Origin of the sequence: Aeromonas sp. SER (assembly GCF_038739615.1) — a bacterium.
GTDB classification, from domain to species: domain Bacteria; phylum Pseudomonadota; class Gammaproteobacteria; order Enterobacterales; family Aeromonadaceae; genus Aeromonas; species Aeromonas jandaei.
The window spans coordinates 55144-111266 of record NZ_JBCGFC010000014.1; the positions used below are offsets into that span (position 1 = coordinate 55144).

At 60.0% G+C, this 56123-nt stretch carries 57 protein-coding genes and 1 pseudogene (2 of these 58 only partly in view); 27 read left to right on the forward strand and 31 right to left on the reverse strand.

The genetic code is table 11. The annotated features are described in order from the left end of the window. The 5 genes from AAHA41_RS18295 to lpxL all read right to left on the reverse strand — a co-directional run. Positions 1-174, reverse strand: the 5' portion of a protein-coding gene (locus tag AAHA41_RS18295; protein ID WP_323071387.1) for a DNA-J related domain-containing protein. Its footprint begins 399 nt before the window's first position; only the first 174 of its 573 coding nucleotides appear in the window; its start codon is at positions 172-174; its stop codon lies beyond the left edge, outside the window. 169 nt (positions 175-343) lie between these two features. Continuing rightward, positions 344-865 (reverse strand): MltR family transcriptional regulator, encoded by a 522-nt coding sequence (locus tag AAHA41_RS18300; RefSeq protein WP_005354914.1) that lies wholly within the window; start codon positions 863-865, stop codon positions 344-346. Positions 866-987: 122 nt separating this feature from the next. After that, complete coding sequence (locus AAHA41_RS18305; protein WP_323071385.1) at positions 988-2133, reverse strand: mannitol-1-phosphate 5-dehydrogenase; 1146 nt, start codon at positions 2131-2133, stop codon at positions 988-990. A 37-nt stretch (positions 2134-2170) separates the two neighbouring features. Continuing rightward, positions 2171-4093, reverse strand: a complete 1923-nt coding sequence (locus AAHA41_RS18310; RefSeq protein WP_323071383.1) for a PTS mannitol transporter subunit IICBA — start codon at positions 4091-4093, stop codon at positions 2171-2173. A gap of 642 nt (positions 4094-4735) precedes the next feature. Beyond that, a complete protein-coding gene (gene lpxL, locus AAHA41_RS18315) occupies positions 4736-5659 on the reverse strand; it encodes an LpxL/LpxP family Kdo(2)-lipid IV(A) lauroyl/palmitoleoyl acyltransferase (RefSeq protein ID WP_323071381.1) in 924 nt (307 codons plus the stop codon). Positions 5660-5897: 238 nt separating this feature from the next. On the opposite strand from lpxL, the gene hldE reads away from it, so the two are divergent. Beyond that, positions 5898-7325, forward strand: coding sequence for a bifunctional D-glycero-beta-D-manno-heptose-7-phosphate kinase/D-glycero-beta-D-manno-heptose 1-phosphate adenylyltransferase HldE (gene hldE, locus AAHA41_RS18320; RefSeq protein WP_323071286.1), 1428 nt, complete (start codon positions 5898-5900; stop codon positions 7323-7325). A 116-nt stretch (positions 7326-7441) separates the two neighbouring features. On the opposite strand, the gene tolC is transcribed toward hldE, so the two are convergent. Then, on the reverse strand, positions 7442-8767 hold the full coding sequence (tolC, locus tag AAHA41_RS18325; RefSeq protein WP_162516874.1) for an outer membrane channel protein TolC: 1326 nt from the start codon (positions 8765-8767) through the stop codon (positions 7442-7444). Positions 8768-9072: 305 nt separating this feature from the next. Here tolC and nudF point away from each other — a divergent pair, with 305 nt between their 5' ends. The 10 genes from nudF (at position 9073) to parC (ending at position 19942) form a co-directional block, all read left to right on the forward strand. Further along, entirely contained in the window at positions 9073-9714 is a 642-nt protein-coding gene (gene nudF / locus AAHA41_RS18330) for an ADP-ribose diphosphatase (RefSeq protein WP_042032663.1), read from the forward strand. A gap of 1 nt (position 9715) precedes the next feature. Then, a complete protein-coding gene (locus AAHA41_RS18335; protein WP_041209316.1) occupies positions 9716-10165 on the forward strand; it encodes a DUF1249 domain-containing protein in 450 nt (149 codons plus the stop codon). Positions 10166-10187: 22 nt separating this feature from the next. Continuing rightward, positions 10188-11006 carry a 3',5'-cyclic-AMP phosphodiesterase gene (cpdA, locus tag AAHA41_RS18340; protein WP_033113016.1) on the forward strand — a complete coding sequence of 273 codons (819 nt, stop codon included), beginning with the start codon at positions 10188-10190 and terminating at the stop codon, positions 11004-11006. A 9-nt stretch (positions 11007-11015) separates the two neighbouring features. After that, complete coding sequence (locus tag AAHA41_RS18345) at positions 11016-11603, forward strand: YqiA/YcfP family alpha/beta fold hydrolase (RefSeq protein ID WP_182926283.1); 588 nt, start codon at positions 11016-11018, stop codon at positions 11601-11603. A gap of 2 nt (positions 11604-11605) precedes the next feature. Then, the gene (locus AAHA41_RS18350; RefSeq protein ID WP_323071293.1) at positions 11606-12229 is read left to right on the forward strand and encodes an NUDIX hydrolase; all 624 of its coding nucleotides are present in this window, start codon (positions 11606-11608) and stop codon (positions 12227-12229) included. Between the two features lie 196 nt (positions 12230-12425). Further along, positions 12426-12668: a DUF1656 domain-containing protein gene (locus AAHA41_RS18355; RefSeq protein ID WP_033113020.1), complete on the forward strand. Its 243-nt coding sequence runs from the start codon at positions 12426-12428 to the stop codon at positions 12666-12668. Beyond that, the gene (locus tag AAHA41_RS18360; RefSeq protein WP_005343109.1) at positions 12661-13527 is read left to right on the forward strand and encodes an HlyD family secretion protein; all 867 of its coding nucleotides are present in this window, start codon (positions 12661-12663) and stop codon (positions 13525-13527) included. The genes AAHA41_RS18355 and AAHA41_RS18360 overlap by 8 nt, the downstream gene beginning before the upstream one ends. 1 nt (position 13528) lies before the next feature. After that, complete coding sequence (locus AAHA41_RS18365; protein ID WP_323071295.1) at positions 13529-15538, forward strand: FUSC family protein; 2010 nt, start codon at positions 13529-13531, stop codon at positions 15536-15538. Between the two features lie 115 nt (positions 15539-15653). Then, on the forward strand, positions 15654-17564 hold the full coding sequence (parE, locus tag AAHA41_RS18370; protein ID WP_042032652.1) for a DNA topoisomerase IV subunit B: 1911 nt from the start codon (positions 15654-15656) through the stop codon (positions 17562-17564). Between the two features lie 83 nt (positions 17565-17647). Continuing rightward, positions 17648-19942 carry a DNA topoisomerase IV subunit A gene (gene parC, locus AAHA41_RS18375; RefSeq protein ID WP_323071297.1) on the forward strand — a complete coding sequence of 765 codons (2295 nt, stop codon included), beginning with the start codon at positions 17648-17650 and terminating at the stop codon, positions 19940-19942. 176 nt (positions 19943-20118) lie between these two features. On the opposite strand, the gene AAHA41_RS18380 is transcribed toward parC, so the two are convergent. The 4 genes from AAHA41_RS18380 to AAHA41_RS18395 all read right to left on the reverse strand — a co-directional run bounded on the left by AAHA41_RS18380 (position 20119) and on the right by AAHA41_RS18395 (position 23324). Then, positions 20119-20706 carry a hypothetical protein gene (locus AAHA41_RS18380; protein ID WP_042032648.1) on the reverse strand — a complete coding sequence of 196 codons (588 nt, stop codon included), beginning with the start codon at positions 20704-20706 and terminating at the stop codon, positions 20119-20121. Between the two features lie 614 nt (positions 20707-21320). Then, entirely contained in the window at positions 21321-21896 is a 576-nt protein-coding gene (locus AAHA41_RS18385) for a disulfide bond formation protein B (RefSeq protein ID WP_039214033.1), read from the reverse strand. A gap of 9 nt (positions 21897-21905) precedes the next feature. Continuing rightward, positions 21906-22064: a DUF5993 family protein gene (locus AAHA41_RS18390; RefSeq protein WP_005343116.1), complete on the reverse strand. Its 159-nt coding sequence runs from the start codon at positions 22062-22064 to the stop codon at positions 21906-21908. 336 nt (positions 22065-22400) lie between these two features. Then, the gene (locus AAHA41_RS18395) at positions 22401-23324 is read right to left on the reverse strand and encodes a LysR family transcriptional regulator (protein ID WP_041209253.1); all 924 of its coding nucleotides are present in this window, start codon (positions 23322-23324) and stop codon (positions 22401-22403) included. Between the two features lie 154 nt (positions 23325-23478). Between AAHA41_RS18395 and AAHA41_RS18400 the strand changes: the two genes are divergently transcribed. Next, complete coding sequence (locus AAHA41_RS18400; protein WP_323071203.1) at positions 23479-23901, forward strand: ester cyclase; 423 nt, start codon at positions 23479-23481, stop codon at positions 23899-23901. 172 nt (positions 23902-24073) lie between these two features. Here AAHA41_RS18400 and AAHA41_RS18405 read toward each other — a convergent pair whose 3' ends face one another. From AAHA41_RS18405 to AAHA41_RS18435, 7 genes are all read right to left on the reverse strand, one after another. After that, positions 24074-25561, reverse strand: a complete 1488-nt coding sequence (locus AAHA41_RS18405) for an oligopeptide:H+ symporter (RefSeq protein ID WP_233267776.1) — start codon at positions 25559-25561, stop codon at positions 24074-24076. Positions 25562-26232: 671 nt separating this feature from the next. Beyond that, the gene (locus AAHA41_RS18410; RefSeq protein ID WP_323071205.1) at positions 26233-27135 is read right to left on the reverse strand and encodes a hypothetical protein; all 903 of its coding nucleotides are present in this window, start codon (positions 27133-27135) and stop codon (positions 26233-26235) included. An 11-nt stretch (positions 27136-27146) separates the two neighbouring features. Next, positions 27147-27914 (reverse strand): hypothetical protein, encoded by a 768-nt coding sequence (locus AAHA41_RS18415; protein ID WP_005343119.1) that lies wholly within the window; start codon positions 27912-27914, stop codon positions 27147-27149. A gap of 12 nt (positions 27915-27926) precedes the next feature. Then, on the reverse strand, positions 27927-28469 hold the full coding sequence (locus AAHA41_RS18420; RefSeq protein ID WP_005363079.1) for a hypothetical protein: 543 nt from the start codon (positions 28467-28469) through the stop codon (positions 27927-27929). A gap of 23 nt (positions 28470-28492) precedes the next feature. Then, positions 28493-28777 (reverse strand): DnaJ domain-containing protein, encoded by a 285-nt coding sequence (locus AAHA41_RS18425; protein ID WP_005343121.1) that lies wholly within the window; start codon positions 28775-28777, stop codon positions 28493-28495. A gap of 280 nt (positions 28778-29057) precedes the next feature. Then, positions 29058-29810, reverse strand: coding sequence for an SDR family oxidoreductase (locus AAHA41_RS18430; RefSeq protein ID WP_323071206.1), 753 nt, complete (start codon positions 29808-29810; stop codon positions 29058-29060). After that, positions 29807-30685, reverse strand: coding sequence for an NAD(P)-binding domain-containing protein (locus AAHA41_RS18435; RefSeq protein ID WP_323071207.1), 879 nt, complete (start codon positions 30683-30685; stop codon positions 29807-29809). Before AAHA41_RS18435 ends, AAHA41_RS18430 begins: the two co-directional genes overlap by 4 nt. Positions 30686-30815: 130 nt before the next feature. Here AAHA41_RS18435 and AAHA41_RS18440 point away from each other — a divergent pair, with 130 nt between their 5' ends. Continuing rightward, complete coding sequence (locus tag AAHA41_RS18440; protein WP_323071208.1) at positions 30816-31640, forward strand: LysR family transcriptional regulator; 825 nt, start codon at positions 30816-30818, stop codon at positions 31638-31640. Positions 31641-31715: 75 nt separating this feature from the next. On the opposite strand, the gene AAHA41_RS18445 is transcribed toward AAHA41_RS18440, so the two are convergent. The 4 genes from AAHA41_RS18445 to AAHA41_RS18460 are packed head-to-tail and all read right to left on the reverse strand — an operon-like array spanning position 31716 to position 35459. Then, on the reverse strand, positions 31716-32234 hold the full coding sequence (locus tag AAHA41_RS18445; RefSeq protein ID WP_323071209.1) for a protein disulfide oxidoreductase: 519 nt from the start codon (positions 32232-32234) through the stop codon (positions 31716-31718). Positions 32235-32237: 3 nt separating this feature from the next. Next, entirely contained in the window at positions 32238-32978 is a 741-nt protein-coding gene (locus AAHA41_RS18450) for a DsbA family protein (RefSeq protein WP_041209245.1), read from the reverse strand. Positions 32979-32988: 10 nt separating this feature from the next. Further along, positions 32989-35031: a protein-disulfide reductase DsbD domain-containing protein gene (locus tag AAHA41_RS18455; protein ID WP_323071210.1), complete on the reverse strand. Its 2043-nt coding sequence runs from the start codon at positions 35029-35031 to the stop codon at positions 32989-32991. Between the two features lie 50 nt (positions 35032-35081). Beyond that, positions 35082-35459: a hypothetical protein gene (locus AAHA41_RS18460; RefSeq protein WP_033115100.1), complete on the reverse strand. Its 378-nt coding sequence runs from the start codon at positions 35457-35459 to the stop codon at positions 35082-35084. 175 nt (positions 35460-35634) lie between these two features. Between AAHA41_RS18460 and AAHA41_RS18465 the strand changes: the two genes are divergently transcribed. From AAHA41_RS18465 to AAHA41_RS18485, 5 genes and pseudogenes are all read left to right on the forward strand, one after another. Then, positions 35635-36363 (forward strand): 1-acylglycerol-3-phosphate O-acyltransferase, encoded by a 729-nt coding sequence (locus AAHA41_RS18465; protein ID WP_033115089.1) that lies wholly within the window; start codon positions 35635-35637, stop codon positions 36361-36363. 210 nt (positions 36364-36573) lie between these two features. Continuing rightward, positions 36574-37236: a phage shock protein PspA gene (gene pspA, locus AAHA41_RS18470; protein ID WP_139394224.1), complete on the forward strand. Its 663-nt coding sequence runs from the start codon at positions 36574-36576 to the stop codon at positions 37234-37236. Positions 37237-37238: 2 nt separating this feature from the next. Further along, positions 37239-37445, forward strand: coding sequence for a PspC domain-containing protein (locus tag AAHA41_RS18475; RefSeq protein WP_043849669.1), 207 nt, complete (start codon positions 37239-37241; stop codon positions 37443-37445). Between the two features lie 45 nt (positions 37446-37490). Next, on the forward strand, positions 37491-37709 hold the full coding sequence (pspG, locus tag AAHA41_RS18480) for an envelope stress response protein PspG (protein WP_041209239.1): 219 nt from the start codon (positions 37491-37493) through the stop codon (positions 37707-37709). A 135-nt stretch (positions 37710-37844) separates the two neighbouring features. Next, positions 37845-38806: pseudogene (locus tag AAHA41_RS18485) on the forward strand (IS1595 family transposase). A gap of 26 nt (positions 38807-38832) precedes the next feature. Here AAHA41_RS18485 and AAHA41_RS18490 read toward each other — a convergent pair. Continuing rightward, complete coding sequence (locus tag AAHA41_RS18490; protein WP_323070880.1) at positions 38833-39180, reverse strand: GIY-YIG nuclease family protein; 348 nt, start codon at positions 39178-39180, stop codon at positions 38833-38835. 44 nt (positions 39181-39224) lie between these two features. Here AAHA41_RS18490 and AAHA41_RS18495 point away from each other — a divergent pair, with 44 nt between their 5' ends. Then, the gene (locus AAHA41_RS18495; protein WP_323070881.1) at positions 39225-39959 is read left to right on the forward strand and encodes a transporter substrate-binding domain-containing protein; all 735 of its coding nucleotides are present in this window, start codon (positions 39225-39227) and stop codon (positions 39957-39959) included. Here AAHA41_RS18495 and rarD read toward each other — a convergent pair. Beyond that, the gene (gene rarD, locus AAHA41_RS18500) at positions 39941-40831 is read right to left on the reverse strand and encodes an EamA family transporter RarD (RefSeq protein ID WP_323070882.1); all 891 of its coding nucleotides are present in this window, start codon (positions 40829-40831) and stop codon (positions 39941-39943) included. The genes AAHA41_RS18495 and rarD overlap by 19 nt on opposite strands. Before the next feature lie 102 nt (positions 40832-40933). Between rarD and AAHA41_RS18505 the strand changes: the two genes are divergently transcribed. Then, on the forward strand, positions 40934-41521 hold the full coding sequence (locus tag AAHA41_RS18505; protein WP_323070897.1) for a uracil-DNA glycosylase family protein: 588 nt from the start codon (positions 40934-40936) through the stop codon (positions 41519-41521). Positions 41522-41524: 3 nt separating this feature from the next. Here AAHA41_RS18505 and AAHA41_RS18510 read toward each other — a convergent pair whose 3' ends face one another. Next, positions 41525-42382, reverse strand: coding sequence for a DMT family transporter (locus AAHA41_RS18510; RefSeq protein ID WP_041209234.1), 858 nt, complete (start codon positions 42380-42382; stop codon positions 41525-41527). Positions 42383-42473: 91 nt separating this feature from the next. On the opposite strand from AAHA41_RS18510, the gene AAHA41_RS18515 reads away from it, so the two are divergent. After that, positions 42474-43364: a LysR substrate-binding domain-containing protein gene (locus tag AAHA41_RS18515; protein ID WP_042032621.1), complete on the forward strand. Its 891-nt coding sequence runs from the start codon at positions 42474-42476 to the stop codon at positions 43362-43364. Positions 43365-43376: 12 nt separating this feature from the next. Here the strand turns inward: AAHA41_RS18515 and znuB are convergent, their stop codons facing one another. Beyond that, positions 43377-44156, reverse strand: a complete 780-nt coding sequence (znuB, locus tag AAHA41_RS18520) for a zinc ABC transporter permease subunit ZnuB (RefSeq protein ID WP_033115078.1) — start codon at positions 44154-44156, stop codon at positions 43377-43379. A 20-nt stretch (positions 44157-44176) separates the two neighbouring features. Further along, positions 44177-44953 (reverse strand): zinc ABC transporter ATP-binding protein ZnuC, encoded by a 777-nt coding sequence (gene znuC, locus AAHA41_RS18525; RefSeq protein WP_323070883.1) that lies wholly within the window; start codon positions 44951-44953, stop codon positions 44177-44179. 96 nt (positions 44954-45049) lie between these two features. Between znuC and znuA the strand changes: the two genes are divergently transcribed. After that, on the forward strand, positions 45050-45970 hold the full coding sequence (gene znuA / locus AAHA41_RS18530; RefSeq protein ID WP_323070884.1) for a zinc ABC transporter substrate-binding protein ZnuA: 921 nt from the start codon (positions 45050-45052) through the stop codon (positions 45968-45970). Positions 45971-46045: 75 nt separating this feature from the next. Next, complete coding sequence (locus AAHA41_RS18535; protein ID WP_323070885.1) at positions 46046-46720, forward strand: transglutaminase-like cysteine peptidase; 675 nt, start codon at positions 46046-46048, stop codon at positions 46718-46720. Here AAHA41_RS18535 and AAHA41_RS18540 read toward each other — a convergent pair. Both AAHA41_RS18540 and AAHA41_RS18545 read right to left on the reverse strand, forming a co-directional pair. Next, positions 46715-47656: a TAXI family TRAP transporter solute-binding subunit gene (locus AAHA41_RS18540; protein ID WP_323070886.1), complete on the reverse strand. Its 942-nt coding sequence runs from the start codon at positions 47654-47656 to the stop codon at positions 46715-46717. The two genes, AAHA41_RS18535 and AAHA41_RS18540, sit on opposite strands and share 6 nt — an antisense overlap. Then, entirely contained in the window at positions 47653-48948 is a 1296-nt protein-coding gene (locus tag AAHA41_RS18545; protein WP_323070887.1) for a LapD/MoxY N-terminal periplasmic domain-containing protein, read from the reverse strand. The genes AAHA41_RS18540 and AAHA41_RS18545 overlap by 4 nt, the downstream gene beginning before the upstream one ends. 259 nt (positions 48949-49207) lie before the next feature. Here AAHA41_RS18545 and mepM point away from each other — a divergent pair, with 259 nt between their 5' ends. Further along, positions 49208-50545: a murein DD-endopeptidase MepM gene (mepM, locus tag AAHA41_RS18550; protein WP_043849679.1), complete on the forward strand. Its 1338-nt coding sequence runs from the start codon at positions 49208-49210 to the stop codon at positions 50543-50545. 70 nt (positions 50546-50615) lie between these two features. On the opposite strand, the gene AAHA41_RS18555 is transcribed toward mepM, so the two are convergent. Then, positions 50616-51560: a D-2-hydroxyacid dehydrogenase gene (locus tag AAHA41_RS18555; RefSeq protein ID WP_323070888.1), complete on the reverse strand. Its 945-nt coding sequence runs from the start codon at positions 51558-51560 to the stop codon at positions 50616-50618. 162 nt (positions 51561-51722) lie between these two features. Between AAHA41_RS18555 and AAHA41_RS18560 the strand changes: the two genes are divergently transcribed. Continuing rightward, a complete protein-coding gene (locus AAHA41_RS18560) occupies positions 51723-52304 on the forward strand; it encodes a YjaG family protein (RefSeq protein ID WP_323070889.1) in 582 nt (193 codons plus the stop codon). 46 nt (positions 52305-52350) lie between these two features. On the opposite strand, the gene AAHA41_RS18565 is transcribed toward AAHA41_RS18560, so the two are convergent. Then, the gene (locus AAHA41_RS18565; RefSeq protein WP_041209315.1) at positions 52351-52830 is read right to left on the reverse strand and encodes a MarR family transcriptional regulator; all 480 of its coding nucleotides are present in this window, start codon (positions 52828-52830) and stop codon (positions 52351-52353) included. A gap of 158 nt (positions 52831-52988) precedes the next feature. On the opposite strand from AAHA41_RS18565, the gene AAHA41_RS18570 reads away from it, so the two are divergent. After that, on the forward strand, positions 52989-53516 hold the full coding sequence (locus tag AAHA41_RS18570; RefSeq protein ID WP_323070890.1) for a hypothetical protein: 528 nt from the start codon (positions 52989-52991) through the stop codon (positions 53514-53516). A gap of 9 nt (positions 53517-53525) precedes the next feature. Next, positions 53526-55124 carry a BCCT family transporter gene (locus AAHA41_RS18575; RefSeq protein WP_042032611.1) on the forward strand — a complete coding sequence of 533 codons (1599 nt, stop codon included), beginning with the start codon at positions 53526-53528 and terminating at the stop codon, positions 55122-55124. Positions 55125-55227: 103 nt separating this feature from the next. Here AAHA41_RS18575 and AAHA41_RS18580 read toward each other — a convergent pair whose 3' ends face one another. Beyond that, on the reverse strand, positions 55228-56123 hold the 3' portion of the coding sequence (locus tag AAHA41_RS18580; protein ID WP_323070891.1) for a multifunctional CCA addition/repair protein. 343 nt of this gene lie beyond the right edge of the window; only the last 896 of its 1239 coding nucleotides appear in the window; the start codon falls outside the window, past its right edge; the stop codon is at positions 55228-55230.

Consider the following 56123-nt stretch of genomic DNA (forward strand, 5'->3'; position numbering starts at 1 on the left):
CATGATGAGGAAGTTGAGCCGAAACAGCTGTAGTTGCTCATCGTCAGCCAGTAGCGGAATTGTCCCCTGCAGGCGCAGTGCCGCCATCAGCTCGTGCACCTTGTAGCTGCCATCGGCCCGTTGCAGCAGGGCCAGCAGCGGGGCGATCAGCGGGTTGGCGCTCTGGTCGCTCATGGTGTGCGATTCCTCCGGATGAGAGCTGTGGTGACTGCTGGGGCCACCGTACAGGCGAGGGGGTGATGAGTCAGAGTGACATCTGCCAGAGGGTGGGGCAAGACGCGGTGGCAAGGGAGGCGCAGAAAAAGACCGCCAGCAGGCGGTCATGTCATTTCATGTGGCCGGATTAGATGGGGCTCTCCTTGTGGAGCTCGCCGACACAGTCGGCCAGCGCCAGTACCAGGGCGGAGCGCACCATCTGATCGAGCCGGTTGAGCTGCATCTGGTAGAAGGCCCAATCCTCTTCGCTGGCGGGGGGCTCCAGCTTCATCATGCCGCCCTGATTGACCCCGTGCAGGCGGTCGAGCAGATCGCGGATCGGCTTGTCGCTGAAGCGGTAATCCTTGGGGTCGCGCACCAGAAAGTCGCGGATCTTGAGATAGGCTTCCAGATCCTGATAGCGCTCGAGGGAGATGAGGCCGAGGGCGAAGATGAGCTTGAGGCGCACCTCCAGCTGGCCGAGGGGGCCGCTCTGGTTGAGCAGGGGTTCGATGGCGTATTTGACGGCATACTCCTCCTGACGAAAGGCGCGTCGCATCAGGGAGTCGACCGCTTCTTCCAGGATGGTCACGGCTTCGAGAAAGAAGCCGCGAGGGCCATCCTGCTCGTTCAGTCGTTCCAGTACTTCATCTTCCTGGTGTGTGGTCATAGGTGCATTTGGTCCAGCTGACAGGGAGAGAGTCAGCCTCTCTCCCGGTTTTTATCATATGGGGCGCATTTCCTTGCGATTCAATCAATTGGAGCATCCGGTCATGCGCCGCCAGCAGGGTATTACAAGGTCTCGTAACGAGCCACTATGGTGCGGACGATTTCGCTCTCTGCAGCCAGTCCAGTGATGCGGGCCAACGCTTTGGCCGGGCCAAGCTCCGCCAGCAGCTGTTGCAGCTCGACCGCCTGCGGATCATCGGCATTGCGATAGTGGAGAGCCGCGGCGATCCCCTCCTGCAACTGCTCGTTGGGCAGGCCGTACTCCAGGGTGCCGAGCAGCGGTTTCACCAGCCGATCCCCCGCCGCCAGCTTGCGCAGCGGCTGACGGCCGACCCGGTCAATCTCGTCCACCAGATAGGGGTTGGCGAAGCGGGCCAGGATCTTCTCGATGTAGGCGGCGTGCAGGCGCGGGTCGAAGCCGTAGCGTTTTACCAGCACTGCACCGCTCTCCTCCATGGCGCGGCGCACCTTGCTGCGGATCACCGGATCCTCGATTGCCTCGCGCACTGTGCGATAGCCCCGCAGCTTGCCGAGGTAGGCGGTGACGATGTGGCCGGTGTTGAGGGTGAACAGCTTGCGCTCGACGAAGGCCATCAGGTTGTCGGTGGGCTCCATGCCCGCCACCTGTGGCAGCTCCCCCTTGAACTGAGTCTGGTCGACGATCCACTCGCTGAAGCTCTCGACCGTCACTTCCAGCGGGTCATCGTTGGCAGCCGCGGCGGGCGGCACGATGCGATCCACCGCCGAGTCGACGAAGCCGATGCAGGATTCGAGCGTGGCATGATACGCGACCGGCAGGTACTTGAGTACCTCCCGCTTGAGGTGGCTGGTACCGCGCACCATGTTTTCGCAGGCGATGACATTGAGCGGTGTCAGGTTGCCGGCATCGAAGCGGGCCTGCAGCCCCTTGGCCAGGATGCTGGCAATCTTGTCCAGAATGTTGGGGCCGACCGCAGTAGTGACCAGATCGGCGGTGATGATACGGGCGATCACCTCGTGACCGGCGGAGCTCACCGCTGCCACGTTGCGCACCACGTCCAGCTTCTGATCCGCCCCCACCACATGGACCTTGTACTCCTGACGGTGGTTGAGCTGATCGATCAGGGTGTCGTTGACGTCGGCGAAGGTGACCTGATGGCTGGCATCCGCCAGCACTTTACCGATAAAGCCGCGACCTATGTTACCAGCACCAAAATGCAATGTTTTCATGATATTAACCTCTTGAACCAAAGACGATGAAAGATGATTACGCAGCCTGTTCGGCACCCAGCAGATCCAGGAAGGCCTGGGGATCCGTGGTGCTGGCCAGCCGGTCGATGAGACCGGGTTCATCCAGTGCATTGGTCAGGCGGGTTATTACCTGCATGTGTTCGTCGTTGCGAGCGGCGATACCGATCACCAGCCGCGCCACCTCATCGGCAGCCTCACCAAAGGCGACCCCGGTCGGGTACTGGCAGATGACGATGCCGGTACGTTTCACAAACTCCTTGGCGGCGATGGTGCCGTGGGGCACGGCGATGGATTCGCCGAGGTAGGTAGAGACCAGCTGTTCGCGCTCCAGCATGGCGTTGACGTAGTCGGGCGCTACGTAACCGCGCTCCGCCAGCAGTCGGCCTGCGGTCAGGATGGCGGCCTCCTTGTTGTCGGCTTTCAGTCCCAGATGCACGTCATGACGGCTCAGGGTAAAGACTTCGGCCGCTTGCGGCTCATAGCTGTCGTCGTTGGCCGCCACCAGCAGCTGCGGGTTGGCGACATCGTCGTTGGCGGCCTGAGTCAGGCTCTGTACCAGCTCCTGATAGAGGCCGTTGTCGAGGAAATTGGTCAGTGAAATATGGTGGGCATGCGGCGCATGGCGACGGGCCCGCTCGGTCAGATCCTTGTGGGTGATGACCCAGTCCACCTGATCGTCGAGCTGATCGATGGCGCGGTTGGTGACGCTGATATCGAGCCCGGCGGCCTGTACCCGCTTGCGCAGCATGCCGGCGCCCATGGCGCTGGAACCCATGCCCGCATCGCAGGCGACCACAATATTGCGCACCGCCATCAGTTCGCCGCCCGGCTTCTTGGCCACTGCGGTTTCGGGCTTGCCGCCCTTCATGGCTTTCATCTTGCGGGTGGCTTCACCGAGGGCATCGGCCTCATCGGCTTCCGGCTGCTGGGCGCGGACGAACACGGCGGCGACCAGGAAGGAGACCAGAGTGGCGCTGATGATGGAGAGGGCGACCCCGATCAGGGAGGCTTTCGGCGTCATCAACAACACGGCGAAGATGGAACCCGGTGAGGCGGGGGAGACCAGACCGGCATTGAACAGGGTCAGGGTAAAGACCCCGGTCATGCCGCCGGCGATCACAGCCAGAATGAGGCGCGGGTTCATCAGCACGTACGGGAAGTAGATCTCGTGGATGCCGCCGAAGAAGTGAATGATGGAGGCACCGGCAGCGGACTGCTTGGCGGCGCCGCGGCCGAACACCATGTAGGCCAGCAGCACGCCCATGCCCGGGCCCGGGTTCGCTTCGATCAGGAAGAAGATAGAGCTGCCGTGCTCGGTCGCCTGCTGGATCCCCAGCGGCGAGAAGATGCCGTGGTTGATGGCGTTGTTGAGGAACAGGATCTTGGCCGGTTCGACAAAGATGGAGGTGAGCGGCAGCATGTGGTTATCCACCAGGAAGCCGACGCCACCGGCCAGTACGCCGGAGAGCACCTTGACGAAGGGGCCGATCACGAAGAAGGCGAGGATTGCCAGCAGCATGCCGATAAGACCGGCAGAGAAGTTGTTGACCAGCATCTCGAAGCCGCTCTTGACGCGACCGTCCATCGCCTTGTCGAAACGCTTGATGGCCCAGCCACCGAGCGGGCCGACCATCATGGCACCCATGAACATCGGGATGTCGGTGCCCACGATGACGCCCATGGTGGTGATGGCACCAACCACGCCGCCACGCTCACCGCCCATCAGCTTGCCGCCGGTGTAGCCAATCAGCAGCGGCAGCAGGTAGGTGATCATGGGACCGACCAGCTTGGCCAAGGTTTCGCTCGGCAGCCAGCCGGTGGGGATGAAGAGGGCGGTAATAAAGCCCCAGGCGATGAAGGCGCCTATGTTGGGCATAACCATATTGGACAGGAAGCGTCCAAAATTCTGTATCTTGACTTTGGTATCCGGTGATAACATGTCGGGACCCCGTTTTAAGCCTGTTTGATTAAAAGTGGTAGTTCGGGATGGCCGGTTTTGCCGAACCTCCATCCCTGTCGTCTAAGCAACTTCAATCTACCAGCTTGCGATCAAATTAGGCTGAAAACGGGGTGTCTTGTGATCCATCTCTCAGATACCCCGTCATACCCCCTCTCCAACCAGTGATGAAGATCACATTCGTTCGCTGTAATTCGGCTACATTTCGATCTTTTCTGTTTTTAATGACTATTTTTTGTGATTCAGATCACCAAGTGGGCTTTGCCGTGCCTTTGCGTAAAGGTGATTCACTTCACAAATTCAGTTTTTGTATTCGAATGGGGCAAATCACTCAATAACTCATCAGCGGGTAGTGACGATGGATCTATCGAAATCTCTCTTTACTCACCAATGAATCAATAGATTTGTAACCCGCTTTCAGTTTTTGCAGGCAGTGATGAGGGCTCTTTTGTGGCCGGTTGATGGAGATGATCGGCAGATTGCAGGAGGTCGTGCAGGAGGTTATGGTGCGGTTGATGCTGGGGGATCTTGCTTGCCGCACAGGGCTGACAGCGGGAAAAAACAAACCGCCAGCAGGCGGTTTGTCGGTTTTGGCGATCTGGCCCCAGTCGGGGGTGTTACCGCTTAGTAGAAGCTTGCATCCTCGGGGGAGGGGCGGGTCTTGAAGCGGCGATGGAGCCACATATACTGCTCAGGTGCCTTGCGCACCGCGGCTTCAATCTCGCGGTTGGCGCGAGCCGCATCGACCATGTCATCCCCGCTCGGGTAGTCGGCGAGGGGCGCCCCGATATGCAGGGTGTAACCCTCGCGGGTGCGGATGTTGTAGCAGGGCAGGGTAACGGTGTTCTTCACCCGCGCCAGAGTGGCGGTGCCGGTGATGGTGGCCGCCTGCTCCACCGCGAAGTAGGGCACGAACACGCTGGCGTGGGAGCCATAGTCGTGATCCGGCGCGTACCAGAGGGCGTCACCGTTGCGCAGCGCCTTGATCATCCCCTTCACGTCCATCCGGTCTACCAGATATTTGTTGGAGGCGCAGCGACCGTGATACTGGGCATACTCCAGCACCGGGTTGGTGTTGGGGCGATAAACCCCGACCCCTGGCCGTACCAGACCGAAACAGCGGGCGTTGAGTTCAAGCGTCAGGAAGTGGCAGGAGAGCAACAGCATGCCCTGACCTTTTTCCATGGCGGCAATGACATGCTCTTCCCCTTCCACCTTCATCAGGTTGCGCATCCGCCAGTCCGGCCAGAACCAGGCGATACCCACCTCGAATACGGCGCAGCCCACGCTCTCGAAGTTTTGCTTGAGCAACTTCTCGCGCTCGGCCAGAGTCAGCTCCGGCATCGCCAGCTCCAGATTGCGACGGGCAATCTTCACCCGTGATTTGAGCACTTTGGCGGCAAGATGACCGAGCTGGCGACCCAGCCACATCTGGCTGCGCCACGGCAGCAGAGTCAGCAGCCAGAGCAGGCCGAGGCCAAACCAGCTGGCCCAGTAACGGGGATGAAACAGGCGGGGCTCGAGGTGGGGAGCGTTGTCATGGGCCATGGAGAATCTCTTTGCTTGCGAAAACAATCGGGGGATTCTAGCCGAAAAGGGGGGGCGGGGGCGAATGGCTATCTGCTGGTCAGAGGGGCTGCTTGCATCTTGTCCGTGTGGCGCGAAGAGTAACTATGGGTTTCCTGCCGCGTTCTTAATGGCAACCACAGGTTTGCTTTTTCTCCCTCAAATAAAAGAGTGTGATAAAATCGGCGACTGATTTTTCAGGTTTTGAGAGTCGATACAGATGAAGATCACCCTGCCCGAGTTTGAAAAAGCCCGCGTCCTGGTCGTTGGCGATGTCATGTTGGACCGTTATTGGCATGGCCCCACCGGCCGGATCTCGCCCGAGGCACCGGTGCCCGTGGTCAAGGTTGAACACATTGAGGAGCGTCCGGGCGGTGCCGCCAACGTGGCCCTCAACTCCGCCGCCCTTGGCGCTCATGCCGTGCTGCTTGGCCTGACCGGTCAGGATGAGGCTGCCGATGCTCTGGCTGGTCAGATGGCTGGTGTCAAGGTTGCCTGTGACTTCGTTCGTCTGGCCGATTTCCCGACTATTACCAAGCTGCGGGTGCTGTCACGCAACCAGCAGCTGCTGCGTCTGGACTTTGAAGAGCCCTTCCACGCCGTCGATGCCACCCTGCTGATGAGCAAGGTCGAGCAGGCGCTGCCGAATAGCGACGTGATGATCCTCTCCGACTACGGCAAGGGTGCTCTCAACGATGTGCCCGGCATGATCCAGCGTGCCCGTGCCACCGGTATTCCGGTGCTGGTCGACCCCAAGGGGACCGACTTCGAGAAGTACCGCGGCGCCACCCTGCTGACCCCCAACATGTCCGAGTTCGAGGCTGTAGTGGGCAAGGTGAAGAGCGAGGAGGAGCTGGTCGCCAAGGGGCTGGATCTGGTCAAGCGCTTCGAGCTGGATGCCCTGCTGGTCACCCGTTCCGAGAACGGCATGACCCTGATCCGCGAAGGCCAGCCGGAGCTGCATCTGCCGGCTCAGGCCCACGAGGTTTACGATGTGACCGGTGCCGGTGATACCGTGATCTCCACTCTGGCTACCTCGCTGGCCGCTGGCAAGAGCCTGGACGAAGCCTGCGCGCTGGCCAATACCGCCGCCGGGATCGTGGTCGGCAAGCTGGGTACCTCTACCGTCAGTCCGGTCGAGCTGGCCAACGCTCTCTACACCGAGCAGGAGACCGGCTTTGGCGTGATGTCCGAAGCCCAGCTGAAAGTGGCAGTTCGTGCAGCCCGTCTGCGCGGCGAGAAAGTGGTGATGACCAACGGCTGCTTCGACATCCTGCATGCCGGCCATGTCTCCTATCTGGCCAACGCCGGCAAGCTGGGGGATCGCCTGATCGTGGCGGTCAACACCGACGAGTCGGTTCGCCGTCTGAAAGGGCCGGGTCGTCCGGTCAACCCGACCGAGCGTCGCATGGCCGTACTGGCAGCACTGGGTGCGGTGGATTGGGTTGTGCCGTTCGGTGAAGATACCCCGCAGCGACTGATCGCCGAGATCCTGCCTGACCTGCTGGTCAAGGGCGGTGACTACAAGCCGGAAGATATTGCCGGTTACGCCGAAGTGACTGCCAATGGCGGCGAAGTGCGCGTCCTCAACTTTGAAGATGGCTGCTCCACTACCGACATCATCAAGACGATTCGCGAGCGCGGCTAACGCGCTGCTGGCCCCGTAATCTGGCGGGGCTCACTATCGGCGGGAGCACGCCGACAGCAACACGGATAACAAAAAGGCGACCTTGCGGTCGCCTTTTTCATTCCCGATAACGGTTATCAGGCTTTGGTTTTGGCTTTTGCGGTAGCCGGCATCAGACCCTGGTTCACTTCCACCAGATCCTGCGCTTCCAGCACACCGGCAGCCTGCTTCAGGCTCAGGATATTGAGGATGTAGTTGTAACGGGCCTCGGAGAGCTTCTGCTTCGCTTCGTAGAGCTTGCGGGTAGAGTCCAGCACGTCGACGATGGTGCGGGTACCCACCTCGTAACCGGCCTCGGTTGCCTTCAGGGCGCTGTCGGCGGAGACCACGGACTGGCTGTAGGCGCGTACCGAGCCGATGCTGGCGTTCACGTTGTTGTAGGAGGAACGCACTGTGCTCTGCACCGAGCGGAAGTTCTTCTCCAGCAGCTCGCTGGCTGCCACGTAGTTGAACTGGGCCTGCTTCACCTGGGAAGTGGTGGCGCCACCGCTGTAGAGCGGCAGTTTGAAGGTCAGACCGATATTGGCCTGGTTGTCGTTGCCACCCGGAATGTTGTCCAGCTTGTAGTCGGTATTGCTGGTTTGCAGGCCGGCACCCAGATCCAGAGTCGGTTCGTGGCCGGTCTTGGCCAGATCGATCTGCTGCTTGGCGATGTCCTTGGCGATGCGGGCATTGTGCAGTTGCAGGTTCTTGTCCAGCGCCAGCTCCAGCCACTTGTCAGAACCGAAGGCGGTCTTCTGCGGGCTGAAACGCTCGGTGTTGAGGATATCCAGATTGCGGTGATCGACGCCGGTCAGCTCGCGCAGGGCTTCGTAGCTGTTGTCCAGGGTGTTCTCGGCATTGATCTCGTCAGCCAGCGCCTGGTCGCGGGAGGCTTCGGCTTCATGGACGTCGGTGATGGCGGTCAGACCCACCTCAAAACGCTGCTGGGTTTGTTCCAGCTGACGCTCCACGGCAACCTTGTTGGCGCGAACAAATTCCAGGGTATCCATCGCCTTGAGCACGTTGAAATAGGCGGTGGCGCTGCGCACCATCAGGTTCTGGACTTCGAGGTTGTAGGCGACATCGGACTGGGTCGCGCCCTTCTCGGTCAGATCCAGATTGACCCAGTTGCTGCGACGATAGATGGATTGATCCAGAGAAATAGAACCGGAGGCTTTGTTGTTGGTCTGGGTATCATTCTTGTTCTGCAGGTAGTTCAGACCGGCACCCAGGTTGATTTGGGGCAAGAGCGCAGCGCGAGATTCGTTGATCTTCTCGAAGGCCTGGTCGCGAACCGCTTTGGATTGCAGCAACTGCGGATCTTTGATCTGTGCTTGCTGGTAGATATCGAGCAGGTTTTCGGCGTGGGCACCGGCACTGACGCCCAGCAACACCATGACGGACAAAAGTGTTCTTTTCATAGATCGTTTTAACCTTATGTAGTAACCCAAAACGGTTGCTGGAGAGGGCAAATATTGTCATCAACCAAGCTTGATTGCAGCTTAATCACTCTACTATAAGCAAAATTTAATGCTAAGAGTCTTCGGTCCGGTAACGGGAACGTCAAGAACCAGCGGCAGTTTTCTCCCCGCGCGCCTAGCCAAATGGTCTGTGGCTGCTAAAATCCACCCCTCATTGCCATGGTACGCCGAGTGAATGAACGTTCATTCATGTTCCTCGGATTTTATGGTCAAACTGATACAAGTCAAGCTGACGGGAGCCCCGGATGTCGCAGCAACCCTTGCCACAAGATCGGCACTATGCCGCTGATGATGTGAAAATCATTGAAAAATCAGCTGGATATAACGGCTTCTTCAAGGTGAACGTCTATCGCCTGCAGCACAGGTTATTTGCAGGTGGCTGGAATCAGCCCATCGTCCGCGAGCTGTTCGAGCGGGGTCATGCGGCCGCGTTGCTGCCCTACGATCCGGTGCGCGACGAGATCGTGCTGGTGGAGCAGTTCCGTATCGGTGCCATGGAGACCTGTTCCACCCCCTGGCTGCTGGAGCTGGTAGCCGGCATCATCGATGAAGGGGAAACCGCCGAGGCGGTGGTGCGCCGCGAAGCGGTGGAAGAGGCCGGGATCGAGGTTGCCCGCTGCGAACATGCCATCAGCTATCTGGTGAGCCCGGGCGGCAGCACCGAGCGGATCGAGGTCTATGTGGGCGAGGTGGATGCCAGCAAGGCGAGTGGTCTGCACGGCCTGGCTGATGAGGGTGAGGATATCCGGGTGCACGTGGTGAGCCGCGAGCAGGCCTACGCCTGGCTTAAAGAGGGGCGCATCGACAACGCCGCCTCGGTCATTGCCCTGCAGTGGCTGGCCCTCAACCATGGCGAGCTGCGTGCCCGCTGGCTGGCGGATCGCTGAGGTGGCACTGACCCTGCAACAGAGCAGGCGCTATGTGCCTGATCTGATGTCCTTGCAGCGTACCTGCGAGGTCAACTATATGGCGCTGATGAAGCTGTTGCCTCCGGAAGGGGAGGTGGGAGCCGAGCGCCGCTATCGGGTCGGCAACGATCTGCAGTTCCAGCTCACCATTTGTGGTGAGAGCCGCTTCACAACTCAGGTTCTTTTGAGTCAGCACAACCCCGAATTGCCCGAATATTTACAGGCTCAAATAGAGATTCGTTTGTATCATGATGTGCGGATGGCGGAAGTGTGTGCAGCGCAACAGATTTCCCGTTTGCAACCACGTTATGATTATCCCAATAAAAAGATGCACCAGCGGGATGAAAAGGAGCAGGTAAATCTGTTTCTGGCCGAGTGGCTAAAATTTTGTCTCAGACATGGTACCAGCCCGATCAATATCTCCAGTTGAACAAATATAAAGAAGCGTGATTTTGGAAACAGAGCTCCCCCAGGCGCAGGACGGCAGTGTGCGCCTGTTGCAAATTACTGATACCCATCTTTTTGCCAGTGCCGAGGGTCGGCTGCTGGCTGTGCGCACCGCCGAGAGTCTGGCTGCGGTGCTGGAGCGGGTGCAGGCCAACGACCATCCCTACGAGGTGATTCTGGCGACCGGCGACCTGTCGCAGGATCACAGCCCGGAGTCCTATCAGCGCTTCGCCTCCATGATGGCGCCTCTTGGCCGCCCCATCTACTGGCTGCCCGGCAACCACGATGACAGTCCCCTGATGACCGAGCAGCTCCATGCCGCCGGGATCAGCGAATCCAAGCAACTGGTGGGCGACCACTGGCAGGTGATCCTGCTGGACACCCAGGTTCGTGGCAAACCCCACGGCATGATCGGTGATCACCAGCTGGAGGCACTCGACCGCGCCCTGCGTCAGTATCCGGATCGCCACGCTCTCATCGCCCTGCACCATCAGGCGGTGCCGGTGGGCTGTGCCTGGCTGGATCAGCACAATCTCAAGAATGCCGACGATCTGTTTGCCGTGCTGGCGCGTCACCCGCAGCAGAAGACCATCCTGTTTGGCCACGTCCATCAGGAGTTTGACGAGGTGCACCGCGGCGTGCGGCTGATTGCCAGCCCATCGACCTGCATCCAGTTCAAACCCCTCTCTGATGGTTTCGCGCTGGACGAGTCCGGCCCGGGCTGGCGTTACCTCACCCTCTACCCGGATGGTCGTATCGCCAGCCAGGTGTGGCGTCTGCCGGTGGGGCAGTTTGTGCCCGACCCCAATGCCACCGGTTATTGAGGAGTCGTCATGAAGCCCGTTCTCCTCTACCTGCACGGTTTCAACTCCTCGCCCGGTTCAGCCAAGGCGCAGCAGATGGCTGCCTGGGTGGCAGAGCACAGACCCGATATCGAGGTGGTGATCCCAGCCCAGCCCAACACCCCGGCGGCGGCCTGGGCGGCCATCGAGCAGACCATCGCTGATCTGCAGAGCCGTTATGGCAACGAATTCAAGCTTGGCGCCGTGGGCAGCTCCCTCGGCGGCTTTATGGCGACCCGGGTCAGCGAGCAGTACGGCTGCCACGCGGCACTGATCAATCCGGCGGTGCGCCCCCACGAGCTCCTTTGTGACTACCTCGGCCCCCAGACCAATCCCTATACGGGGGAGCAGTACCAGCTGCTGCCTGAACATATGGACGAACTGCGAGCGCTGGCGGTACCTGTGGCTGCCCCCGAGCGGCTCTGGGTGCTGCAACAGCAGGAGGACGAGGTGCTCGACTACCGCAAGGCGCTGGACGAATACCGCTTTGCCCGCCTCTCGCTGGAGTGCGGCGGCGACCACGCCTTCGTGGCGTTCGAGCGCTACCCCGCCCAGATTATCCGTTTCCTCGGGCTTTAATCATGCAACCGCCGTTGGCCGCCTTTCTGGAACAGGTACTGGCCACGGCGCAAGCGGGCCTCACCTACTCCAAAGATCCCTTCGATATCGGCCGTTTCGAGGCGCTGCGAGCGGCCACCGTGGCCCTTATCGCCAACCAGAGCGAGCTGGCGCCGGAAGCCATTAGCGACTGGATTGCCCTCGACAGCGGTTATCCCACCCCCAAGCTCGATGTGCGGGCCTTCATTCAGAACGATGCGGGCCATATCCTGCTGGTACAGGAGCACAGCGACGACTGCTGGACTCTGCCCGGTGGCTGGTGCGATATCGGCGACTCGCTGGCGGATGCTGTGGTGCGTGAAGTGGTGGAGGAGACCGGCCTTGAGTGCCGTGCGGTGCAACTGCTGGCCCTGTTCGACAAGCTAAAACATCCTCATCCACCCCAGCTGCCTCACGCCCACAAGGCTTTCTTTCTGTGCGAGGTGACCGGCGGCCAGCTGCTGGGCGAAACCGATGAAACCAAAGGGGCGGGTTACTTCCCCATCGACGACTTGCCCCCGCTCTCCCACCATCGGGTGGTGGCCTCCCAGTTGCGCACCCTCCATGAGCACTTGCTGCAGGGGCGGCGCGATACCCTGTTTGATTGACATCTGAGAACGTGAACCCGTTCGAGCTGGGGGAGGTGCCGACGCGCGATGGCGTGCACCATCCAGCGGATCGACAGGTCTGAACAAAAGGGGCTCATATGTTCCTGTTGCACCCAGCGGGGCAGTGTTAATCTTTAGCGGCCTGTTTACTTTGCCTCGCCCGGGGCAGGGGATGGCCGAACTCTTCTGAACTTCACTGCCAACAGGGAGCACGTTTGTGACAACTCCTTCTGCGCTGCCGGATCTGGTACTGGGCGCCTCTCTCTACTTTCCGCCGCTGTTCAAGGCGGTGCTGCTCGGCCTGCTCTGCTGGCTGCCGGTGCACCATCTGCTGCGCGACTGGCTCTATGGCGGGGATGTCTGGCACCCCTTGCTGATGGATCTCTCCCTCTTTATCCTCGCCGTCAGCGGCGCTCTATGGATGCTGTTACATGGCTAAATCACCTCTCGCGACCCTCAAATACTTCTCCACCCTGCTGGTCTGTGCGCTGGCGCTGGCGGCGGGCTGGTGGCTGTGGAACTACTACATGCAGGGGCCCTGGACCCGGGATGGCAAGGTGCGCGCCGAGCTGGTCAGCATTACCCCCGAGGTGTCGGGCAAGATCATCAAGATCGCGGTGAAGGACAACCAGCTGGTGAAGGCGGGGGAGGAGATCTTTACGCTCGACCCCGAGCCCTACCGGATCGCCCTCGATAATGCCCGGGCGGCGCTGGCTAAGGCGAAATCGGATCTCGACAAGGCCGAGCACGAGGCGAACCGCCGTAGCGGCCTGTCGCGCAGCGTCATCTCAGCCGAGACGATGGACGAAGCGCGCCTCAATGCCCAGGCGATGCAGGCGGCCTATCAGGTGGCACAGGCCAATCTGGAGAAGGCGGAGTGGTCGCTGGCCAAGACCCGGGTGCATGCCGCGAGCGATGGCTACATCACCAACCTGCAGACCCGGGTCGGCAACTATGCCAGCGCCGGCGTGCCGCTGGTGGCGCTGGTGGATACTCACTCCTTCTATGTACAGGGTTACTTTGAAGAGACCAAGCTTGGCCACATAGCGCCGGGCAAACCGGCCGAAGTGGTGCTCTACAGCGGTGAACAGCGGTTGCGCGGCGAGGTGGAGAGCATAGGACGCGCCATCCACGATCAGAGCGTCGATGGCGGCAACGGTCTGCTGATCGACGTCAAACCCAACGTGCCCTGGGTACGGCTGGCCCAGCGGGTACCGGTGCGGATCAAGCTGCTGGATGTGCCGGCGGACGTGACGCTGATCGCCGGTACCACCTGCACCATTACCATTGGCGAGTAGGGTGAGCGAGTCGTTCTGGCTGCGTACCCCCTGGGGGAGGGCGACAGGGGGGCAGTGGCGTTATGCCCTGCGCAATGCCCTGGCCATGTGCCTGTCGCTCTGGCTGGCCTTCGTGCTGCAGCTCGACTCTCCCTACTGGGCGATGAGCTCGGCCGCGGTGGTGAGTTTTCCCACCGTGGGCGGGGTGATCAGCAAGAGTCTGGGGCGGGTGGTTGGCAGCCTGATGGGGGCGATGGCGGCGGTGGTGATCACCGGTCTTGGCATCAGCGATCCCTGGCTGTTCAGCTTCCTTATCGCCCTCTGGCTGGGCTTGTGCACCTACATCTCCAACCACTATCAGAACAACGTCTCCTACGCCTTCGCCCTCGGCGGTTACACAGCCGCCATCATCGCCTTCTCCTGCGTCAATGTGGCGGATCCCCACCATATCTTCGATATTGCCCAGGCGCGGGTGAGCGAGGTGATCATCGGCATCCTCTGCGGTGGCCTGATGATGATGATCCTGCCCAGCACCTCGGATAGCGAAACTCTGCTGGAATCCCTGCGCAAGAGCCAGACCCGCCTGCTGGAACATGCCCAGCTACTCTGGCTGGGGGAGATGACGCCCGAGGTTCGCAGCTCCCACGAAGGGCTGATCGGCCAGATCCTCACCATGAACGTGCTGCGCATACAGGCGGTCTGGAGCCATCACCGGCTGCGGCGCCAGAACCGGCTGCTCAACTTCCTGCTCCATCGCCAGCTGCGGCTCATCAGTCTTATCTCCAGCCAGCGGCGCATGCTGCACAACTGGCCGGAACAACCGGAGGGCATTCAGGCGCTGCTCGCCACCCTGCTGACCGAGCTTGGCAAGCCGGAGTGCGACAAGTATCGGGTCGCGAGGTTGTTGGCTCCCCTGATGCCGACCAGCGAGCATGATTATCGACTGCGCACCTTTTTGCTGCGGCTGCGCCATTTCTGCTGGAGCTATCTGGAGTGTCAGCGCTGGCTTGACCGGTTGACCCGTTACGACGATCAGGAGTGGCCGGCGCCGCCGCACCACTCTTCGCTCACCAGCCACACCGACACGCTGGAGGCTGCCTATAACGGCGGGCGTACCTTCCTCTGCGTGCTGCTCGGCTGCACCTTCTGGATCAACAGTCAGTGGGATGCGGGCAGCTCGGCGCTCACCATGCTCTCCATCTGCTGCGTGCTCTACTCGGCGACCCCGGCCCCGGCCCAGGGGGCCAACACCATGCTCAGGGCGATCCTGCTGCTCAGCCTCATCTGCTTTGCGGTCAAGTTTAGCCTGATGATCCGCATCGACGACTTCTGGATCTTCTGTCTCTTGCTCTTTCCGGCGCTGCTCACCATGCAGCTCTGCAAACAGCAGCAGGTGCGGCAGGCGGGCCTCTGGGGCCAGATGATCGTGCTGCTCGGCTCGTTTCTCGCCATCACCAATCCGCCCAGTTACGACTATCAGCAGTTCATCAACAGCAGCCTCGCCCAGATGCTGGGGGTGATGAGCGCCGCGCTGGCGTTTCAGCTGCTGCGACCCAGCTCGGATCGGCGCAAGAGCCGCCGGATTATCCGCTCCCTGCGCCGCCACTTCATGGATCAACTGGAGCCAGCCCCGCGCCAGAGCGAGAGCCAGTTCGAGTCGCTGATCTACCACTGCATCAGCCAGCTCGGTCAGAGTCAGGATCAGACTGCCCGCCTCTGGGTGTTGCGCTGGGGCGTGGTGCTGCTCAACTGCAGCCATATCGTCTGGCAGCTGCGCCAGTGGCGCGGTGACGAACATCCTCTCTATCTGGTGCGTGACAACTGTATCCGCAGCCTGAAGGGGATCCTCACCGAGCAGGGGGTGCAGCACGCCTCCCTAGACCGCACGCTGGCCGAGCTGCAGCGGATCAGTCAGGGGCTGGCCAACCATGGCGATGGCACGGCGCGAGAGCTGGCAGGCATGGTGTGGCGGCTGCAAAGCTCGCTCTCCCAGCTGCAACAGGCGCTGCCGGGCCCTGCCGAGGGGAGCTGAAATAGCCTCCGGAGGGGCACAATCCCCTCCGGATCACCCTTTCCCGCAGCCAAGTTTGTCCAATACCCTCCCAACGAGTAAGATTCTCCCCAAACGTCAATTCGCAAGGCCCTCCATGTCTACTCAATACAATGCGGATGCCATTGAGGTCCTCAATGGCCTTGAACCGGTGCGTCGCCGCCCCGGCATGTATACCGACACCACCCGGCCCAATCACCTCGGCCAGGAGGTCATCGACAACAGCGTCGATGAAGCGCTGGCAGGTCACGCCCGCAATCTGGAGGTGATCCTGCATGAAGACCAGTCCCTCGAAGTGATCGACGACGGCCGCGGCATGCCGGTCGATATTCACCCGGAAGAGGGTGTCAGCGGGGTGGAGCTGATCCTCTGCAAGCTGCACGCGGGCGGCAAGTTCTCCAACAAGAACTACCAGTTCTCCGGCGGTCTGCACGGGGTGGGTATTTCGGTAGTAAACGCCCTCTCCGATCGGGTCGAGGTGACGGTGCGTCGCGATGGCCAGGTCTATGACATCGCCTTCGAGCGTGGCGAGAAGGTGCAGGAGCTGACCATCACCGGCACCTGCGGTCGTCGCAACACCGGCACCCGGGTGCGCTTCTGGCCGCAGGCGAGCTACTTCGATTCGCCCAAATTCTCGGTCACCAAGCTGGAGCACCTGCTCAAAGCCAAGGCCGTGCTCTGCCCCGGCCTCACCATCAAGTTCCTCGACAAGAACACCGGCATCAAGCTGGAGTGGTGCTACGAAGATGGCCTCAAGGATTATCTGGTCGACGCGGTCAAGCAGTTCACCTGCCTGCCGGAGCAGCCCTTTATCGGCTCGTTCAGTTCCGAACAGTCGGCGGTGGACTGGGCCCTCTGCTGGTTGCCGGAAGGGGGCGAATGCCTCGCCGAATCCTATGTGAACCTCATTCCCACTGCGCAGGGCGGTACTCACGTCAACGGTCTGCGTCAGGGCCTGCTCGACGCCATGCGCGAGTTCTGCGAGTTCCGCAACCTGTTGCCGCGCGGGGTCAAGCTGACTCCGGAAGATATCTGGGATCGCTGTGCCTACATCCTCTCCATCAAGATGCAGGATCCGCAGTTCGCCGGTCAGACCAAGGAGCGCCTCTCCTCCCGTCAGAGCTCGGCGTTTGTCTCTGGTGTGGTGAAGGATGCCTTCAGCCTCTACCTGAACAGCAACACCGAGCTGGCGGAGCAGATCGCCGAGCTCTGCATCTCCAGCGCCCAGCGCCGGATGCGTGCCGCCAAGACGGTGGTGCGCAAGAAGATAACCCAGGGCCCGGCGCTGCCCGGCAAGCTGACCGACTGTGGCTGCGCCGACCCCATGCAGGGGGAGCTGTTCCTGGTGGAGGGTGACTCCGCGGGTGGCAGTGCCAAGCAGGCGCGGGATCGCGAGTTTCAGGCCATCATGCCGCTGCGCGGCAAGATCCTGAACACCTGGGAGGTGGAGGCCGGTCAGGTGCTCGCCTCGCAAGAAGTTCACGACATCTCGGTCGCCATCGGTCTTGACCCCGACTCCAACGACCTCAGTGGCCTGCGCTACGGCAAGGTGTGCATCCTCGCGGATGCGGACTCGGACGGTCTGCATATCGCCACCCTGCTCTGCGCCCTGTTCGTAAAACACTTCCGTGCGCTGGTGGAGAAGGGCCATGTGTATGTCGCCATGCCGCCGCTTTACCGGATCGATATCGGTAAAGAGGTCTACTACGCCCTCGACGAGGACGAGAAGAACGGTGTGCTGCAGCGGGTCGAAGCCGAGAAGAAGAAGGGCAAGGTGATGGTGACCCGATTCAAGGGCTTGGGTGAGATGAACCCGAAACAGCTGCGGGAAACCACCATGGATCCCAACACCCGCCGTCTGGTGCAGCTCACCATGGATCCGGCAGGGGAGAGTGAAGGGGATGCAGCTGACGAGACCCTGCAGCTGATGGACATGCTGCTGGCCAAGAAGCGGGCGAGCGATCGCCGCGAATGGCTGGAAGAGAAGGGCAACCTCGCCATCATCTAAGCCGTCGGCCGGCCCTGTCGGGGCCGGCAAGCATTTAGCCGGAGTCGCCCTGTGGCGGCTCCCGAACCGAAAGAGAAAATCACATGAGTGATGCTATCGAGCTCAGTCTGGACGGGGTAGAGCGCCAGCCAATGCGCACCTTTACCGAACAGGCTTACTTGAACTACTCCATGTACGTCATCATGGATCGGGCCTTGCCGCATATCGGCGACGGCCTCAAACCGGTGCAGCGGCGCATCATCTACGCCATGAGCGAGCTGGGTCTGTCGGCGCTCTCCAAGCACAAGAAATCCGCCCGTACCGTGGGTGACGTGCTGGGTAAGTACCACCCCCACGGCGACAGCGCCTGTTATGAAGCCATGGTGCTGATGGCCCAGCCCTTCTCCTACCGCTACCCGCTGGTGGACGGTCAGGGTAACTGGGGGGCGCCGGATGATCCCAAATCCTTCGCCGCCATGCGTTATACCGAAGCGCGCTTGTCGCGCTTCTCCGAGCTGCTGCTCTCGGAACTTGGTCAGGGCACGGTGGAGTGGACGCCGAACTTCGACGGCACCATGAAGGAGCCGGTGGTGCTGCCCGCCCGCCTGCCGCACATTCTGCTCAACGGGGTGACCGGTATCGCGGTGGGGATGGCGACCGACATCCCGCCCCACAACGCGCGGGAAGTGGCCTACGCCTGCGCCGAGCTGCTCGACAACCCCAATGCGGGGCTCGATGTGTTGATGCAGCACATTCAGGGGCCGGACTACCCGACCAACGCCGAGATCATCACCCCGCGCGATGACATCCGCAAAATCTACGAGACCGGCAAGGGCTCCATCAAGCAGCGGGCGGTCTGGAGCGAGGAGGATGGCGACATCGTCATCACCGCGCTGCCCCATCAGGCCTCCGGCGCCAAGATCATGGAGCAGATTGCCGCCCAGATGGTGGCGAAAAAGCTGCCGATGGTCACCGACCTGCGCGATGAATCGGACCACGAAAACCCGACCCGTCTGGTGATCGTGCCGCGCTCCAACCGGGTGGATGTAGAGGGGCTGATGGCCCACCTGTTCGCCACTACGGATCTGGAGAAGAACTACCGGGTTAACCTCAACATTCTCGGCCTCGACAACCGGCCGCAGGTGAAGTGCCTCAAGACCATCCTCAGCGAGTGGATCCAGTTCCGCCGCGAGACCGTGCGTCGCCGTCTGCAGTTCCGCCTCGACAAGGTGCTGGCTCGCCTGCACATCCTCGAAGGCTTGCTGATCGCCTACCTCAACATCGACGAGGTGATCGAGATCATCCGTACCGAGGATGAGCCGGGCAAGGTGATGGTGGAGCGCTTCAACATTACCGAGACCCAGGCCGAAGCGATCCTCGAGCTGAAACTGCGCCATCTGGCCAAGCTCGAAGAGTTCAAGCTGCGCGCCGAACAGAACGAACTGGCCGAAGAGCGCGACAAGCTGGAGCTCATTCTGGGCTCCGAGCGCCGTCTCAACACCCTGCTCAAAAAAGAGCTGCTGGCCGATGCCGAGAAGTACGGCGACGATCGCCGCACCCCGCTGGTGGAGCGTGCTACTGCCGTGGCGCTGACCGAGAAAGAGCTGGTGCCGAGCGAGCCGGTCACCGTCATCCTCTCCGACAAGGGGTGGGTGCGCGCCGCCAAGGGCCACGATGTGGATGTCGAGGGGCTCTCCTACAAGGCGGGGGACAACTACCTGACCCACGCCTTTGGCCGCAGCAACCAGCAGGCGGTGTTCCTGTCGAACTTTGGTCGCACCTACTCGCTGGAGGCGCACACCCTGCCCTCCGCCCGCAGTCAGGGCGAGCCGCTCACCGGCCGCTTTGCACTGGGCGCCGGTGAAGAGGTACGTCATCTGGTGATGGGCAACGAGGGTGAGCCGTATCTGATCGCCAGCGACGCCGGTTACGGCTTTGTCTGCACCTATGACGATCTCATCGGCAAGAACAAGAACGGCAAGGCGCTGCTCACCGTGCCGGAAGGGGGTCTGGTGATGGCGCCCCAGAAGATTGGCTCGCCGGAGACCGATCTCTGTATGGCCATCTCCAACGAGGGGCGCATGCTGCTGTTCCCGATGAACACCCTGCCGGTGCTCGGCAAGGGCAAAGGCAACAAGCTCATCAGCATCCCCTCGGCGCGCGTCAAGGCGCGGGAGGAGTTTGTGGTGATGGCTGCCGTCATCCCGCAGGGCCAGTCGGTCACTCTGTTTGCCGGCAAGCGCAAGCTGACCCTCAAACCCTCTGATCTCGACTACTACCGCGGCGAGCGCGGCCGCCGCGGCGCCAAGTTGCCCCGCGGTTTGCAGCGTGTCGATCGTATCGAGATTGAACCCGCCGCCGGAACCGAACCGGCAACCGGGGAAAATCAGGAAGGGTAATTAATATAGAAGGGCACGAAAGTGCCCTTCTTATTTTAACTTTCCCATTGAAAAATTAGATATGTCAGGAATGATACATTCTATATAATTCATGGCCTGAATAAATCTAGGATTAAATTAAAGACGTTGCTTAATGTTGCATTGTCCTCTTGTGTGATATTTATGTTTTTTAAGAATTAATTTCTGGTTGCTGAAAATCGATAGTGTTTACTGATTTTTTTAACTTCATGCTCTATTTTAATTAGTTCTAGACGTTTTATTTTTAAATCTAGCAAAGTGAGCTCATTAGTTGGCTTTTGAATGTTTGTATACCAACCGGAAAACCCAAAAACTAATAAGGCGCATGATAAAGACTCTATAAACATAAATATGTAATATATTACACCATTAAAAACCCAATCAATGTTATCTCTTAGTGGTTGTGATAATGTTTTGAATTTATCATATTCCTGAATTGTGGAAATCTCATTTTTCTTAATGATCTCCAACAACTCTAACTCATCTTGTAAATTTTCCTTTTTGATTTCTTTGTATCGGCACTCATCTACCTTTCCTGCTTTTATAGCGTTAATTCTGCAATCTATTTCTTTGATGGACTTATCTGCAAGTCGTGCCTGGCCCATTAAAGTTGTCGTTTTTTGCATGTTAGATATCTGAAATGTAAGATAAACATAGCAAGCTAAACTAAATATTATTATTAGCATTCCTGAAATGGCTGAAAATTTATACAGGCTATCTGTAGGGGGCGTCGGTAGTATATTCATTTTGGACTCTTTATTGGTTTGTTTAACATGCGATGTCAATTCTATAATATTATTCATTTTACACATAGGATCGATGTGATAAAAAGGTCAGGGTATTAGGTTTTATTATCGATGCGTAATCAGACGATCGCGAAAACAGGTTGCCGCTATTCTGTTAGTGCACCAGCTGATCTCTTCTCTATGTCCATCGCCACCGGGATTGAGGTGTGGACGATTACGCTTCGCTAATCGACTCTACTTCTCTCTGTTTTCTTTAACGCTCTGCGGCTTGTCGGTGGCTTCTGTTGTGATGGTTTGCTCCCCCTCATCCCCGACCCTTCTCCCTTTATCTATGGCAAAGAGTGGGAGAAGGGAGCAGAGATCACAGCCATTGATAGTGACCGTGGTATGGCGTGATAGCTAAGGGTGACAGTTATGACTACAGGTTGGCAGGCGCTGATCCCCTCTCCCCTTGGGAGAGGGTCAGGGTGAGGGGAGGTAACCGTAGGGTGCAATGAAATTGCACCGCTATTGAATCCGCGAGGTTGCCGCTGCAATGGGCCGGGTTTGTTGCGCCTTTCGGCAATATAGGGCGGCAATAAAAGGTGGCGGACTGGCCGCCACCTTGAGGGGGATTAACGCAGGCTCAGCAGCTCATAGATAACGGGATTATCGGCGCACTGTCCCGCGCCGCACTCCAGCACGGTAGAGATCAGGTTTGCCGCAATCAGCAAGACAAACAGCAGGGAGGCGATACGCCCCCAGCGCGCCAGATCCAGCTTGGGCAGCGCAATAGCGAGCCCGTCCCGCACCATCAATATCAGGGCGACGGCCAGGATGATCAGCAGGGCGCTGACCAGTGACCAGCTATAAAAGTGCAGCCCGAGAAAGGTGGAACCATAGCCGGGATCGCCGGGCAGAATATGCAGCAGCACCTGTCTGGCACCGATCATGGCGGTGGTCAGGGCGCCGACAATCACGATGCCGTAGTGGGCTCCTTTTGCGCCAAATTGCAGGTTGAACATAAAGCCGAAACCGGCGACGACCAGGCCGACCCGCTGCAATAAACACAAGGGGCAGGGGAGTTCGGCCAGATAGAGCTGGTAATAGAAGGCGACGATCAGGGTCAGGCAGATGCCCGCCAGCCCCAGCGTATCGAGCAGCTGGGGCAGATCACTCTTCGCGGCGGTGGCAGAGGTCGAAAGGCTCATGGCGGGCTCCTAGAACGAGAGGGTGAGCGGGTCGGTCACATGGTGCATAAAGGAGAGCAGGGTCACCACCAGCAACAGAGCCCAGAGCAGATAGGAGGCGCCGCGCTTGTTCAGCAAGATGCTGATCCCCGTTATCAGCGCCAGCAGGAAGGGTAAAAACATATACATCTCATCTCTCCTTATCGTGGTGAGCCGGGCTCACAAGGCTTTGAGTATATGGCGGGCGGCATAGGGCGACTCCGATAACTGCGGTCGCTATATGGCTCCGACTTCACTCATCCTACCCCTGTCGGCGGGAAATACCTACCTGGCGGCTGACGCTGTGCAGAATCCCCTTACCCCCGAGCTGCGCGATTGTTTCATCAGTGCGACAGTAAAAAATATATTGGTTTCTTTGGTGCAAAAATAACCATAGGCGTCGCACCGTCAGCCTGAAACGAACCCGCTATGCCGCCAAAAGCTGAGGCCCCGCCATCCATGATTGCGGGGCCATTTTCGAGACGATCAGCAGGCGCAGACGTGGCGCCAGCGCTGCTCATAATCGAACTGTTGAAACTCCTCCTTGATAAATTCGATAAACACCCTGGTCTTGGACGGAATAAAGTTTCTGTTCGCATAGGCCATGCCGATGGAGAGGTCGGGCAGTGTCCAGTCGGTGAGTACAGGTTTAAGACGCTGGCTGCGTAATTCGTCATAAATGGCATAAACGGGCTGTGCCAGGATCCCCATGCCGTTTTTGGCATTGGCGAGCAGGATCTGGGCGTCGTTGGACTCAATGGTGGGAGTGGTTGGCACCCGTAATTTTATCGAGCCCTTCATCATGGTCAGCTCTCCGGGATTGTGATAGCTGTAGAGCAACAGTTGGTGTTTTTTCAGATCGTGCGGCGTTTCCGGTTCGCCATAATGCTCAATATATTCAGGAGAGGCCGCCAGAATACGCGGTGCAGTGGCCAGAGGTTGAATAATCAGGCTGGAGTCCGGCTCAGACTCTCTTGAGCGAATACTGATGTCGATATTGTTTTCGATAATATCCAGATAGCGATTATTGGCAATCAACTCGACCTGAATGCCGGGATATTTCGCCATGAATTTCGGTATCAAGGGGGAGATGACATTCAGCATCAGTGACAGCGAAGCCGTCAATTTCAAGACCCCGGTTGGCATTCCAGTCTTGATACTGACTTCATCGATGGCTTCTCGCATCTCATTCAGCGCTGTTTTGCAGCGGGCATAGAAGTGTTCACCGATTTCAGTGACAAACAGGCGCCGGGTCGTTCGCTCGACGAGCCGTGCATTGAGTCGCTGCTCCAGTGCGGCCAGATGCCTGCTGGCTGCAGGGTTGGACAAGCCCAGTGCATCTGCGGCCTTGCTGAGACTCCCCAATTCGACCACCTGCACAAAGACTTCATATTCAGTCCATCTATCCATGGATTTTTCCTGATTTTATAAAAGAGATTTCCTGTTATTGCATTTATCATCTCCTGCCGGATTTGTACTATGGCCCCGTCTGGCAGTAACAGATATTCCATGCATCATATTTTCTAGTTAAATTGGATGTCAATTAATAAAACGGGAGTCGCCTGTGAAAAATAACGTCGATACAGTCATTAATTACTTTAAATATTGCGTAGATGGCAAGGATGTTGAACGGGTGAGTGAATATTTCTCGGAAGATCTTTGTATATTCAGACCTGACTGCGCAGAGCCTATTACCACCCTTGAGCAATTTAAAAAGTCATTGTCAGCCTGTGTGGTCGACCGTTATGAGTCTATTGAAACCTCCTTTCAGAAAATAATGAGCTCGGAAGACGAGGTATTCGTTGCATTGACCCACGTCGCCAAAGGCTCAAATACCTGGAAAGGATTCGATGTCACTGGCAAGGATGTGACCTGGAGTGCCTTGACCTATTTCAGATTCAACGCCGAGGGCAAGGTGGTGGAGGAGATCGTCGAGCGCAACGAGCTGGCCATGGCCAAGCAGCTGGGGATCGTTGACTTCGCCTGAAACAGGGGTGACTACTGATTTCAGGTCTGAACTATCAGAGGAAAGCCAAGGCAGTGCTACGGCTCGGTCTATTGCCTGACGGTCAGTAAAAGAGGGCCCTGCAACTGGAGTTGCGGGGCCCTTGCTCTTGCCTGTTGATCACGCCGCCATTATTGCAGGCGGTGCAAGCCCATCAGACGGGGATAGCTGTCGCCGCCGGTTGCGGGGTGATTTTCGAGGCGATCAGCAGGCGCAGACGGGGCACCAGCAACAGCAGGACGATCCCGCCCGCCATCGAGCCCCAGCCGAGCATGTTGAACACCGAGCTGTAGCCCGGGTTGGTGGCCACCGGAGAGCTGCCGATATTCTGCGGCATGGCGCTGGAGACATAGCCCGCCAGCACCGAGGCAACGCCGGTCACCATCATCCAGCAACCCATCAGCAGGCCTTGCAGGCTGGCGGGGGCCAGCTTGCCAATCATGGCGTAACCGATGGGGGAGATGAGCAGCTCGCCGAAACTCTGCAGCACATAGCTGATGGCGATCCACTTGAAGGCGACCAGCCCGTCGGCCCCCGCCAGATGGATGCCGAGCGGCAGCACCAGCATGCCGAGCCCCATGCAGAACAGGGAGGCGGCAAACTGGGAGGGGATGTCGATATTCCACCCCTGTTCGCGCAGTCGCTTGAACAGCAGCGCCATCAGGGGGCCACCGATGACGATGACGAGGGTGTTGATGTTCTGGATCCACTGGGGGGCGACCCGCAGCCCGAACACGTTGAGGTTGATGTTGTGCTCGGAGAAGAGCATCAGCCCCATGGGCGCCAGCTGGTAGAGCGACCAGAAGATGAGGGAGCCGAGGGCGAGGATCAGGTAGGCCACCATGCGGCTGCGCTCGGCGGCGTCCGGATGGCGGGCTGTCATCACGCAGAGCAGCACCAGCACCACAGCCCCCAGGATCAGCACGAAGCTGCCGCTGAAGCTGGCGTGGGTCAGCAGCAGACGCAGCGCCGGCACCAGCATGGCCAGAATGGCGATACCGGCCAGCATGCGGCGGTAGAAGCCGCTCCCTTTGACATGGCGCAGCGGGGTGCTGATATCCGCCAGAATGGGCCAGCAGGCGAAGGTGGCGATGATGGCGATGATGTTGCCCAGCGTCGCAAACAGGAACAGGGTGCGGTAATCCTCGGTGAGCTGGAAGTAGCCCGCCACCGTAAAGCCGATAAAGAAGCCCAGATTCATCCCGGCGTAGTTCCACAGGAAGGCGCTCTCGCGGCGGTGATCATCCGGGGCGAAGCGCTGGGTCAGCATCATGTTGAGGCAGGTGACGTTGAGGCCGCTGCCGGTAAGGAACATGGCGAGCCCCCAGTAGAGGCCGGTGATCCCCATCTCGGCGATGAAGTAGCAGCCGATCACCTGCAGCACCATCCCCATCACGAACAGGTTGCGGTTGCTGAGGTAGCGCCCGCCGAGATAACCGCCAAACAGGTGCAGGCCATAGTTGAAGGCCCCGAAGACCCCCATCATGGCGTTGGCCTGGGATTCGCTAAAGCCGAGCCGCTTGGTGGCGTAGAGCACCAGCGTGGAGTAGAGCACGGCAAACCCCAGGGTCGAGAAGGTCTGGATAAAGAACAGCGCCCCGGAGCCGGGGGGAATGGTGGGGTGTTGATTCGAAGCGCTCACGGTCTGTCTCCTGTGAGAGAAGAAAGTCATAACTCGTCCTGAGAGCGTACCGGTCTGCTGCCGGCTAGCCTTGTGCGCTTCCATGCTGGTCTGAAGGCCGGTCTGTCATTTAGCGGCCAAGCGGTGCAAATAGCCATACCTGAAATTTAATCTGGCGAGATTAATTGTCTTTTATTGATCTATTCCGGTTTTTTATGCGGTTTTGGCTGCTGAAAAGCTGGCGCTGGCGGGGTGGTTATTAGAGTGCGCGGGTTTGAATGGAGCCCATTTTTTGGCTGAACTGATTTGATAGTGAGATCGCCATCCCGCTTTTGGCTGCTCTTTCGCCATTGCCGTCGGCATGTTGAGTGGCAGCTTATTTATTCAGTTTCACCCTTTGAGTGAATAATTATCCTGGATTGGCGTATGGCCCTGCGCAGTGACAAGAGCCACAGAGGGCAATGAACAGAGTGAATTACACCACTGATCTGTTCCCCAGATTGCCGGTGCAATGCGCTGCGCTTGGTGCGCCCAATGTGTTGCTCGGCAGCCCGAGGGAGGCTTGCGCTTGTCCCCTCTGCCTTTGGCAGAGGGTCAGGGTGAGGGGACATCCCGGATAGAACAACGCCCGGCGGGCCGGGCGTTGAGTTATCCCACATGGGGGCGCAACAAAAGAGGCGGCGAAAGCGGCCTTAGAAGTTGTGATAGAGCGGCCAGCCGAGCAGCGGGTGCTTGAGACCGGCGCGCATCTCGATGTTGTCGAGCTTCTCCGGCGAGGCGTTCTCTTTTTGCAGCAGCTGGTACTGGCGCACAAAGCCGAGGGTATGGAGCAGGTTGGGCACAAAGCCCGGGCTCAGCTCCTGCCGCAGGGCGGCGGCCATGTCGGCGGGCAGCGCATTCAGCATCAGGGCCAGCTGGGCGGCGAGGTAGTCGGTGTCATACCAGCACTCGTCGAGCTCAATTTCCCGCGCCAGTTTGCGCTTGAGATCCTGCTTCACCTTGAACGGGGCGGCGCCACTGCCCTTGCCGCAGAGGATGCGGTAGAGCAGCGCTTCGGCCAGTTTGTCCTCCATGGTGGGGTGGTCGCTCTCGCAGGCGAAGAAGTGCTGGTCGATGAGATCCATCAGGCGGCTCTTGTTGTGCTCGGTCAGCGCCTTCTCGTACTCCTGCCACCCTTGCCACTCCTCCACATCGGGCGGGCTCGAGATCTTGTCCAGCAGGCGGGCATCCACGTCACCGTAGAGGCTGTTGCCAGCCTGCTTGGGGCTGACGGTAATGAGCATCGACCAGCCCTTCTGGAACGGCTTGATGGGGCCTTCCGGCGCCTGCAGCAGCGCCAGCGCCTTGGCCGGATCCCGCGCCGAGAGCTCCTGCAGGCCGAGGCTCACCACGCCTATGACATCGTGGGCTGCCTGCTCCAGCAGGTGCATCTTGTACTTGTTGTAGTACTTGTCGGCGAATTTGAGGCTCATCAGCACCGCCTTGCCCTTGATGGCGGCCAGCTGTTGCTCGCTCAAACGTTCATTGTCGCGGCCAAAGCGCAGCACCTGGGTCAGAAAGGGGCCCTGGTTGGCATCGCGAATGACTAACTGCATGAATGGGCTCCTTAATCCAGAAAGCTGAACATGTCGTCGACGTCGCCGTACTCGTCTTCCTCGACCTTGTTCTTCTCTTTGGCCTGCATCACCAGCTCGGCGGCAAACTTGTTGATGATGCCGTCCCAGCTGGAGTGCTCGTTGCGCAGCAGCGCCTTGATGGCTTTCTCCACCTCGGGGGCCAGCTCACGGATCAGCATCAAGAGGCTGCGAGGGTCATCCAGCGCGTAGTCGTGGACATCCTCGCTCTGCTGGCGCTCGCTGTAGCGCAGGGACTCTTCGAGATCCTCCTCTTCGGCGTGCAGCACGTCGCGATAGCCTTCGTCCTCTTCATAGCGATCGCCGCGATAGAACTCGATAAAGGGGATGGCGAGGTAGAAGAGACCGGCCGGGTCTTCGGCCACGCACTCGAGGATCTCGCGCTGCTTGGCTTCGCTATCCTGGGTGCGGATCAGGTAGTTGAGGAAGTCGAAGGTATGCTGTTGCAGCTCGTCGGCGTTGTTCTTGATCGCCTCTTCCCAGTAGAGCGGCTGCTGGCAGACGATGTCACGGATCCGCTCCGGGGTCATCAGCTCGGAGATGATGGAGGGGAAGGAGATGTCGTGCTGGCCGTTAATCTGGGTCAGGGTAACGATATCAATGTTTTCAATCACTTCTGCCAGCTGGTCGTCAGACATGGTCTTGGCGATCAGCTCGAATTTCTCGCTGGCCTGCTTCGGCTCGATAACGGCCAGCTCTTTGATCTCGATGGCGGTAATTTCTATCAGACTGTTGCTCATGCCTTGCCCCAATTAGAAACGGACTTCGTCGTACATATCCTGATCGCCGTCGTCATCACCATAGCGGTCACTGCCGCCATGGTAGTCGGCGTCGGCATCTTCCCCATCTTCATCTTCTTCGTCGCGCAGCTCATAGTCGTCATCGGCGCGGTGGCTACCGCGCGGTAGCGGGTTGTCGAGCAGGAACAGCACGGCGCAGGCTTCCATCAGCTGATCTTCGCTCTGGGCCCGCACCGCCTTGACCAGCGGCAGGGCGGCATTGTTGAAGCCGACGCTCACCTTGAACTCGTCCCAGCTTGGCTGCTCGCCGCTGGCGAGCCACTTGTTCCACTGCGACTTGGCCTTGGCCGGGAACTGCACCCGGCCATAGAGGGCCAGCGGCAGATACTCGGGCATAAACTCCAGCATGCTCATATCGGCCAGCAGCAGGCTCTTCATCTGGTCGGTGAACTGTTCCAGCCCCTTGGGGTCGTCCTGATCCCGGTAGGATTCGATGTTTTCGCTGGCATCGCTTTGCAGCGACTTGAGCCGCGCCTGGTCCCATCTCTTTTGCATAGTTGCTCTTTCTGCCTGCTGTTTCAGGGGTAGAACTGATCCCACATCTCCTGCATGGCGGAGGCGGGGTCGGTCACGATGACGTTGTTGAAATCCTTGATAAAGGCGGCCCGCTGTTTCGGATCGGACAGCACTTCATAGGCCTGCTTTACCTGGTGCAGCTTGATGGCTGCCTGCTCTTTCTCTTCTTCACTGGCCCCGTGCAGCTTGTCGGGGTGGTACTGGTTCGACAGCCGACGATAGGCTTTCTTGATGTCGTTTTCGCTGGCGTTGGACTTGACGCCCAGCACCCGAAAGTAGTTGTTCATGGCAGATCCTGCATCACTGGCATCATAGGATTCACGCTGCGAGTGCCTGATGGTGGGGATTGGCAAACCAGGCACGGCAAAAACCCGTCATTTTAACGGAAACAGCCCGCCAACGCGATGAGTTGGGCGATCAATTAACGGGCGAAATGAAGAGGGGTCAGTTGAGTGCCTATTGTTGCCAGTCGATCTGGCCAGTGCAAGGGCGGCGGGGCAAAAGCGATGAAAAAACGGGCAGAAAAGGGGCGGGCGGCAGGCCGGGGCGAGGCTGCCGCCGCAGGGGTTACTCCTCCCAGAAGGAGGCGGAGGTGTGGTAGATCATCTTCTTGCTCATCCCGCCATCAACCACCAGGTTGGCACCGTTGATAAAGTCGTTGTGAGGATCCGCCAGAAAGAGGCAGGCGCGGGTGATGTCGTCGGGGCGACCGACCCGGCCACTCGGGTGCTGGCGGTGATCCGCCTCGGTCAGGGTGTGGTAATCCTCCGCCTGGATCCAGCCCGGACTGATGGCATTGACCGTGACGGGATAGTCGGCCAGCGAGTTGGCGAGGGACTGGGTGAGAGCGACCAGCGCCCCCTTGGAGGCGCCATAGGCATCCCAACCCGGTTCGTTCTGCTGCCAGCGGGTGGAGGCGATATTGATGATGCGGCCATAGGACAACCCGCGGTTGGCCTGCACAAAGGCGCGGGCGCAGAGCATGGCACCGCGCACATTGACCGTCATCACCTGATCGAACTGGGCTGCGCTCAGCTCCTCGAAGCGGGTGTGGAACTTGCTGATGGCGCCGTTGTTGATCAGCAGATGGATGCCGCCATGTTGTGCTCGCACCTCGGCAAAGAGGCGTTCGATAGCCTGCTCATCCCGCAGATCGAGCGGATGAAAGTGGATTTCGGGATGGTCGAAAGCGTGAGGGGCCAGATCGGTGGCGATCACCCGATAACCCGCCTCGGCCAGCCCGATGCAGAGCTGGCGGCCAATCCCGCCAGCGGCGCCGGTGACCAGCGCAATTTGGGGTTGGTTGGTCAGCTCGTTCATTGTGCCGCTCCATTGCGTGCCCGCAGCACCTTGATGAGGGCCGACACCTCCTGCTGACCAAACCCTTGCGCCACCCCTTCCTCAAACAGATCGGCGGCAAAACGCGGGAAGCGGCTGTCGATCCCGGCATCGGTGGCATGACCGGCGAGGCGGCTGATGGCGGCGCTCCAGGTTTTCAGGCTGGCGTAGGGGTGATCGAAATCGCCGCTCGCCAGCGTCTTGCCCAGATGGGCCACATCGCCACCGAGAATGGGCGAGAGCTCGCTGAACTGGGCGCACACCCTGGCTACCGGCAACCCTTCCGCCTCGCAGATCAGGGCGCCGTGCAGAGCACCAAGCAGGCCACCGGCAAAGTAGGCGGCGACGGCGCAATCTTGCGCCGCAGCGGCGCCCACTGCCTCGGCCACATGGTCGAGGGTCGGGGCGAGCAGACGCAGCACCGGCTCGGCGTCGCTAAAGGCGGTGCTGGCCCCCGAGCAGATGATGCTGGCATCGCTGGTACCGATCTGATCCGGGAAGCAGAGGATGGCGCCATCGAGATAACGGGCGCCGCGGGCGTGGCTCCAGCTCTCCAGCGCTCTGGCCCCCTGCGGGCTGCCGGTGGAGAGCTGCACCAGCAGCTTGCCCGCCACCGCATCGCTCGCCTCGTCCAGCAACTGCTGGCTGACGGCGTAGTTATCGACGCAGACAAGGGTGATATCGCTTGCGGCGATGGCCGCGCCAACCGAGGGGGCGAGTGTTGCACCCAGCGCCTGCAACGGGGCCGCCTTGGCGGCGCTGCGATTCCAGACGGTGACCGGATGGCCCACCTTGAGCAAGGTGGTGGCGAGGGCGGAGCCCATGGCCCCGAGGCCGATGACAGAGAGATGGCGCATGATGGCTCCTGGCTGTGTTGATAGACGCTGATATAGAAAATTGGGATGCCTTGTGGCAGTTAAGCCACTATATTTGCCCCGTGTCGCCGTGAAAAATGGCTTTTATGACTGTCTGGTATAGGTGAATTCTATGGATGTGCGAACCCTGCGTGCGTTTGTGGCTGTCTTCGAGGAGCGCAACATCACGGCGGCCGCCACCCGCCTCTTCATTACCCAACCTACCCTCTCCACCACCATCAAGATGCTGGAGGATGAGCTGGGGGTGACCCTGTTTGTGCGGCAGGCGCGCGGGGTGGAGGGAACTGAAGCGGCGCACCGGCTCTATCCCCGCGCCAAGCGGCTGATCGCCGATACCGACTCCCTCGCCCGCGAGTTTCGTGAAACCTCCCCCTGTCTCGAGCTGACGGTGGGGATTGAGGCTGATCTGGGTGATGGCGTGGTGGGGGCGCTGGTGCAAGGGGCGCTCGCCCACGAGGAGATCCTGCTGACTCTGGAGGAGGGTTGCTGTGGCGATGTGCGGCTGGGCTGTGAATCCCTGCGTTGCGGTGACGAGCTCTTTATCCCCCTGCTGGAGGAGGAGTTTGTGCTGGTGTTGCCGCCGGCTCACCCGCTGACAGGCAAGGGAGCGCTCACCCCGGCGGTGCTGGCGGACGAGCCCTGGGTCACTTGCCCGCGCCACGGCTCCCACTTGCGGCTGATCGCCATTCTCGGCAATCAGGCGCCCCTCTATCCGCGGCGGGCAGGGTCGCTGAGACTGGCGGCGACTATGGTGGCCGCCGGGGCAGGGATCGGCTGGTTGCCTCGTTCCCTCTGTCCGCCCGGTTGTACAGTCGCCGAGCTGGCGGCCTCTTCCTTCAAGCGGCGGGTAGGGCTCTGCTACGCCCCCGATGCGTTGCGCTCGGCGGCGGTGACTGCCCTGCTGGAGCAGGTGCGCGGGATGCAGCTCCCCGCCTGATGTCGGGATAAAAATGTCGGCATAAAAAAGGGCCATCCGGTGGGATGGCCCTGTTGAGGCAATGTTGTTGCGTGGCTAGATCGACGCCCACCAGAGCCGCAGCTGCAGGCCCCACTTCGAGCTCCAGCCGGTGGTGCTGCTCACCAGCTTGCCATCCTTGATAACGAGGAAAGTCGGGGTGACCCCCACCTGCCACTGGGCTGCCAGCGCTCCCGACTCGTCGTTGTGGGTCGGGAAGGTGAGCCCCTTCTTGCTCATTCCCTTGGCTAACTGCTCCGAATTGCCGGAGCGCAGTGCCACCGTCAGCACGTTTTCCCCCTCTTGCCAGAGCTGCTGCACGGCCGGGGTGGTGAAACGGCACACCCCGCACCAGCTGGCCCAGTAGTAGACCAGCAGCGGCTTGCCCTGACTCAGGGTGGCGAGATCCGTACTGGTGCCATCCTGCAGAGTGACGGGGGCGCTCATCGCCCCCTCAGGCAGGGTCGGGCTGCGCCACAGATCGAGCAGGGTCGAGATGACCAGCGCTATCAGCAGCAGCCAGATCGCCTCCTTGCTCCAGCGTCGCCAGCGGGGTTGAGGGTTGGTGCTTGCCATCCCTTACCCCAGCTTGGCCAGTTCGGCCTTCACCAGCTGCTCCAGCTCCTCATAGGGAACGGCGCCCGGCACCAGCTGGTTGCCGATCAGGGTCGCCGGTGTGCCCTGTACCCCCAGAATGGTGCCGATGCGCAGGCTGTTGCGCAGCTCTTCGGTCGCCTTGGGCGCGGGCTTGAGCGCCACGTTGCCGGTGGCGGCCAGCGCCTTGTTGATATCCGCCTCGGTCAGCATCCCCTGCTTGCTCATCAGCTTGTCATGCAGGGCGAGGAAGCGGGCCGGATCCTGCTGCCACAGGGTCAGGCTGTACTGGGCCGCCTTGGCAGAACTCTGTCCCTTGAACGGCAGCAGCTTGATCACCAGCCCCAGATCGTCGGGATAGGCCTTGAGCAGCTTGGTCAGCCGGGGATCGAACTGCTTGCAGTAGGCGCAGTTGTAGTCGGTGAACAGCACCAGCGTCAGCTTGGGGTTTCTGGCTCCGAGGCGGGGGCTGGTTGGGCTGTTGAACAGCACATCCTTGTTGCCCTTGATGAAGTTGCCAAGTTGCGCCTGTTGGGCTGCCGCGTTCTGTTTCTCCCAGGATTCGGCCGCTTCGTCGAGGATCTTGGGGTTGGCGATCAGGGTCTCGCGGATCAGCTCCTTGATGCGGGCCTCCTGCTCCGGGGTGAAGGGGGCGGCGTGCAGAGCCGGAGCAGTCAGCGAGCCGGCAAACAGGGCGGTGAACAGGGCGATGGAGCGCAGGTTCATGGAGTTCTCCTTAAAAATGGGTGGCGTTGGTCTGGATCAGACCGGCCTGATTCAAGAGGGTAAGCAGATCGGCCTTGTCCAGCAGGGGGGAGAGGGTCTCTCCCTGTGGCAGGCCGGGGCCGTAGATCTGGTTGAAGGGGACGGCTGCTGCCCCGCGCTGGCGCAGGAAGGCGGCGATGGTCTCGTCCGGTTTGCTCCAGTCGCCGCGCAGGGGCACCACATCGGGGGCCGAGAGGGCGCTTTGCACCTCATCGCGCAGCAACACGTTGTATTTGTTTGCCTTGCAGGTAACGCACCAGTCGGCGGTGACATCGATAAAGATCCGCTTGTTCTGGGCGAGGGCATCGGTGATAGCGCGTTCAGAGAGCGGCTGCCAGACCACCTTGTCAACGCTGGCCGAGCCCTGTGCGCTAAAGGCGCCCCCCAGCAGCAGGGCAGCGCCGACAAGCGCCGAGAGGGAGAGGGCAAGCGTGAAGCCGCGGATGCCATAACGCCAGACGATGCCAATCAGCAAGGCCAGCAGCATGGCGGCCATCAGCCAGTAAACCTGAACGTTGCCCAGATGGCTGCCAAGCAGGCTCGCCAGCCAGAGGCTGGAGCCCAGCATCATCAGCCCGAGCAGGATGCGCAGGCGCCCCATCCAGCGACCCGGTTTGGGCAGCCAGAGGGCGAGCCGCGGCAGGGCCGCCACTAGCAGCCAGGGCAGGCTCATGCCAATCCCGAGCGCGGTGAAGATAAGCCAGAGCTGGCCAAGGGGCGCTGCCAGCGCAAACGCCACCGCGGTGCCGAGGAAGGGGGCCGAGCAGGGAGTCGCCAGCAGGGTGGCGAGACTTCCCTGCAGAAAGTGACCGCCGAGGCCATTGCCGCCGCTGGTGGCGAGGCGGGTATTGAGGTTGCTCGGCAGGCGGATCTCGAACAGCCCCAGCAGGTTGGCGCAAAACAGCAGGGTGACCAGCACCATAAAGGCGATAAAACCGGCGCTCTGGAACTGGATGCCCCAGCCGACGGCCCCTTGCGTGGCGCGCAGCAGAGTGCTCATGGCCGCCAGCACCCAGAAGGAGGCGATGATCCCGGCGCTGGCGGCAAGGAACTGTTTGCGCACTGTTTCCTGTTCACGGTGCTGATGTTGCAGCACAGACCCCAGCTTGAGCGCCAGCACCGGCAGCACGCAGGGCATCAGGTTGAGGATGAGGCCGCCGAGCAGCGCCGCCCCCAGCAACCAGAAGAGGGGCTGGCCCGGCGCTGGCAATACGAGCGCTTCGCCAATCGAGCCTTTGGTCTGCCACGCCTGTTCGCCACTGGTCAGCAGCAGGCCGAGGGATTGGCCGCGCAGATCCGGCGCATCCCCCTGCCAGCCATCGCTCACCGGCACCCGGGCGATCAGGGTGTTGCCCTCGACCTCGAGCGCCGGTTTGCCAAACTCGGCCCCCTCCAGCGCCTCGATAAAGAGCGCTGGTGATTGCCAGCCCTCTGCCCGCTCGGCGCGCAGTTGCAGCTGGTTGTGCTGATAACCGAGCTCGACCCGGGTGTCGGCGGGCAGCGGCTGGGGCAGGTTGCTGATGGTCTTGGCCCAGCCGAAGTCGAAACCGGCTGGCGTCTGCCCATCTACCGCGAGGGTAAAGGGGAAGTCGGTCAGGATGCAGACGTTGCTGCAGGTCGATAGGCGCAAGGTGCCATTGAGCGATTGGCCGGTCGGGTAGTTGAGGCTCAGAGGGAAGCGCACCTCACCCTGATAACCCTGGGTACTGAGTCCGGCCACCTCGAAGTGGCGCGGAGCGGGCCAGCGCCACTGAAAGTCGCCGACCGGCTCATCCCACAGGATCTGGGGGGCAATGCCCCCTTCGCCCGGGCTGTGCCAGTAGGTCTTCCAGCCGGACTCGAGGGCTACGTCGAGCAGGATGCGGGTGTGGTCAGGGGCGCTGCGGTCGGCCTGCAGTCGCACCCTGGCGTGATCATTCTGTGGGCTGGTGAGCCAGCCCGTATCGCTGGCCAATCCCGTGGATTGCCACAGCAGGCAGGCCATAAGCAGGGCTGCCTTGAAAAAGTTTGTCATCTGTCTGGTCTCGCAAAAAATGAGTAACGGCGAATGGAAAAAGGCCGGAATCATTCCCGCCAGACGCAGAGCGTGAGGTGAAGTCGCCGCTCGGGGGGTGAGATAACCCTTGGCGGTGGTAAGGGAGGGGTATAGCGCCAGAGTGGTGCCAGCAGGGCAATCAGCAGGGCGACGGCAAAGAAGAGTTGTTCGACGCAGAGCAGAGTGGCGGCGCTCAACCATTTGCCATTGAGCTGGCAGCTGGTGGGCTGCGGGCTGACCGGCTTGCCGTCGTTCTGCTCATCATCGATGCTCTGAACGGGCAGGGCCTGACAGGTGAGGGCATGATCGAGCAGTGCCAGCCTGGCCAGCGGCTGTGCCGCGCAATTGAGCACCAGCAGGCAGACCAGCAGCAGGAGTCGTTTCGCCACGCGTTGTTGGTGAATCATGCTCGCCCCGTTCATCAAGATGGCCACATCCTAACGGCCAATGGCGGGTGGGGCAAGTTGCCGGCCGTTTTATGAGCGCTGAGGCTGGCGCCGTGTGGTCGGTTCTGTTTGGCGAACGCTTGTTCGCTAAAAGGGGGATCAGTATACTGCGCCGAGTTAAAATTCGAGGTGTTCGATGCTCAAAATTGCCCGTGTGCTGCTGCTTGGTCTGCTGCTCATCTTCTGGTTCCTGTTCGGCCTGCTGCTCTGTCTGGTTCGTCCGCGCCACCCCAACAACGTCTATGTCTTCGCCCGCATGTATCACGCGGTCTGCCCGCTGATCGGGGTCCGGGTCAAGGTGACGGTAGCCGACGAGGTGAAATCGGTCGGGCCTGCGGTCTATGTCTGCAACCACCAGAGCAACTACGACATCTTCACCGTGACCGGTGCGGTGCAGCCCGGCGTGGTTGCGGTGGGCAAGAAGAGCCTGCTGTGGCTCCCCTTCTTCGGCCTCATCTTCTGGCTCTCCGGCAACGTGTTGATCGACCGCTCCAACCGCTCTCGCGCCATTGGCACCATTGGTCAGGTGGTGGAGCGCATCAAGGCGCGCGGCACCTCCATCTGGATGTTCCCGGAAGGGACCCGCTCGCAGGGGCGTGGTCTGCTGCCATTCAAGGCGGGCGCTTTCCATACCGCCGTACAGGCTGAAGTGCCGGTGGTGCCCATCGTCTGCTCCAGCTACTTCGGCCAGATCGACCTCAACCGCTGGGATAACGGCGAGGTGCTGCTGGAGGTGATGGCCCCGGTTTGCAGCAAGGAGCACGGTGCTGCCGGCATTCGCGAGCTCTCCGAGGTGTGCCGTGCCCGGATGGAGGCCAAACTGGCCGAACTGGATGGCAAGCTGGGTCGCCATCACGCTGCCTGAACGCCATCATAACTGCATTGAAAGGGGAGCCACGGGTTCCCTTTTTTGTTGGTGAAAATCACCACGCTATTGGTTTTTTTCACCAACAAAGCGTTATTTAATTCCCTCGTTAAATTCCTATCTATCTGTAGGGCAACAATATTTTTTCTTGGCACGGCTCTTGTAATGCAATGGGAAGAGATAGTCATCCCATCCACAAGGAGCCAGACCATGAGCGTGTTCAGCCGCCTGACCGACGTAATCAATGCCAACCTGCACAGCCTGCTCGACAAGAGTGAAGAGCCCGAGAAGATGCTGCGCCTGATGATCGAGGAGATGGAGCAGGTGCAGGTCGATATGCGCACCCAGGCCGCTCGCGTCATCGCCGAGCAAAAACAGCTGGAGCGCCATCAGCAGGCGTTGCAGGTGCAGATCCAGGAGTGGTCGGCCAAGGCCGAGTTAGCCATCCAGAAGGGACGTGAGGATCTGGCCCGCGCCGCCCTCACCGAGAAGCTGGCGGAGGTCAAAAAATGTGAACAGCTGGAGCAGGACAAGGCCCGGGTCGCCGAGGTGCTGGCCCAGCTTACCGCCGACAGCGAACGGTTGGCCGCCAAGCTGACCGAGGCGCGGGAGAAGCAGAAACTGCTGACCCTGCGCGAGCAGACCGCCCATAGCCGCATTCGTGCCCGCGCTCAGGTGGACAACCAGCGTATGCATGAGCTGATGGCCCGCTTCGAAGGCTTTCAGGGGCGGGTCGATCAGCTGGAAGCCCAGCTGGAGGCGGCCACTCTGGGGCAGAATCCCTCGCTGGAGGCGCAGTTCCGCGAGCTGGAACTCAATGACGAGATAGAGCGCGAGCTGGCCCGTCTCAAGGGTCAGAAGGTGGAGGCATAACCATGACTCCCTGGCCCAAGGATCTTGTCCATCGCAAGCTGACCGGCGTCTGCGCCGGCATTGCCAAACGGCTGGGGATATCCAGAGTGACGGTGCGAGTGGTGGCCCTGCTCGGCCTGATCCTGGTGCCGCCGCTGGCGCTGGCTGCCTATCTGCTGGCGGTGCTGGTGATGCCGCCCCGTTATGAATTGAAACGCTGGCTGGATTGACCGCAAGGCAGCCCGGCGGCACAGAGTGCCTGTAAGGAGCAAGTTATGCTGGAATTTTTCATATTGCTGGGAGTGTTGCTGGTGATGGCGCTGACCGGTTTTACCCTGGTGGCCATGCTGCTGGTGAGCGGCGTGTTTGTGCTGCTGGGGCTGCTGAGCGGCATGCTTGCCCTGATCATCAAGCTGGCTCCCTGGTTGCTGCTGGTGCTGGTGGTCTGCTGGCTTATCAGCCACCGCAGCAGGCGGTCCAATACCTACCTGTAATCACTGCAAGTCGTGTCGTTATCCCTGAACTCCCTTTTGTCGGCCACCCGTGAGGTGGCCTTTTTTATGGCTCTGTCCCAATTACGTGTTGAAAGGCTAATCTTGAAGTAGGCCATCACCTTGAGGGCTACCATCATGGATACCCCAGCCTTTCAACACCTGTTATCCCTCTTTCCCCAGCTAACTCTTCGCCAGCGCCGTGTTGCCCAACAGGAGCTCACCGCACCTCATGCCATTACCTTGCTCAATACCCAGTTACCGGCATGCAGCGGGTGCCCTCATTGTCACGCCGACGCCGCCCAGCTGGCCCCTTGGGGATGGAGTCGTGGACTACGTCGCTACCGTTGCAAACAGTGTCTGCGCACCAGCTCGGTGCTCACCAAGACGCCTCTGGCTCGGTTGCGTAAAGCCCAGTGCTGGGAAGACTACGCGCAAGCCCTCATCGAAGGGCTGACCGTCCGCCAGGCAGCGATGCGTTGCGGGGTCAGCAAAAACACCGCGTTCCTCTGGCGGCACCGTTTCTTGCGCGCGATGGCCACTCATCAAGCCACTCGTGAAGAAGGCATCGTTGAGGTGGATGAGACCTTCTTCCTCGAGTCATTCAAGGGGCAGCGGGGATTGCCGCGTCCGCCGCGGCATCGTGGTGGTAAGGGACGAACCCGGGGAACCGGACGGGATTATATACCGGTGATGGTGGTGCAAGACCGAGCAGGTCACCATGCAGATTTTCAGTTGGAAGAGATGAATGCCGAGACAGTCATCGCGGTGTTGAAGCCCCTTGTCTCGCCGGATGCCGTGCTGTGTAGCGATGGTGCGGGTGTGTATGCCAGCTTCAGCAAAGTACAAGGCGTGACGCATCAAGTGGTATGCAATCGTCAGGGTGAGCGAGTAGCCGCGCGTATCACATTCAACATGTGAACGGGTATCACCATCGGTTGAAAGAGTGGATGGTACGTTTCCATGGTGTGGCGACGCACTACCTGAAGAACTACCTGGGTTGGCGCAGGATGCTGAAGCGTTACGGGAGGGGAGTGAATATCAAAGCGTGTTTGCATGAGGCACTGGGGCACCCCATGCAACACGTAATTGGGACATAGCCTTTTTTATGGCCCGGCCTTGCCTTTTATGGTTCTGCGTTGCCGAGGGCGAGCCAGCGCAGGCTCCACGGCAGCCAGAGATCAGGGCGGGTGATGAGTTGCTCCTTGAACGCCTTGGGCTGCTGCTTGAGGCGATATTCGAGGCGCAGGGCCGCTCCTTTGTCGCCTACCTCCTGCTGCCACACCAGTGCCAGCGGCCCCTTGCCACGCAGGGCGCGGGAGCCCTTGCCGCTCTGATGCTGGCGCAGGCGGCGCTCCGGCGCCGTGCTGATCCCGGTATAGAGCAGGCCTGCAGCGGTGCGCACCATATAGATTGACCAGCAGGAGGGCGGGGTGGATGGCGATGCCGGAGCCCCGGTCGGGGGTTTTCTCATTCATGTTCTCTGTGCCAAACTCAAAAGCAGCTCAAGGAGGTGCGATGAGAGTCTGGTTCTGGTTGTGGTTGCTGTTGTCGGTTCCGGCTCTGGGGGAGACGATCCGTCTCTATGATTATCACCAGCATCCCCCCTTCAATACCGGGGTGAATGCCGGCTTGAGCAGCGAGCTGGTGAAGTATCTCAATGAAAGGCTGGGAGGTGAACCCAGGATCGAGCTCTGGCTGGTCAATCGCGCCAGACTGGCGCTGGAGATGTCGGATCCTGCCTTCAACGGTCTGGTCGCCTGGGTCAACCCGGCCTGGGTCGGGGATCCCCAGCGCGAGCTATACCTCTGGACCTTCCCCATCATGCGCGACACCAACGAGCTCGTCTCAAGTCGCCAGCATCCGGTTACCTATCGTGGCCCTGACTCCCTCAAGGGTATGGTATTTGGCGGGGTGGAGGGGTATCGCTATCTGGGGATCGATGATGCTGCTGCCCGGGGTGAACTGGAGCGCCACGATGCCAAGAAGGTGAAGACCAATCTCGATCTGCTGGTGCGCGGCCGCATCGATGTCACCCTGGTGCCCGGTTCGGCCCTCGCATTTTTCACCCACGTCCCTGACTATGAGGGCAAGCTGTTCGTCTCACCCTTTGCCCAGTCCAGCTATACCCGCCACATTCTGGTGCCCAAGTCCCGCCCCGAACTTCATGCCCGGCTCAACGACATTGCCGAGCAGATGGATCGGGACCCCGCCTGGCACAAGATCCTCGAGTCCTACCGCGGCGCCCCCTGAGGCTGACGCTTGAGGCGGTGCAGCGGCACCAGACTCACCAGCAAGCCCGCCCAGACGAAGGCGAAGCCGACCGTCTTGATGGGATCCGGCGTTTCACCAAACCAGTAGATGGCGAGCAGGAAGGCGAGGCTGGGCTCGATATATTGCAACAGTCCCACCGTGCTCATCCGGGTTCTCGCCACCGCGTAGCAGAAGAGCCCGACCGGCAACAGGGTCGCGGGCGCACTGCCCATCAGCAGCAGTTTGTCGGCCAGATCCCCGTTCACGAATGCCCCTTCCCCGTGCCACGCCAGCGTGCCGATGATGATCAGCGCGACGGGCAGTTGCACCATGGCTTCCAGATAGAGGCTGGAGCCGGTGTCGTAGTGGATCTTCTTCTTGATAAGGCCGTAGCAGGCGAAATTGGCCCCCATGATGAGGGAGAACCAAGGGAGCTGGCCGTAGCAGAAGAGCATGTAGGCGAGACCCGCCAGTGCCAGGGCGACAGCCAGATGTTTTTGCGGGGTGAGCCGCTCTTTCAGGAAGATGACGGCGAATACGATATTGAACAGAGGCGTCATGAAGAAGGCGAGACTGGTGGTCAGTACCTGCCCTGTGGTGAGGCACCAGGTGAACATGCACCAGCTGATCGACATGACCGGGCCGGCCAGCAGAATGAGGCCCAGCTGGCGCGGCTCGCTGCGCAGCCGTGCCCAGGGCACCTTGTGGCCAAGCAGCAGAAACAGGCCGCCAAGCAGGATAACCGACCAGAGCACGCGGTGGGAGATGAGCTCCCACATGTTGACCTCGGGCATGAACTGATAATAGAGCGGCAGCATCCCCCAGAGGATGAAGGAGAGGGTCGCCGTGCCCGTGCCTAGCCAGTTTTTCATCTCTACCTGTTTATTAAATTAAACATCTATCGGTGAATAATAAATAGAGGCCAGTCCTTTCACAAGCGAGATCTGGTGGAAAACTCTGTTACTATCGCGCTCATGAGTCGACTGGATAGCCTGTTTGAAGAGATCCGTGCCTGCCGTCTGTGCGAGGCGCATCTGCCGCTCGGGCCGCGGCCGGTAATCCGCGGGGCCGAGAGTGCCCGCCTGCTGATCATCGGTCAGGCCCCCGGCACTCGTGTGCATGCCAGCTGTATCCCGTGGGATGACCCCTCTGGCGATCGCTTGCGCCACTGGCTCGGGGTCGATAAACCCACCTTCTACGACGAATCACGTATTGCGATTATGCCGATGGGGCTCTGTTATCCCGGCAAGGGCAAGTCGGGCGACCTGCCACCCAGACCCGAGTGTGCGCCCACTTGGCATGATAAGGTGTTGATGCTGCTGCCGAATATCGAGTTGACCCTGCTAATCGGTCAATATGCCCAGCATCGCTATCTGGGCAAGGCGGCCAGGGGCTCGCTCACCGAGACGGTGCGCAGCTGGGCCGACTATAGCCCCGGCTGGTTGCCGTTGCCGCACCCTTCACCGCGCAACACCCTCTGGCTCAAAAAGAATCCCTGGTTCGAGCAGGAGGTCATCCCTCATCTGCAGCAAAGGGTCGCCCCTTTGCTGAAACGACCCTGAGTATTAGACCGCTGGCTCGGCCAGCGGTTTTGGTTTGCTGCGCGCCATGGCGATGAGCGGCAGGACGATGCAGATACAGCCCAGCAGCAGCGGCAGACCCGGCTGCTCGTCAAACAGCCATACCCCGATGGCGACGGCCATCAGCAGACCGGTATATTCCGCAGAGGCGATCTTGCTCGCTTCCGCCTTGCGATAGGCCACCACGCACAATCCCGCATAGACCATGATCAGCGCCGAGGAGCCGAAGGCGGGCCACCACATCTGCCACTGCCAGTCGCCCCCTTCCCACCAGGCCAGCGCGAGAATGAAGGGCATGCTCAGCACGTTGGTGAAAAACAGGGTCTGAGCGATGGGCTGCTTGAGCGGGATGCGCTTGATCAGCAGATTGTTGAGCGCCATCGACAGTGCTACCCCGAGCGCCGCCAGTGCGGCCCAGTTCACTTCGGTCGGGCGCAGTACGATCAGTACCCCGATAAACCCAATGACTGCGGTCAGCACCTTCTGGCGCGAGATCGCCTCTCCTGCCATCCATACTGCCAGCGGCACCATCATCAGGGGCGCGGCATAGAAGAGGGCGTTGGCAGTGGCGAGCGGCAAGCGGGTGAGGGCGACCACCATCAGGCAGACACCGACCGCCCAGATATGGGCACGCAGCAGGTGCCACTTGATGGCCACCGGCGGGTTGCGGCGCCATGACCAGAGCAGCCAGGGCATCAGCAGAAGGGCTGCAGAAACCTGGCGGAAAAAGACAAACTGGAAGATGGGCTGATCCGGCTCCAGTACCTTGACCAGCGCATCGGAAAAAACCGCCACCATATTGCCCAGCACCAGATAAAGGATGCCGATCCCCACTGCATTCATACCACCTCCCACTTCAGATGAGGGGAGGGTAGCGTGCCGGTTGATATCCAGTAAAATGATAAAAAATGACCATCCATGAGATATTTAGATAATGAAGCTTCCTCCCCTGCGTGCGGTGCAATATTTCGAGGTGGTGGCCCGGCTGCTCAGCTTCTCCCGCGCCGCCCTTGAACTGAACGTCAGCCAGAGTGCGGTCAGCCACCAGATCCGCCTGCTGGAGGACTTTCTGGGGGAGCGGTTGCTGCTGCGTCAGGGGCGGCTGCTCTCGTTGACGACGCAGGGGGAGAGCTATTTCGAGGGGATTGCCGCCGGGCTAGGTCAGATTGCCCAGAGCAGCGAGCAGCTGCGCGGGGGCGGCGAGATGCGGTTGCGCCTCGCGGTCTACAGCTCGTTTGCGGTGAAGTGGTTGATCCCGCGGTTGGCCGGATTGCGCCAGCTCTATCCCGAGCTGGATTTGAGTCTGGAGATGGTAGCGGAGGATCCCGAGCTCTCCGATCGGGTGGCTGATTGCTTTATCACAGTCTCACCCCACGGGCGGGGCTACTGCCACGACCTTATCTATCAGGAGCGACTCTTTCCGGTCTGCAGCCGCCGCTTGTTGCAGCAGGTGGAGGGGGAGTGGCCAGACGCCATCTGGCAACTGCCGCTGCTCTCGGTGCAGTCCATCTACAAGGCGCGGGGGGAGGATTGGCAGCGCTGGGCCAAGGCAGGTGGCTTGGTGATCCCTGACGAGGCGCGGATGCACCACTTCAGCCATGTGTTGCTGGCGATGGAGGCGGCGGCCTGGGATCAGGGGGTGGCGTTCGTGAATGACTACATGCTGCGGCCCGATGATCCCCAACTGGTGGCCTTGCCGGTACACCAGCTGGAGACGGGGGATGCCTTCTATTTCACCTGCAAGCGCTCACGGGCCCATGAGCCCGCTATCAACCGGTTACGCCAGTGGCTGATGATGGAGACACGCCAGAGCATGCCGTTGTAATTGCTCGGGTTATCAGGCTTTTTTGAACTGGCTCAGTACAAACAGGCTGGTGGCGCAGACGACGACTGAAGGCCCAGCTGGGGTGTCCTGATACCAGGAGAGGGTCAGCCCGCCGAGTACGGCGAGACAGCCAATCAGTGCGGCAAAGCCGGCCATCTGCTCCGGCGTCTGACTGAAACGGCGGGCGGTAGCGGCGGGGATGATCAGCAGGGAGGTGATGATCAGCGCCCCGACAAACTTCATCGCTACGGCGATCACCAGCCCAATCAGCAGCATCAGCACGCAGCGCAGCACATCGACCCGGATCCCTTCAACTCGCGCCAGCTCTTCCGAGATAGTCATGGAGAGCAGGGGATCCCACAGTCGCCACAGGGTGAGCAGCACCAGTGCACCACCGCCGTAGATCCAGAGCAGATCCATCGGTTGTACCGAGAGCAGGTCGCCAAACAGGTAGGCCATCAGATCCACCCGCACGTTATCCATAAAACTCAAGGTAACCAGACCGAGGGACAGGGCACTGTGAGCCAGAATGCCGAGCAGGGTATCGGTCGCCACCTGCTGGTTGCGACTCATGATCACCAGCAGCATCGCCATGGCGAGGCAGCAGACCACCACCGCCAGAGTGAGATCGACCTGCAGCAGGATGCCCAGCGCGATGCCGAACAGACAGGCATGGGAGAGAGTGTCGCCAAAATAGGCCATCTTGCGCCATACCACGAAGCTGCCGAGAGGGCCGGCCAGCAGGGCGATGCCGAGGCCGGCCGCGAGGGCGTATAACAGAAAGCTGTCCACTTGAATGTCCTGTTCTTGCGCTATTTGCTGTGAGCGTTGTTGCGAGAGGGCAGGCGGATGACGGGGGCCTGCGGTTCATGATGATGGTGTTCGCCGTCGCAGTGGTGATGATGGGTATAGACCGCCAGCACCTCCTGCTCCGGTCGCCCGAACAGGCGGGCAAATTCGGGGTGGCGGGCCACGCTCTCCGGTTCGCCATGACAGCAGACGTGGCGATTGAGGCAGATCACCTCGTGGGTGCTGGCCATCACCAGATGCAGGTCGTGGGATACCATCAGCACGGCGCAGTTGAATTCGGCGGCAAGCTTGCCGATGAGGGCATAGAGCTCGATCTGGCCGTTGATATCCACCCCCTGCACCGGTTCATCCAGCACCAGTAGTTCAGGTTTGACCAGCAGAGCGCGGGCCAGCAGTACCCGCTGCATCTCACCACCGGAGAGCTTCTGCATCCTGTTGTCCAGCAGCCCTTCGGCACCGACTCTGGTCAGCGCCTCTTCGATGGAGATCCGCCCCCTCTTGCCCAGTTGCAGAAAGCGGCGCACGGTGAGCGGCAGGGTGGGATCCAGATAGAGGCGCTGCGGTACATAGCCGACTCTCAGATCGCGGCAGCGTATGATCTGGCCGGAATCCGGGGTGAGCAGACCCAATACCAGTTTGCTCAGGGTGCTCTTGCCCGCCCCGTTGGGGCCGACCAGGGTGGTGATTTTGCCTTTATTGAGGGTAAAGGAGACCTTGTCGAGCACTGAGCGTCCATCGAACGAAAGACAGACCTCTTTCAGCTCTACCAGTTGGGTCATGACAGCTCCGGGGTTTACAGCCAGTGGGAGTTATAATATAACAAAAAACAGAAGCTGTTATATTATCACACAATCACCCGCTGACGAGATTCACCAATGAGAATTATTGCTTTTTTCACTGCCCTGCTGGCGGTGAGTTTGCCTGTTCGTGCCGTGGAGGTGCTGACCACCATCAAGCCCCTCGGCTTTATTGCAGCGGCGATCACGGAAGGTGTGAGCGAGCCGGAAGTCCTGCTGCCAACCGGCGCTTCTCCCCACGACTTCTCTCTGCGTCCCTCCGATGTACGCAGCATCAGAGAGGCGGATTTGGTGGTCTGGGTCGGCCCCGAACTGGAGGGTTTCATGAGCAAGCCTCTGGCCAATCACCCCCATGTCTTGACCCTGACCCAGGTGCCGGGTATGCCGCTGTTCAACTACGCGACCAAGGATAGCCACGATGGCCATCAGCACGATGACCATGCGGATCATGACCATGGCGATGAAGGGCATGAAGGTCATCATCATGAAGGGATCGACCCCCATATCTGGCTCGGTCCGATGCAGGCCAAGGTGATTGCCGGCGCTATCGCCAGCGAGCTGGGCAAGCAGGATCCGGCCAACAAGGCGCGCTACGAGGCCAATTTGGCCGCGTTTACCGCCAAGGTCGATGCCAGAGACAAGGTGATCGCCGGGCAGATGAAAGCGGTGAACCAGAAGGGGTACTTCGTATTCCACGAAGCGTATGGCTACTGGGAGCGTCACTATGGCATGAGTTCCAAGGGCCACTTTACCGTCAGTCCGGAGCGTCGTCCGGGAGCAAAAACACTGGTCGAGATCCGTAAGGCGCTGGAGGAGAAGCAGGCAAGCTGCATCTATGCCGAGCCGCAATTCTCGCCGGCGGTGATCGAGTCGGTTGCCCGCAATACCGGCGCCAGAGTGCTGCTGCTGGATGAGGTAGGTGAGCAGGTTCCGCTCGGTCCGGAAGGTTATCCCCAGTTCATGGATCAGTTGGCCAACTCTTTTGCCCAGTGTCGTTGACACTGGGCCCGAAGAGCCTGCTCTCTGTTGTCTGGGACTATACTGACCTCCAGCATCTGACATGGAGTGTCCGGTATGAAATGGCTGTTAATCCCCACCTGCATGCTGGTACTTGGTTGTGCCGGCGTGCAGGCTTCCCGCCTGTCGGAATATATCGCCAGCCCCGAGCTGCGGGAGAAGTTGCAGGAGGTCTACGGCGGGCGCGCCATTCAGCGCGCCGAGGCGTTTTCCCGCTTGCTGACGCCCAGAGCCGGCACCACGGATCAGCAGAAGATCGAGCTGGTAAATCACTACTTCAATAACCTGACCTACAGCGATGATCCCAGATTGTGGGGAGAAGCGGACTACTGGGCCAATCCATTGGAGTTTATCGGCGCTCGCGGTGGCGACTGCGAGGATTACAGCATCTCCAAGTACTACACCCTGATGGAGCTGGGGGTGGACGAGAAGAAGCTGCGGCTGGCTTACGTCAAGGCGGTGCGTTACAACCAGTTCCACATGGTGACGCTCTATTTCGCGACCCCCAAATCAGATCCGCTGGTGCTCGACAACATCAACAGCCGCATTCTGCCCGGAAGTCAGCGCACTGACCTTATCCCTGTCTACAGCTTCGATGCCAAGAGCATCTGGATCATGAAGTCCCGCCGTGAGGGAACGCTGGCAGGCAGTGCCGACAGGCTGGCGCAGTGGACGTCGATGAAGACCCGGTTCTCCAGCGAGCAGTTGCGCTCTCCCCGCCGCCAGCTATAGCTTCCCGGCGGTTTTCAACTCGGCAAAATAACGGGCTGCGCCCGGATGCTGCTCAATACTCAGCACCGGGCCGGTTTTGTTGCGTGCCTGATGGAACATGTTGGCGTAGCCATAAGTCTGTTCGTTGAACTTGGTCTGCTGTGCCAGCATGGCACGGGTCAGGTTATAGACCTCTTCTTCGGGAGTGGTTGCATTGGTCACCAGAGTGGCCGCGATGGCAAAGGTGGGGGTGGCTTTCAGATTGCCCGGATAGATGCGCGCAGGCACCTGGCTGCGCTGGTAATACCTGACCCCCTTGATCAGCTGGTCGCGCAGATCGCCATCGACCGGCAGAAATCGGATGGCACACCGCTTGGCGGTATCGAGCACAATCCGGTTGGGGTGTCCCATCACCAGTCCATAGGCATCGATCTGTTTGCTGCAGAGCGCCTCGGCTGCATTGGCCATGCTTTTCAGGTCGAGGTCCTGCTCCTTGGCGCCCAGCAAGTTGAAAAGAGCCAGCGCAGTCTGGCGGGTACCGGAGCCCTTCAGACCCATATCGATGGGGGCGAGCTTGAGCTGCTCCAGCGAGGAGATATCGCCGTCGGCCCGGATCACTATGGTAAAGGGTTCGGCGTGGGTCGCAAACAGCGCGCGCAGGCCGGTTTGTGCGGCGTTGGCGAAGGGGCCGCTACCCTGACTGGCCTGATAGAGCCAGTCAGACTGCACCATGGCGTAGCGGCTTTCACCGCTCCGCAGTCGCTGCAGGTTTTCCATCGAACCGGAGGTTGCCTGCAGCGCACAGCTTATCTGCGGGTCAGTCTTGTGTGCCAGCCGGCAGAATTCGCTGGTGACCTGATAGTAGATCCCCTGTTCACCCCCTGTTGCTATGGTGGACGGTGCGGCCATGGCTCCGGCTTGGCCGAACAGCATCAGCAAGATAGCCAGCTTCTTCATGATTGTGCCTCCCTGGCATAACCATCAATTCCCCAGGTGCGCAGTTTGTCGATATCGCTGCCAGTGCACGCCTCGGCCAACAGGGTGTAGCCAGCCGCATGCATGGTTTGCGAGAGCAGATGCCAGTAGAGCGGCTCCTCACTCAGCTGACAGCAGACAAAGACAGGATTGAGGGGATCGAGTTGATTGAAGGTCTCCGTATTGAGCGGAATAGCGCTAAAGGCCAGCTCTACTCCCTGTTCCTGCAAGCGGGTCAATATCGACTCCCCCTCAGCCGGGAAAGCGGTCACATCCCAGCGCCAGTCGAGTGTCTTGCCTCTTCCCCGGGTCAGCAGCGGGGCTATGGCTTGCCACTGCGGGTGGTGGAGCAAGGAGAGCGGTAGCGAGATACCTTCAACATGGTGTTGCAACCACTGTTCCAGAACCGCTTGAATGGTGGCCAGCTCGCTGTCGGCGGTGAGTGCCGGGTGGGGCAGGAAGCGTTGGTAGAGGGCGATCTCGCCCTGTGTCGAGACGAAGGTTTGCAGGTGGCCGCCACGGGTGTCGGTTAGCCCTCGCAAGGGCTGCGCTGTGGATGGGCGCAGTTGCTTGCCCATCTGGGTGATTTTGAGGCGTTGCTGCAGCAGGTCGCGCTTACGCTCGGAGACCAGCTGGTTGATGGAGAGCACCACCTCTTTGAGATCCTGCAGCCAGGGGGTGGGGAGGGCGCTGTTGAACTGGTGCTTGCGGACCCGGATTAACTGCTGGTTGATCTGCTCCAGCGGCTTTAGCAGCCGTTGGCTGACCAGGGAGATCACCAGGGTAAAGACAACCAGTCCACCCAGCAGCGCCAGTCCGATACGGCTGATGGCATTCCACAGGTGCTGGTAGGCGTAGCCGCTGTGGCCTTCCAGTGTCAGGGTACCGAGCATGCGCCAGCCATCGGTCAGTTCTTGCTCAATCTTGACCGGTGGCATGCCGATAACCGAGGGAAGCCAGCCAGGCACGTTTTGCTGGGTAGCCTGGAACACCTTCTGGAACAGCAGTTGTCCGTCCGGGTCGACCAATCTGACAGAGCTGACGAAGCCGCCATCGAACATGGCATTGACGATGGTTTCGGCCAGCACCTTGTCATCGTTGAGCAAAGTACCTTGCAGCACCAGACCCAGAGCGGTGACGGCAGTCTCCAGATTGGCAGACATCTGGTCGATGATGGATTGGCGGACAGTGGTGATTTCCAGCACAAACAGCAGGATGGCACCGATCAGAAACAGGATGAGGATTATCCTGCTCAATAGTTTTGATAACGTCATCTCCACTCCATGGAAAAGTTATTGCAACATTTGCGGTTTTTATTCTGGCGCTATGGCGAGCCGGTTCTTAAAAATAGGAAAAAATGGTTAAAAAAGACGATCATTTCTGCCCATCCGGGCTGGTTATGCATAAAATGTGAAGTTCATGCAGATTGCGATGAACTATTTGTATCGTTTTTTGTCAAACAGACAGTTTTATGCGGATTTGGTACTACCACATCGCAACTCACACTCTTCAGATATAAAGACAGGATAGCGGATGAAACGTCTCCGTCCCTTGGTAGCACAGGCTGCCAATTGGGAACCACCGGTTCCCCGCAAACACTTTTACGCAATGGTGATGCTGACGGCGATGACCCTGTCAGCAGTGGCGTTGCTGCCGGCTCCGGGTGACATTCTGGAGCGGCCCCTGCGTTTGGAGTTGCCGATTGATACCGCGGGTACGGCAACCAACGAAAACAACACCGACTTTAACGAAATCCCCGATCACGAACTGGTTGATCCCGCCACGCCGGACGATGATATTCCGGTCGATACCGCGCCGCAGTGGCAGGATTACCGGGTGCGCAATGGCGAGAATCTGACCGCCATCTTCAACAATCTGGGGCTCTCGACCACCACCCTCTACAAGGTGCTGGATGCTGACAACAAGAACTATCTGGCGCGACTCAAACCGGGTCAGACCATCGAGCTGCTGATTGATCAGGACAACATCCTGCAGCAGCTCAAGATCCGCCTGAACATCAAGCAGACGCTGGTGATGGCGCGCACCGACGACACCTATACCGCCTCGATGATCAACGAGAAGGTAGACTGGCAGCCGCAGCGCTACGATGGCGTGATCAATGGCAGCTTTTATGTCAGCGCCCGTAATGCCGGTATTCCGGCCAACCATATCCAGAAGATTGCCAACCTGTTCCAGTGGCGGATGAACTTTGCCCAGGACCTGAAAAAGGGTGACAAATTCAAGGTGCTGGTACGTCAGGAGACCGTCGAGGGCAAGAGCACCGGCAACAGCCAGCTGCTGGGTGTGGAAGTGACCAGCCAGGGCCAGACGGTTTCGGCCTGGCTCTCCGATGACGGCAACTATTACGACGGTCAGGGCAACAGTCTGGAGCGCGGCTTCCGTCGCTATCCGACCCACAGCCGCTACCGGATCAGCTCCAACTTCAACCCGGCGCGTAAACATCCGGTAACCGGTATGGTGCGTCCTCACGAGGGCACCGACTTTGCAGTGCCGGTCGGCACTCCGGTGCTGGCGACCGGTGACGGTGTCGTCCAGAAGGCAACCAGCCACCCGCTGGCAGGTACCTATGTCGTCATCAAGCATGGCCGTACCCTGTCGACCCGTTATCTGCACCTGAGCAAACTGCTGGTCAAACCGGGTCAGCGGGTCAAGATGGGCGACAAGATCGGCCTCTCCGGCAACACGGGTCGCTCGACCGGTGCTCACCTCCACTACGAGCTGCGCATCAACAACCGACCGGTCAACGCCATGACAGCCAAGCTGCCGATGGCCGAACCGCTCAGCGGCAAGGAGCGTCGCCAGTTCCTGGCCAAGGTGAAGGGCTACCGCAAGGAGCTGGCCGCAGGTTGATACCTGTCACCGCTTGAAATGAAAAGGCCCCGCCAGATTGGCGGGGCCTTTTTGCATGAGCAATCAGTGGTCAGTAGCCCTTATCGAAGTCTATTTTGCCGTCGAGGGGGTGGCCGTCGATGAAGCGGATATAGTTGCGCACGAAGATCTGGGCCACATCCTCAGGAAAGCTGTAGGCGCTGTTGTGAGGGGTAACGATGAGGTTGGGTTGCCCCCACAATGGGCTGTCGGCGGGCAGTGGCTCCTGCTCGAACACATCCAGCACCGCCATCGCCAGCTTGCCGGTGCGCAGGGCTGTCAGCAGATCGCCGGAGTGAACTGCATTGCCACGTCCCACGTTGAACAGGATGGCGCCCGGTTTGCAGAACTCGAAGCGGGCGGCATTGAAGAGGTGGCGGGTGTCGCGGGTCGCCGGCAGCACGCTGACGATGACATCGGCCTGCGCCAGGATCTTGTTGAGTGCCGGTAGCTGGTAAACCTGATCAAAGCTGGCCCGCTCCCGGCCGCTGCGGCTGATGCCAAGTACCTTCATGCCAAAGTGCTTGCCGGTCTGGGCGATATGCTGGCCAATGCTGCCGGTGCCAAGGATCAGCATGGTTTTCCCCTTGAGCCCCTGATAGGGGTGGCTCTGCCAGAGACGCTGCCTTTGTTGTTCCCGATAGAGAGGAATTTGTCGCATCAAGCTGAGCAGATGGCCAAAGACATATTCGCTCATCAGCGGGCCGAAGATGCCGCGCACGTTGGTAAGCTGGTAGTCGCGCCGGCTGTCCGGGTCGAGCAGTACGTCCACTCCGGCATAGGTAGACTGGAACCATTTGAGTTTCCCCGCCTTGGGGAGGAGCGGTTTGGCACGGGCCGGTTCTGCCATCAGAATATGGGCTTCGCCAATCAGCTTCTCGGCATCGCTCTGGTTATCGGCTCGCAGAATGCGCAGATGGGGAAGATTGGCGGCTTTGAGCAGACGTTCGTAGTGAGCATTATCCTGGCTGAGCAAAAGAAGGGTACGTTGGCTCATACTCTTGTTCCTTATCAGAATTTGCGGCGCAACAAGATGCCGCTCTCGTCCCATCTTACCCGAGTTGCCAGCGCAACATAGCCGACCAGGGCGCTTTTTCGTTTTCGCAGCGCCCCTCGTGGGCTACAATCTGCCCCACATTTTGCAGAGGATCCGACTCCAGTGTTTGGTGACAAGTTTTATAAGCGACTGGCCGAGCTACAGCCTTGGCAACAGACCGTCTACACCCTGGCGCTGGCAGAGCGCATGTACCCCAACTATGCCCTGTTCAGTCAGGCCTCCGGCTTTGGCAATACAGAGGCCTTCCGGCATGCGCTGGATCAGATGTGGAACTACCTGACCGTCAAGGGTTCCCGGGTCAATCTGGGTGCTATTCTCGAAGAGTTCGAAGCCCATATTCCGGATCCCCGCAAGTTTGAATCCTACGGTGCCTATCCGGCACTGGATGCCTGCGTGGCGCTGGGCTGTGCCTACAACTCGGTGATCTGCCGTGTTGGGGAAGAGGCCAACGATGCCAGTCATGCCTCCGTCGGTACCGTTGCCGGTTTTATCGAGATGATGGAAGAGCGGGATCTGACCGAAGAGGAGCTCTACGAGCACGAATATATGGAAGCCGAGCTGGAGTTTCAGGTCGAGTTGCTCAAGCGAGTTGCCCATGAGCGCGACAGCGACCGCATTCTGGCCATCAAGGTCTTTGCCGCTCAGGATGGCGTTTCCAATATTGGTATCAGCCTGGAAGAGTAATCGCCGGTGCAAACCACTAAAAAAGCTCCCGTTTCGGGAGCTTTTTTTATGCCTGCTCGGCGGTCAGGGGGCTGACGCTCAGCACCGGGGCGGCATCTATCCCGTCGGCATTCATCATGGCGGAGATGCGCTGCAGGGAGGAGAGCAGCAGGGTCTGTTCCCAGGTTTCAAGGGATTGAAAACGCTGGATAAAGCTCTCTTGCAGTGGTGTCGGCGCCTCGGCCAGCAGGGCGCGTCCGGCATCGGTCAGGGTCGCGTGTACCTTGCGCTTGTCGGTCTCGCTGCGAACGCGCTGTACCAGCTGACGGCTCTCGAGGCGATCCATGATGGTGGTGGCGGTGGCCTGACTCATGTTGGTGTGGTCGGCCAGCTGACGCATGGAGATCTGGCCCAGCTCATCAATCCCTTTGAGCAGCAAGAGTTGTGGCGAGGTGAGACCCGCCTCCTTGATCAAGCGCTTGGAGTGCATGTCGATGGCACGAATGATCTGGCGCAGCGCTACCAGCACTTCATCATGTTTTTCCATGGTGTCGGAGTAGGAAGTCGGGTTGAAAGGGGGAAAATTCTGCTCCCGGTAGATAAAAAGGTCAATATAGTTATCACTCAAATGGTTTATGTTCAAATTAATTTTGTGTTAGTTTAGCCCCTCTTTGCGCTGTTTAACCTGACAAGAGAGGAGTAAACATGACCAATGAACTGGATATCAAGACCCTGGTCAGCGGCCTGAAAGTCGTGCGGGTTCGCTATGAACTGCCTGATACGTCAGCCTTTGTTCGCTATCAGCCCACCTATGATGAAGACCCGAACAACCTCAAGGTTCACCACTACGACGGCGAACTGCCGCTCTCCTGTAGCGAGACGGGTACTTTCAACCTAAAGGAGTTGGTGAACGAATTGCGCTACGCCTATGTGCTGGTGCACCTCTTTCCTGACGAAAGCGCCATGCAGTTCTATCTGACCGGCCTCGATACCGGATTGGCCCAGCTGGAGTTCATCGGCGGTTCCTACGACTTCAACCGGCTCTGGATCACCAGCGGTATCTCCAATCTGGGCGTGCCCATGGCCATCTTCCTCGGCAAACGCCACGCCGTGAACGGTCAGCCCTCGGTCACCCTGGTGGATCACCGTGAACAAGCGGCAGGCAAGCTGGTCTATCGCGCCATCGGTGGTGCCGGTGATCACGTGGGCGAAGAGTTTTTCAACAACGACTAAGGAGGCTGGATGAGAGCAAGCAAAGGGCTATTTAAAGGCCTCAACCCCACCATGGCCATGACGGCGTTGACCGTTATCACCCTGTTTCTGCTGTTCGGGGTCTTTGTCCCCGAGACGGCCGCCAGCTGGTTTGTCGGGGCCAAGGATCAGATTATTGCCGGGTTTAAGTGGTACTACATTCTGGTGGTCGCCCTGTTCCTGTTCTTCGCCGTCTACCTGATGTTCAGCCGTTTCGGCAACATCCGGCTGGGCGACGACGACCAGGTACCGGAGTTCGGCTACTTCGCCTGGTTCTCCATGCTGTTTAGCGCGGGCATGGGGATCGGGCTGGTGTTCTGGAGCATCGCCGAGCCGATGAACCACCTGCAGGGCAACCCTTTTATTACCGAAGGGATGACCCCGGAGGCGGCCCAGATCGCCATGCGCCTCACCTTTTTCCACTGGGGCCTCCATCCATGGGCAATCTATGTGATCGTCGGCTTGTCGCTCGCCTTCTTCAGCTATCGGCGCAAGCTGCCACTGGCCATTCGTTCCGTGCTCTATCCGCTGCTCGGCGATCGCATCTACGGCTTCTGGGGCCACGCCGCTGACGTGCTGGCGGTGTTCGGCACCGTGTTCGGGGTGGCGACCTCCCTTGGACTGGGGGTCTCCCAGATGAATACCGGCCTCAACCAGATGTTTGGCATGGAAGTATCGCAGACGAACCAACTCTGGCTTATCGGTGGTATCAGCCTGATCGCCACCCTCTCGGCGGTCTCCGGGGTCGGGCGCGGGGTGAAGATCCTCTCCGAACTCAATATCTGGTTGAGCGTGTTCGTGCTCGCGCTCTTTCTGGTGCTGGGGCCGACCACCTATATCCTCAACGCCTATGTGCAGAACATCGGTGATTACCTGCAGAACATCGTCAAGCTGAGCTTCTGGACCAACACCGAAGCCAATGGCACCTCGGCCTGGCAGTCGAGCTGGACGGCGTTTTACTGGGGCTGGTGGATTGCCTGGGCGCCGTTTGTCGGCATGTTTATCGCCCGCATCTCCAAGGGGCGTACCATCCGTGAATTCGTGCTCGGCGTGCTGTTGGTGCCTTCGTTGCTCGGCATGTTCTGGCTCACCGTGTTTGGCGGTACGGCAATGAATCTGGAGTTGTTTGGCGGCGGCGGCGTGGTCGCGGCGGTCAATCAGGATGTGACGCTGGCGCTCTACAAGACGGTCGAGCTGCTGCACTGGGAGACCTTCGGCTGGATTGCCAAGGGCGTGCTGACCCTGCTTATCTGCACCTACTTCATTACCTCCAGTGACTCGGGCACGCTGGTGATTACGACCCTGCTCTCCATCGGTGATCAGGATCCTCCGGTGCCCCACCGCGCGCTCTGGGGGCTGGGCCAGGGGCTGGTCGCTGCGATTTTACTGGTCTCCGGCGGTCTTGCCGCCCTGCAGGCGGCCAGCATCATAGCCGCGCTGCCCTTCTCGGTGATCATGCTGGCGATGTGCTATTCGCTGATGCTGGGGCTCAAACAGGAGAGCCAGCGCCAGTTCGAGTATCGTCAGAACCTCAAGCGCCACGATGGCTCATCCCATATGAGCTTGCTCGAGCGCATCGGCCCGGCGTAAACCGCCAGTCTGAACACTGCTTGATGACAAAACGGCCGTACTGGTGAGGTCTCCTGCGGGAGCCTTGTCAGTACGGCCGTCTGTATTTGCGCCGGGGCAGGGGTTACTCCTCGATAAAGGTCCACTCATCCTTGATGCGGCTGATGGCATCGGTCCGCTTTTTGGCGAGCAGCTCCTTGATCTCTTCCCCCTTGTAACCGGCAGCCACTATCTCTTTGACCGGCACTGCCTGGGCGGCTGCCAACGCTTCGGCTACGTAGTCCGGCTCGGCGTAGACCCTCTCCTCGAAACCGGTGCGGCCATGGAAGTCGGCGCGGCAGGCATCCAGCAGCTGGGCAAAGCGCTCGGGGCGGCGCCAGGCATCTGCCTTGTCGAACACCTTGAGCAGGGTAGCGGGCTTGAGTTCAAAGGCGATGTGGATGTGGGTGTGCAGATCGCTCACCAGCAGCGCCAGATCCCGGCACTCGTTGGGTACCCGGAACCGTTCGCACAGGGCGCGAATGAGCGGCAGCCCCTTCTGGCCGTGACCGTGATGGCTTGGCCAGAACTCCTTGGGGGTTACTCCCTTGCCAAGGTCGTGGCAGAGGGCGGCAAAGCGGACGGTCAATTCCGGGGAGATCCGGCACGCCTGCTCCAGTACCATCAGGGTGTGGATGCCGGTGTCGATCTCCGGGTGCCACTTGGCCGGGGCGGGGACGCCAAACAGCGCATCAATCTCTGGGAAGAGCGCCTTGAGGGCGCCGCACTGGCGCAGCACCTCGATAAAGATCTGCGGGGTCGGCCCCAGCAGCACTTTTTCCAGCTCCTTCCAGACCCGCTCCGGCGTGAGGTGGGCCAGCTCGCCAGCGGCCGTCATCTCGCTCATCAGGGCGAGGGTTTCCGGCGCGATGGTAAAGCCCTGAGCGTGGAAGCGGGCGGCGAAGCGGGCGACCCGCAGGATGCGCAACGGATCTTCGGCAAAGGCGGGGGATACGTGGCGTAGCAGCCGCTTTTCCAAAT

Coding starts and splice junctions, on each gene's coding strand:
- AAHA41_RS18300 (WP_005354914.1), bottom strand. CDS start 865: ATGACCACACACCAGGAAGATGAAGTACTGGAACGACTGAACGAGCAG.
- AAHA41_RS18305 (WP_323071385.1), bottom strand. CDS start 2,133: ATGAAAACATTGCATTTTGGTGCTGGTAACATAGGTCGCGGCTTTATC.
- AAHA41_RS18310 (WP_323071383.1), bottom strand. CDS start 4,093: ATGTTATCACCGGATACCAAAGTCAAGATACAGAATTTTGGACGCTTC.
- lpxL (WP_323071381.1), bottom strand. CDS start 5,659: ATGGCCCATGACAACGCTCCCCACCTCGAGCCCCGCCTGTTTCATCCC.
- hldE (WP_323071286.1), top strand. CDS start 5,898: ATGAAGATCACCCTGCCCGAGTTTGAAAAAGCCCGCGTCCTGGTCGTT.
- tolC (WP_162516874.1), bottom strand. CDS start 8,767: ATGAAAAGAACACTTTTGTCCGTCATGGTGTTGCTGGGCGTCAGTGCC.
- nudF (WP_042032663.1), top strand. CDS start 9,073: ATGTCGCAGCAACCCTTGCCACAAGATCGGCACTATGCCGCTGATGAT.
- AAHA41_RS18345 (WP_182926283.1), top strand. CDS start 11,016: ATGAAGCCCGTTCTCCTCTACCTGCACGGTTTCAACTCCTCGCCCGGT.
- AAHA41_RS18350 (WP_323071293.1), top strand. CDS start 11,606: ATGCAACCGCCGTTGGCCGCCTTTCTGGAACAGGTACTGGCCACGGCG.
- AAHA41_RS18360 (WP_005343109.1), top strand. CDS start 12,661: ATGGCTAAATCACCTCTCGCGACCCTCAAATACTTCTCCACCCTGCTG.
- parE (WP_042032652.1), top strand. CDS start 15,654: ATGTCTACTCAATACAATGCGGATGCCATTGAGGTCCTCAATGGCCTT.
- parC (WP_323071297.1), top strand. CDS start 17,648: ATGAGTGATGCTATCGAGCTCAGTCTGGACGGGGTAGAGCGCCAGCCA.
- AAHA41_RS18380 (WP_042032648.1), bottom strand. CDS start 20,706: ATGAATATACTACCGACGCCCCCTACAGATAGCCTGTATAAATTTTCA.
- AAHA41_RS18385 (WP_039214033.1), bottom strand. CDS start 21,896: ATGAGCCTTTCGACCTCTGCCACCGCCGCGAAGAGTGATCTGCCCCAG.
- AAHA41_RS18390 (WP_005343116.1), bottom strand. CDS start 22,064: ATGTATATGTTTTTACCCTTCCTGCTGGCGCTGATAACGGGGATCAGC.
- AAHA41_RS18395 (WP_041209253.1), bottom strand. CDS start 23,324: ATGGATAGATGGACTGAATATGAAGTCTTTGTGCAGGTGGTCGAATTG.
- AAHA41_RS18410 (WP_323071205.1), bottom strand. CDS start 27,135: ATGCAGTTAGTCATTCGCGATGCCAACCAGGGCCCCTTTCTGACCCAG.
- AAHA41_RS18415 (WP_005343119.1), bottom strand. CDS start 27,914: ATGAGCAACAGTCTGATAGAAATTACCGCCATCGAGATCAAAGAGCTG.
- AAHA41_RS18420 (WP_005363079.1), bottom strand. CDS start 28,469: ATGCAAAAGAGATGGGACCAGGCGCGGCTCAAGTCGCTGCAAAGCGAT.
- AAHA41_RS18425 (WP_005343121.1), bottom strand. CDS start 28,777: ATGAACAACTACTTTCGGGTGCTGGGCGTCAAGTCCAACGCCAGCGAA.
- AAHA41_RS18430 (WP_323071206.1), bottom strand. CDS start 29,810: ATGAACGAGCTGACCAACCAACCCCAAATTGCGCTGGTCACCGGCGCC.
- AAHA41_RS18435 (WP_323071207.1), bottom strand. CDS start 30,685: ATGCGCCATCTCTCTGTCATCGGCCTCGGGGCCATGGGCTCCGCCCTC.
- AAHA41_RS18440 (WP_323071208.1), top strand. CDS start 30,816: ATGGATGTGCGAACCCTGCGTGCGTTTGTGGCTGTCTTCGAGGAGCGC.
- AAHA41_RS18445 (WP_323071209.1), bottom strand. CDS start 32,234: ATGGCAAGCACCAACCCTCAACCCCGCTGGCGACGCTGGAGCAAGGAG.
- AAHA41_RS18450 (WP_041209245.1), bottom strand. CDS start 32,978: ATGAACCTGCGCTCCATCGCCCTGTTCACCGCCCTGTTTGCCGGCTCG.
- AAHA41_RS18455 (WP_323071210.1), bottom strand. CDS start 35,031: ATGACAAACTTTTTCAAGGCAGCCCTGCTTATGGCCTGCCTGCTGTGG.
- AAHA41_RS18460 (WP_033115100.1), bottom strand. CDS start 35,459: ATGATTCACCAACAACGCGTGGCGAAACGACTCCTGCTGCTGGTCTGC.
- AAHA41_RS18465 (WP_033115089.1), top strand. CDS start 35,635: ATGCTCAAAATTGCCCGTGTGCTGCTGCTTGGTCTGCTGCTCATCTTC.
- pspA (WP_139394224.1), top strand. CDS start 36,574: ATGAGCGTGTTCAGCCGCCTGACCGACGTAATCAATGCCAACCTGCAC.
- AAHA41_RS18475 (WP_043849669.1), top strand. CDS start 37,239: ATGACTCCCTGGCCCAAGGATCTTGTCCATCGCAAGCTGACCGGCGTC.
- pspG (WP_041209239.1), top strand. CDS start 37,491: ATGCTGGAATTTTTCATATTGCTGGGAGTGTTGCTGGTGATGGCGCTG.
- AAHA41_RS18490 (WP_323070880.1), bottom strand. CDS start 39,180: ATGAGAAAACCCCCGACCGGGGCTCCGGCATCGCCATCCACCCCGCCC.
- AAHA41_RS18495 (WP_323070881.1), top strand. CDS start 39,225: ATGAGAGTCTGGTTCTGGTTGTGGTTGCTGTTGTCGGTTCCGGCTCTG.
- rarD (WP_323070882.1), bottom strand. CDS start 40,831: ATGAAAAACTGGCTAGGCACGGGCACGGCGACCCTCTCCTTCATCCTC.
- AAHA41_RS18505 (WP_323070897.1), top strand. CDS start 40,934: ATGAGTCGACTGGATAGCCTGTTTGAAGAGATCCGTGCCTGCCGTCTG.
- AAHA41_RS18510 (WP_041209234.1), bottom strand. CDS start 42,382: ATGAATGCAGTGGGGATCGGCATCCTTTATCTGGTGCTGGGCAATATG.
- AAHA41_RS18515 (WP_042032621.1), top strand. CDS start 42,474: ATGAAGCTTCCTCCCCTGCGTGCGGTGCAATATTTCGAGGTGGTGGCC.
- znuC (WP_323070883.1), bottom strand. CDS start 44,953: ATGACCCAACTGGTAGAGCTGAAAGAGGTCTGTCTTTCGTTCGATGGA.
- znuA (WP_323070884.1), top strand. CDS start 45,050: ATGAGAATTATTGCTTTTTTCACTGCCCTGCTGGCGGTGAGTTTGCCT.
- AAHA41_RS18535 (WP_323070885.1), top strand. CDS start 46,046: ATGAAATGGCTGTTAATCCCCACCTGCATGCTGGTACTTGGTTGTGCC.
- AAHA41_RS18540 (WP_323070886.1), bottom strand. CDS start 47,656: ATGAAGAAGCTGGCTATCTTGCTGATGCTGTTCGGCCAAGCCGGAGCC.
- AAHA41_RS18545 (WP_323070887.1), bottom strand. CDS start 48,948: ATGACGTTATCAAAACTATTGAGCAGGATAATCCTCATCCTGTTTCTG.
- mepM (WP_043849679.1), top strand. CDS start 49,208: ATGAAACGTCTCCGTCCCTTGGTAGCACAGGCTGCCAATTGGGAACCA.
- AAHA41_RS18555 (WP_323070888.1), bottom strand. CDS start 51,560: ATGAGCCAACGTACCCTTCTTTTGCTCAGCCAGGATAATGCTCACTAC.
- AAHA41_RS18565 (WP_041209315.1), bottom strand. CDS start 52,830: ATGGAAAAACATGATGAAGTGCTGGTAGCGCTGCGCCAGATCATTCGT.
- AAHA41_RS18570 (WP_323070890.1), top strand. CDS start 52,989: ATGACCAATGAACTGGATATCAAGACCCTGGTCAGCGGCCTGAAAGTC.
- AAHA41_RS18575 (WP_042032611.1), top strand. CDS start 53,526: ATGAGAGCAAGCAAAGGGCTATTTAAAGGCCTCAACCCCACCATGGCC.